Source organism: Phenylobacterium sp., from assembly GCF_016124325.1.
GTDB lineage: Bacteria > Pseudomonadota > Alphaproteobacteria > Caulobacterales > Caulobacteraceae > Phenylobacterium.
The window spans coordinates 1-54,617 of record NZ_WGNY01000001.1; the positions used below are offsets into that span (position 1 = coordinate 1).

59 protein-coding genes (1 of these 59 running past the window's edge) are annotated in these 54,617 nt (G+C 68.6%); 37 read left to right on the forward strand and 22 right to left on the reverse strand.

What is annotated here, in order from left to right; translation table 11 throughout:
* Window positions 1-168 precede the first annotated feature (168 nt).
* The 3 genes from GC203_RS00005 to GC203_RS00015 are packed head-to-tail and all read left to right on the forward strand — an operon-like array spanning window position 169 to window position 2,176.
* Entirely contained in the window at window positions 169-795 is a 627-nt protein-coding gene (locus GC203_RS00005; RefSeq protein WP_293450031.1) for a hypothetical protein, read from the forward strand.
* A 14-nt stretch (window positions 796-809) separates the two neighbouring features.
* Entirely contained in the window at window positions 810-1,019 is a 210-nt protein-coding gene (locus tag GC203_RS00010) for a hypothetical protein (protein WP_293450033.1), read from the forward strand.
* Window positions 1,016-2,176, forward strand: a complete 1,161-nt coding sequence (locus GC203_RS00015) for a hypothetical protein (RefSeq protein WP_293450035.1) — start codon at window positions 1,016-1,018, stop codon at window positions 2,174-2,176. The genes GC203_RS00010 and GC203_RS00015 overlap by 4 nt, the downstream gene beginning before the upstream one ends.
* On the opposite strand, the gene GC203_RS00020 is transcribed toward GC203_RS00015, so the two are convergent.
* A complete protein-coding gene (locus tag GC203_RS00020) occupies window positions 2,173-3,468 on the reverse strand; it encodes an abortive infection family protein (protein WP_293450037.1) in 1,296 nt (431 codons plus the stop codon). The genes GC203_RS00015 and GC203_RS00020 overlap by 4 nt on opposite strands.
* A gap of 147 nt (window positions 3,469-3,615) precedes the next feature.
* On the opposite strand from GC203_RS00020, the gene GC203_RS00025 reads away from it, so the two are divergent.
* On the forward strand, window positions 3,616-4,587 hold the full coding sequence (locus GC203_RS00025; RefSeq protein ID WP_293450039.1) for a toll/interleukin-1 receptor domain-containing protein: 972 nt from the start codon (window positions 3,616-3,618) through the stop codon (window positions 4,585-4,587).
* Window positions 4,588-4,728, forward strand: coding sequence for a hypothetical protein (locus GC203_RS00030; protein WP_293450041.1), 141 nt, complete (start codon window positions 4,588-4,590; stop codon window positions 4,726-4,728).
* A gap of 52 nt (window positions 4,729-4,780) precedes the next feature.
* On the opposite strand, the gene GC203_RS00035 is transcribed toward GC203_RS00030, so the two are convergent.
* Window positions 4,781-5,485, reverse strand: coding sequence for a helix-turn-helix transcriptional regulator (locus GC203_RS00035; RefSeq protein ID WP_293450043.1), 705 nt, complete (start codon window positions 5,483-5,485; stop codon window positions 4,781-4,783).
* Window positions 5,486-5,627: 142 nt separating this feature from the next.
* Between GC203_RS00035 and GC203_RS00040 the strand changes: the two genes are divergently transcribed.
* Complete coding sequence (locus tag GC203_RS00040; protein WP_293450044.1) at window positions 5,628-6,824, forward strand: DUF3644 domain-containing protein; 1,197 nt, start codon at window positions 5,628-5,630, stop codon at window positions 6,822-6,824.
* 169 nt (window positions 6,825-6,993) lie between these two features.
* Here GC203_RS00040 and GC203_RS00045 read toward each other — a convergent pair whose 3' ends face one another.
* The 8 genes from GC203_RS00045 to GC203_RS00080 form a co-directional block, all read right to left on the reverse strand.
* Window positions 6,994-7,395 carry a copper-binding protein gene (locus tag GC203_RS00045; RefSeq protein WP_293450046.1) on the reverse strand — a complete coding sequence of 134 codons (402 nt, stop codon included), beginning with the start codon at window positions 7,393-7,395 and terminating at the stop codon, window positions 6,994-6,996.
* Entirely contained in the window at window positions 7,392-10,550 is a 3,159-nt protein-coding gene (locus GC203_RS00050) for an efflux RND transporter permease subunit (RefSeq protein ID WP_293450048.1), read from the reverse strand. The genes GC203_RS00045 and GC203_RS00050 overlap by 4 nt, the downstream gene beginning before the upstream one ends.
* Complete coding sequence (locus GC203_RS00055; RefSeq protein ID WP_293450050.1) at window positions 10,547-12,028, reverse strand: efflux RND transporter periplasmic adaptor subunit; 1,482 nt, start codon at window positions 12,026-12,028, stop codon at window positions 10,547-10,549. Before GC203_RS00055 ends, GC203_RS00050 begins: the two co-directional genes overlap by 4 nt.
* Window positions 12,025-13,260 carry a TolC family protein gene (locus tag GC203_RS00060; protein ID WP_293450052.1) on the reverse strand — a complete coding sequence of 412 codons (1,236 nt, stop codon included), beginning with the start codon at window positions 13,258-13,260 and terminating at the stop codon, window positions 12,025-12,027. Before GC203_RS00060 ends, GC203_RS00055 begins: the two co-directional genes overlap by 4 nt.
* 75 nt (window positions 13,261-13,335) lie before the next feature.
* Complete coding sequence (locus tag GC203_RS00065; protein ID WP_293450054.1) at window positions 13,336-13,707, reverse strand: hypothetical protein; 372 nt, start codon at window positions 13,705-13,707, stop codon at window positions 13,336-13,338.
* A 63-nt stretch (window positions 13,708-13,770) separates the two neighbouring features.
* A complete protein-coding gene (locus tag GC203_RS00070) occupies window positions 13,771-14,226 on the reverse strand; it encodes a MerR family DNA-binding protein (protein WP_366501216.1) in 456 nt (151 codons plus the stop codon).
* Between the two features lie 269 nt (window positions 14,227-14,495).
* Entirely contained in the window at window positions 14,496-15,110 is a 615-nt protein-coding gene (locus tag GC203_RS00075; protein ID WP_293450056.1) for a pyridoxamine 5'-phosphate oxidase family protein, read from the reverse strand.
* A gap of 65 nt (window positions 15,111-15,175) precedes the next feature.
* Window positions 15,176-15,553 (reverse strand): DsrE family protein, encoded by a 378-nt coding sequence (locus GC203_RS00080; protein ID WP_293450058.1) that lies wholly within the window; start codon window positions 15,551-15,553, stop codon window positions 15,176-15,178.
* Window positions 15,554-15,674: 121 nt separating this feature from the next.
* Between GC203_RS00080 and GC203_RS00085 the strand changes: the two genes are divergently transcribed.
* The 11 genes from GC203_RS00085 to GC203_RS00135 all read left to right on the forward strand — a co-directional run bounded on the left by GC203_RS00085 (window position 15,675) and on the right by GC203_RS00135 (window position 24,731).
* A complete protein-coding gene (locus tag GC203_RS00085) occupies window positions 15,675-16,256 on the forward strand; it encodes a TetR/AcrR family transcriptional regulator (protein ID WP_293450060.1) in 582 nt (193 codons plus the stop codon).
* Window positions 16,253-16,897, forward strand: a complete 645-nt coding sequence (locus GC203_RS00090; protein WP_293450062.1) for a glutathione S-transferase family protein — start codon at window positions 16,253-16,255, stop codon at window positions 16,895-16,897. Before GC203_RS00085 ends, GC203_RS00090 begins: the two co-directional genes overlap by 4 nt.
* A 134-nt stretch (window positions 16,898-17,031) precedes the next feature.
* Complete coding sequence (locus GC203_RS00095; RefSeq protein WP_293450064.1) at window positions 17,032-17,841, forward strand: DUF547 domain-containing protein; 810 nt, start codon at window positions 17,032-17,034, stop codon at window positions 17,839-17,841.
* A gap of 35 nt (window positions 17,842-17,876) precedes the next feature.
* Window positions 17,877-18,149: a nitrate/nitrite transporter NrtS gene (gene nrtS, locus GC203_RS00100; protein WP_293450066.1), complete on the forward strand. Its 273-nt coding sequence runs from the start codon at window positions 17,877-17,879 to the stop codon at window positions 18,147-18,149.
* 217 nt (window positions 18,150-18,366) lie between these two features.
* Window positions 18,367-20,232, forward strand: a complete 1,866-nt coding sequence (locus GC203_RS00105; RefSeq protein ID WP_293450068.1) for a GGDEF domain-containing phosphodiesterase — start codon at window positions 18,367-18,369, stop codon at window positions 20,230-20,232.
* A gap of 120 nt (window positions 20,233-20,352) precedes the next feature.
* Window positions 20,353-21,063, forward strand: coding sequence for a VTT domain-containing protein (locus GC203_RS00110; protein WP_293450070.1), 711 nt, complete (start codon window positions 20,353-20,355; stop codon window positions 21,061-21,063).
* Window positions 21,064-21,065: 2 nt separating this feature from the next.
* Window positions 21,066-22,490, forward strand: coding sequence for an FAD-dependent oxidoreductase (locus GC203_RS00115; RefSeq protein ID WP_293450072.1), 1,425 nt, complete (start codon window positions 21,066-21,068; stop codon window positions 22,488-22,490).
* An 11-nt stretch (window positions 22,491-22,501) separates the two neighbouring features.
* Window positions 22,502-23,113 carry a hypothetical protein gene (locus tag GC203_RS00120; RefSeq protein ID WP_293450074.1) on the forward strand — a complete coding sequence of 204 codons (612 nt, stop codon included), beginning with the start codon at window positions 22,502-22,504 and terminating at the stop codon, window positions 23,111-23,113.
* A gap of 132 nt (window positions 23,114-23,245) precedes the next feature.
* Window positions 23,246-23,827: a TetR/AcrR family transcriptional regulator gene (locus tag GC203_RS00125; protein WP_293450076.1), complete on the forward strand. Its 582-nt coding sequence runs from the start codon at window positions 23,246-23,248 to the stop codon at window positions 23,825-23,827.
* A gap of 69 nt (window positions 23,828-23,896) precedes the next feature.
* On the forward strand, window positions 23,897-24,448 hold the full coding sequence (locus GC203_RS00130; protein ID WP_293450078.1) for a carboxymuconolactone decarboxylase family protein: 552 nt from the start codon (window positions 23,897-23,899) through the stop codon (window positions 24,446-24,448).
* Window positions 24,449-24,488: 40 nt separating this feature from the next.
* Complete coding sequence (locus GC203_RS00135) at window positions 24,489-24,731, forward strand: 4-oxalocrotonate tautomerase family protein (protein ID WP_293450080.1); 243 nt, start codon at window positions 24,489-24,491, stop codon at window positions 24,729-24,731.
* 75 nt (window positions 24,732-24,806) lie between these two features.
* Here the strand turns inward: GC203_RS00135 and GC203_RS00140 are convergent, their stop codons facing one another.
* A complete protein-coding gene (locus tag GC203_RS00140; protein ID WP_293450082.1) occupies window positions 24,807-25,646 on the reverse strand; it encodes an acetoacetate decarboxylase family protein in 840 nt (279 codons plus the stop codon).
* A gap of 131 nt (window positions 25,647-25,777) precedes the next feature.
* Here GC203_RS00140 and GC203_RS00145 point away from each other — a divergent pair, with 131 nt between their 5' ends.
* Window positions 25,778-26,113 (forward strand): helix-turn-helix domain-containing protein, encoded by a 336-nt coding sequence (locus GC203_RS00145; RefSeq protein ID WP_293450084.1) that lies wholly within the window; start codon window positions 25,778-25,780, stop codon window positions 26,111-26,113.
* Window positions 26,114-26,210: 97 nt separating this feature from the next.
* On the opposite strand, the gene GC203_RS00150 is transcribed toward GC203_RS00145, so the two are convergent.
* Entirely contained in the window at window positions 26,211-26,675 is a 465-nt protein-coding gene (locus GC203_RS00150) for a nuclear transport factor 2 family protein (protein ID WP_366501235.1), read from the reverse strand.
* A gap of 66 nt (window positions 26,676-26,741) precedes the next feature.
* A complete protein-coding gene (locus GC203_RS00155) occupies window positions 26,742-27,518 on the reverse strand; it encodes a cysteine hydrolase (RefSeq protein ID WP_293450088.1) in 777 nt (258 codons plus the stop codon).
* Window positions 27,519-27,716: 198 nt separating this feature from the next.
* Between GC203_RS00155 and GC203_RS00160 the strand changes: the two genes are divergently transcribed.
* Window positions 27,717-28,295: a TetR/AcrR family transcriptional regulator gene (locus tag GC203_RS00160; protein WP_293450090.1), complete on the forward strand. Its 579-nt coding sequence runs from the start codon at window positions 27,717-27,719 to the stop codon at window positions 28,293-28,295.
* 21 nt (window positions 28,296-28,316) lie between these two features.
* Here GC203_RS00160 and GC203_RS00165 read toward each other — a convergent pair whose 3' ends face one another.
* Window positions 28,317-29,243 carry a hypothetical protein gene (locus tag GC203_RS00165; RefSeq protein WP_293450092.1) on the reverse strand — a complete coding sequence of 309 codons (927 nt, stop codon included), beginning with the start codon at window positions 29,241-29,243 and terminating at the stop codon, window positions 28,317-28,319.
* Window positions 29,244-29,437: 194 nt separating this feature from the next.
* Between GC203_RS00165 and GC203_RS00170 the strand changes: the two genes are divergently transcribed.
* Window positions 29,438-29,974, forward strand: coding sequence for a redoxin domain-containing protein (locus tag GC203_RS00170; protein ID WP_293450094.1), 537 nt, complete (start codon window positions 29,438-29,440; stop codon window positions 29,972-29,974).
* 27 nt (window positions 29,975-30,001) lie between these two features.
* Complete coding sequence (locus GC203_RS00175) at window positions 30,002-30,592, forward strand: carboxymuconolactone decarboxylase family protein (RefSeq protein ID WP_293450096.1); 591 nt, start codon at window positions 30,002-30,004, stop codon at window positions 30,590-30,592.
* 25 nt (window positions 30,593-30,617) lie between these two features.
* Here GC203_RS00175 and GC203_RS00180 read toward each other — a convergent pair whose 3' ends face one another.
* Both GC203_RS00180 and GC203_RS00185 read right to left on the reverse strand, forming a co-directional pair.
* Window positions 30,618-31,259, reverse strand: coding sequence for a DUF1109 domain-containing protein (locus GC203_RS00180; protein WP_293450098.1), 642 nt, complete (start codon window positions 31,257-31,259; stop codon window positions 30,618-30,620).
* Window positions 31,249-31,800, reverse strand: coding sequence for a sigma-70 family RNA polymerase sigma factor (locus GC203_RS00185; protein ID WP_293450100.1), 552 nt, complete (start codon window positions 31,798-31,800; stop codon window positions 31,249-31,251). Before GC203_RS00185 ends, GC203_RS00180 begins: the two co-directional genes overlap by 11 nt.
* A gap of 236 nt (window positions 31,801-32,036) precedes the next feature.
* Between GC203_RS00185 and GC203_RS00190 the strand changes: the two genes are divergently transcribed.
* The 4 genes from GC203_RS00190 to GC203_RS00205 are packed head-to-tail and all read left to right on the forward strand — an operon-like array spanning window position 32,037 to window position 34,409.
* The gene (locus GC203_RS00190) at window positions 32,037-32,315 is read left to right on the forward strand and encodes a DUF2282 domain-containing protein (protein ID WP_293450102.1); all 279 of its coding nucleotides are present in this window, start codon (window positions 32,037-32,039) and stop codon (window positions 32,313-32,315) included.
* Between the two features lie 21 nt (window positions 32,316-32,336).
* Window positions 32,337-33,188 (forward strand): DUF692 domain-containing protein, encoded by an 852-nt coding sequence (locus tag GC203_RS00195; RefSeq protein ID WP_293450103.1) that lies wholly within the window; start codon window positions 32,337-32,339, stop codon window positions 33,186-33,188.
* A complete protein-coding gene (locus tag GC203_RS00200) occupies window positions 33,181-33,960 on the forward strand; it encodes a DNA-binding domain-containing protein (RefSeq protein ID WP_293450104.1) in 780 nt (259 codons plus the stop codon). The genes GC203_RS00195 and GC203_RS00200 overlap by 8 nt, the downstream gene beginning before the upstream one ends.
* A complete protein-coding gene (locus tag GC203_RS00205) occupies window positions 33,957-34,409 on the forward strand; it encodes a DoxX family protein (RefSeq protein WP_293450105.1) in 453 nt (150 codons plus the stop codon). The genes GC203_RS00200 and GC203_RS00205 overlap by 4 nt, the downstream gene beginning before the upstream one ends.
* A 116-nt stretch (window positions 34,410-34,525) precedes the next feature.
* Here the strand turns inward: GC203_RS00205 and GC203_RS00210 are convergent, their stop codons facing one another.
* Entirely contained in the window at window positions 34,526-35,362 is an 837-nt protein-coding gene (locus tag GC203_RS00210; protein ID WP_293450107.1) for an alpha/beta hydrolase, read from the reverse strand.
* A gap of 131 nt (window positions 35,363-35,493) precedes the next feature.
* Here GC203_RS00210 and GC203_RS00215 point away from each other — a divergent pair, with 131 nt between their 5' ends.
* From GC203_RS00215 to mtnP, 3 genes are all read left to right on the forward strand, one after another.
* Window positions 35,494-36,069: a TetR/AcrR family transcriptional regulator gene (locus tag GC203_RS00215; RefSeq protein ID WP_293450109.1), complete on the forward strand. Its 576-nt coding sequence runs from the start codon at window positions 35,494-35,496 to the stop codon at window positions 36,067-36,069.
* A 174-nt stretch (window positions 36,070-36,243) separates the two neighbouring features.
* The gene (locus tag GC203_RS00220) at window positions 36,244-36,702 is read left to right on the forward strand and encodes a hypothetical protein (protein WP_293450111.1); all 459 of its coding nucleotides are present in this window, start codon (window positions 36,244-36,246) and stop codon (window positions 36,700-36,702) included.
* A 14-nt stretch (window positions 36,703-36,716) separates the two neighbouring features.
* Window positions 36,717-37,607 carry an S-methyl-5'-thioadenosine phosphorylase gene (mtnP, locus tag GC203_RS00225; RefSeq protein WP_293450113.1) on the forward strand — a complete coding sequence of 297 codons (891 nt, stop codon included), beginning with the start codon at window positions 36,717-36,719 and terminating at the stop codon, window positions 37,605-37,607.
* Here the strand turns inward: mtnP and GC203_RS00230 are convergent.
* From GC203_RS00230 to GC203_RS00240, 3 genes are read right to left on the reverse strand one after another with little or no spacing between them, the layout of a single operon-like run.
* A complete protein-coding gene (locus GC203_RS00230; protein WP_293450115.1) occupies window positions 37,580-38,185 on the reverse strand; it encodes a TIGR04282 family arsenosugar biosynthesis glycosyltransferase in 606 nt (201 codons plus the stop codon). The two genes, mtnP and GC203_RS00230, sit on opposite strands and share 28 nt — an antisense overlap.
* Window positions 38,175-38,912, reverse strand: a complete 738-nt coding sequence (locus tag GC203_RS00235; protein ID WP_366501226.1) for a TIGR04283 family arsenosugar biosynthesis glycosyltransferase — start codon at window positions 38,910-38,912, stop codon at window positions 38,175-38,177. The genes GC203_RS00230 and GC203_RS00235 overlap by 11 nt, the downstream gene beginning before the upstream one ends.
* The gene (locus GC203_RS00240; RefSeq protein WP_293450119.1) at window positions 38,878-39,855 is read right to left on the reverse strand and encodes a radical SAM protein; all 978 of its coding nucleotides are present in this window, start codon (window positions 39,853-39,855) and stop codon (window positions 38,878-38,880) included. Before GC203_RS00240 ends, GC203_RS00235 begins: the two co-directional genes overlap by 35 nt.
* Before the next feature lie 173 nt (window positions 39,856-40,028).
* On the opposite strand from GC203_RS00240, the gene GC203_RS00245 reads away from it, so the two are divergent.
* From GC203_RS00245 to GC203_RS00255, 3 genes are all read left to right on the forward strand, one after another.
* Entirely contained in the window at window positions 40,029-41,087 is a 1,059-nt protein-coding gene (locus tag GC203_RS00245) for a methyltransferase domain-containing protein (RefSeq protein ID WP_293450121.1), read from the forward strand.
* A gap of 88 nt (window positions 41,088-41,175) precedes the next feature.
* Window positions 41,176-42,291, forward strand: coding sequence for an inorganic phosphate transporter (locus tag GC203_RS00250; RefSeq protein ID WP_293450123.1), 1,116 nt, complete (start codon window positions 41,176-41,178; stop codon window positions 42,289-42,291).
* On the forward strand, window positions 42,288-43,448 hold the full coding sequence (locus tag GC203_RS00255) for an FAD-dependent oxidoreductase (RefSeq protein WP_293450125.1): 1,161 nt from the start codon (window positions 42,288-42,290) through the stop codon (window positions 43,446-43,448). The genes GC203_RS00250 and GC203_RS00255 overlap by 4 nt, the downstream gene beginning before the upstream one ends.
* A 163-nt stretch (window positions 43,449-43,611) precedes the next feature.
* On the opposite strand, the gene GC203_RS00260 is transcribed toward GC203_RS00255, so the two are convergent.
* Entirely contained in the window at window positions 43,612-44,631 is a 1,020-nt protein-coding gene (locus GC203_RS00260; RefSeq protein ID WP_293450127.1) for a helix-turn-helix transcriptional regulator, read from the reverse strand.
* A gap of 280 nt (window positions 44,632-44,911) precedes the next feature.
* Between GC203_RS00260 and GC203_RS00265 the strand changes: the two genes are divergently transcribed.
* From GC203_RS00265 to GC203_RS00290, 6 genes are all read left to right on the forward strand, one after another.
* Window positions 44,912-45,853: a PEPxxWA-CTERM sorting domain-containing protein gene (locus GC203_RS00265; RefSeq protein WP_293450129.1), complete on the forward strand. Its 942-nt coding sequence runs from the start codon at window positions 44,912-44,914 to the stop codon at window positions 45,851-45,853.
* A 338-nt stretch (window positions 45,854-46,191) separates the two neighbouring features.
* Complete coding sequence (locus GC203_RS00270; protein ID WP_293450131.1) at window positions 46,192-47,169, forward strand: helix-turn-helix domain-containing protein; 978 nt, start codon at window positions 46,192-46,194, stop codon at window positions 47,167-47,169.
* Window positions 47,170-47,519: 350 nt separating this feature from the next.
* On the forward strand, window positions 47,520-48,263 hold the full coding sequence (locus tag GC203_RS00275; RefSeq protein WP_293450133.1) for a PEPxxWA-CTERM sorting domain-containing protein: 744 nt from the start codon (window positions 47,520-47,522) through the stop codon (window positions 48,261-48,263).
* Window positions 48,264-48,469: 206 nt separating this feature from the next.
* Window positions 48,470-49,576 (forward strand): HlyD family secretion protein, encoded by a 1,107-nt coding sequence (locus GC203_RS00280; RefSeq protein ID WP_293450135.1) that lies wholly within the window; start codon window positions 48,470-48,472, stop codon window positions 49,574-49,576.
* Window positions 49,577-49,580: 4 nt separating this feature from the next.
* Window positions 49,581-51,206: a DHA2 family efflux MFS transporter permease subunit gene (locus GC203_RS00285; RefSeq protein ID WP_366501230.1), complete on the forward strand. Its 1,626-nt coding sequence runs from the start codon at window positions 49,581-49,583 to the stop codon at window positions 51,204-51,206.
* Window position 51,207: 1 nt separating this feature from the next.
* A complete protein-coding gene (locus GC203_RS00290; protein ID WP_293450137.1) occupies window positions 51,208-51,816 on the forward strand; it encodes a TetR/AcrR family transcriptional regulator in 609 nt (202 codons plus the stop codon).
* A gap of 111 nt (window positions 51,817-51,927) precedes the next feature.
* Here GC203_RS00290 and GC203_RS00295 read toward each other — a convergent pair whose 3' ends face one another.
* Window positions 51,928-54,617, reverse strand: partial view of a CHAT domain-containing tetratricopeptide repeat protein gene (locus tag GC203_RS00295; RefSeq protein WP_293450138.1) — the 3' portion only. The gene runs 340 nt beyond the window's last position; only the last 2,690 of its 3,030 coding nucleotides appear in the window; the start codon falls outside the window, past its right edge; the stop codon is at window positions 51,928-51,930.

Here is a 54,617-nt window from a genome sequence, read left to right on the forward strand (position 1 = left end):
CCTCCGCCGTCGGGCTTCCGGCCTCCTGCTCTCGCAGCACGCCGATGATCTGCGCCTCGCTGAACCTGCTCTTCTTCACGTCCGTCTCCTCTAAGTGACGGACTCTCACTCAAACCGAGGGATCAGGAAGGGGGCAGGTCAAAAAACACGCCGCTTTCACGCGCTGAGGTGGCGTCGCTTTTTGTCGGGCTGGAGGCTTATGAGCATGATGTGGCGCGTCGACTCGCTGAAGAGGAGGCTCGCCTAGCCGCGCGCAATCTCATGCAAGCTGGCGGCCCTTCGCTGCACGTTGGGATCGTGCCGAGGGAGTTTTACGAGCGCGGGCGGGCGATGTTCTCGCCGTGCGGCAACAGACCTAAGTCCATTTCCCTTTTTCACGACCGGAGGGGCGCCGTGTTCCGGGGTTGTGATGGGGGCTATGAGGCGACGGAGATTGATTTCCACGAGAAGGTGATCTCGCGCACCTTCGTGGGCCACGATTGGTTCGTCCACGCTCACGTCGCGCACGCGTTCACCGCTGATGCCTCTGGGCGGGTGCGGCTGCACGAGTTCAAATCCGATTTGACGACGTTTCTGGCTGACCTGGACGAGTTCCTGACCGAGGAGGGTCTTCGAGGCCCATTTTGCGTAGCCCTGGCCGTTCGGAACCTTCGCAGGTCTGAGAAGGTAGCCTGGGTCTTCCCCGCTGCCGAGGCGGTGGAGCTTCCACGCGGCGCGCTAGTGGAGCGTGTTGCAGCGCCAACCCTGATTGATACTTTTCATGGCCAACTGCTCGGGGCCTCGCGTTACGGATAAGCAGAAGGCTTCGTATGCCGATCTCCTCCACAAGATGGCAGGGCTATTGCTGCGTCTTCGCCGACCATGCGGGCCTTGCCCGCCTTGCGGCTAAGTACGGCGCGACCTCGTACACCATACATTTTGACGTCGCCCCGGACGGAGACGGCGGCGAATTCAACTTTTCCCAGATGGTATTTGGGCCTTGGCCGCAGAAGCAAAAGTGGCGGCGCGATCCGCAATGACGTTCGACCTCGAAAAGGCGCGTGCCGCGGCGGCGCGCGCGATCATCCCGCTCAAGCCTGCCGGTCGTGACACCACAGCGGCGCAGAACTTCCTGTTCTCGGCGAAGCGCGAGGTGCGAGCGGACGCCCTACCGCCTTACTACCTGGTCCGTTTCCTGCTGATCGACCTACTGGGATTCCGCAACCTGGGGCGGTTCGAGAAGGTCGATTGGTCTGTGCCGGTGGAGTTCAAGGGTAGGGCCTTCCTGATCGAACACCGAAAATTCGGTCTGGGCGTCTTCATTGGAGGCGCGCCCGACGACCCGGACGACGCTCGCGAGATCGCCCGCCTGATCCATCGTGGCGTCAAGGCGGCGGCGCCCTACTTCACCTGGCTGGCCGAAGAGGCAGCGAAGGCCTCGGCACTGAATGTCGTCAACCGGGCGCGGACGCTCTTCGAGCGATTCGAGTTCTTCGCCGGCCTCTACGACGCCCGCGTCACGGAGGCCGAACGCCGCAAGGATGAAAGCATTCGCACCGATCTTGGGCCGACCGCATGGACGGTCAGCTGGCCATCGTTCGACCTCCGCAAGGAAGGGGATCACTACGCGATCTCGACCATTGAGAGCTTCTTCAGTTGGACCGAGCACGTCTTCATCTTGATCGCGATCCTGCGTGGAACCCACGTCACCGGCGAGGATGTCAGGCAGTTGGCCCAAGCAAACTGGGACACGAAGTTCAAGGCCGCGCTGGACATCGTTGATCCCAAGACCAAGGCGTTCTTCGACGATCTGGTTCAGGTCCGCCGGCAGGTCCGCAACTTTGTCGCCCATGGCTCCTTCGGTAAGGAAGGCGAGGCGTTCCAAATCCATTCCTCGGCGGGTGCCGTGCCGATGCGGATGTTGGATGAGCGGCGCGGAGCTCGCTTCAGGCTGGGCGCTGGCGCCGGCTACGCCGACGACAAAGCGATTCAGCTCCTTCGCGATTTCGTTGACCACCTTTGGGACGGCGACCGGGCGCCGGCCCGCATTTACATACAAGACTGGGAGCTTCCGTTGATCCTTACCTACGCCAAGGATGGGACCTACGCGCAGTGCATGACCTCGGTCGAGGAAATGGAGGCCTTCACCCACCACCTCTCCGAGGAGATGGACCGTCACGCAAATATGGATTTTTAGGCCCCCGACGTACTGGCGCCATCGGTCTGAGTGTCTTGGCTTTGCTCGGCGCCAAGGGGCCGACGGTTGTGCGTGTCGGTCACGAAATCGATGAAGGCGACGGCTGACGCGACCGCCAAGCGGGCGTGCCGCGGTTCGAGTCCGCGATGAGCGCCGTCCCTCCCATGGCCTGAGCCGTACATGCCCCGCAGTTCGGCGAGGTAGTGCGTCAGGCTTGAGAGGTTGCGCAGGATCAAGCGCACGGTGTCGGCGCCGCGCGCCTCGTCCGAGATGCCCTCTGGTACGAGCTTCAGCTCCTTCGCCAGGGCCTTGGTCAGTTCTGGCAGCCCGGCCGACGCCGACACCCCGACCCCGCGTTTCTGGAGGATCGACTTGCAGCAGCTTTCGACGAGATCCTTGGCCGTACCGATGGCAAGCGCCGGATCGCGATCCACGGCGTTCTCCAGCCGTTCGATTTCCTTCTGCATCCATCCGGCGTCAAGGGCGTCGGCCACGGTGCGCGCCCTAGACACCTCTCGGCCTCCAGACAGCCCGAGCGGCTTGGCGACATACCGGGGCCGACCAGCAATCTTCTCTTCCTCGACCAGATGCCAGCCTTCCGGACGCAGTTGGTCGTTGAATTGCTGGACGAGCCGTAAGGCCTCGTTCTTGTCCGGCCGCACGACGGGATGAACCATCTCGCAGAGGAAGCGGAGAAAGACATCAGATGGACCACCGAGCAGGTCGAAACGGCTGTCGCCGTAAATCCAGTCGTCGGGCCAATCCGGCGGGTTGTTGACGCGATGCTGCCAGATGTCGCCCGCCGCATCGTTAAAGCGCGTGTCGGTCGATGGGAGTTGGCGGAGATCGTAGATGCGCTCGAGGAACTCCACGTCCTCGAGCCGGCCGGCCCAAGCGACATTGTCGAGGCGAAGCCCGTCGATGATGTTGCGGCGGGCGCTCTGGGAAATCTGCCCTGTCGCGTCCCGCCAGTCCGGTCTCGGCGTGACCAGAGGTATGATCGAGGCGGAGTACCAGTTCGACGTTCGGCCGGCCAAAGCCGCTTCAAGACGCTTGGTGATCTGCTCTTCGATGCCGGCGCGGCGGTCGCCGAGCTGGGCATAGGTGGCTGGCGTGACCTTAAGGGAGACCGTCCAAATCGCCGTGGTGCCGTTCCAATTATCGACGCCGGTCTGCTCGACGCTTGTGGTCGCCGTGCGCAGCAATTCGGCCGCCGCCGTCATGCCGTCGGCCAGCAGCAGTTCGGCCGCTGTGGCCAAATAGGGCTCAAAATCTTCCGCCGGCTCCGCCATCTCATCGCTCTCTTGTCGAGGTGAAGCTATCGGTGGCGGCCCGCTCTGTCTCCGGCCATGTATGATCGAGCGCCTCGCGCCACTAACCGGTGCGGCGAGAGGCTATGGGGCGACAATTGATCCGCCCAAACGAGTGGAAGCTGCCTGATGAGACGTGTTCTGACTGTCGGCATCACCTACACAGGCGACGCGATCGATGGCGTCGAAATCGATAACCTCGGGCTCTGCCAGCCCGCTGTCGATCAGGCGCGCGCCGCGTTTCCGCTCTACGAATACGACACGATCATCATCAACCCGCAGAGCTACAGCCACTTCCTGTTCGGCGCGGCCGGGGAGTTCTCTGACGAGCCTTACGAGCTGGGAAAGCTCAAAAGCCAGAACGATCGTTACGACATCGACACCGCGTTTGACTCGGCCGACCGACAGAACGAGATGGATGCGGCCATCGCGTCCGGCGCCACCGTGGTCTGGTGCCTATCGGAACCGAAGCGAGCCAATTTCTACGGCTATCGCGAAACCCATCTGGGGTACGCCGCGCCCAAGGTGGCGGCGCTGGTGAAGCGCTCCGACCTGCTGGTCAAGAAGGGACGCAGGATGGGCGCGGTCGATCATGACAGCCCGTTCGTCCGATACTTCGATGTGCTGGCGCAGACCGGATGGACCCTTTGCCTCTCGGACCCCGAAGACGGCTACGCCTCCATCGCGTCCACGCCAGAGGGCTACAGCCTGGGCGGCCATGTCGTTCGGGGGCCGACCGTCGGATGGCTTTTAACCCCTCCAACCTCGCAAGAAGCCGCGAACCAGCTGGTCCGGGACAGTCTCGCGCTGGAAAAGGCCGATACGGCGCATGAAAAGTATCACGGCATCTTCCTGAGCCACACCGGCGTCGACAAACCCTTCGTGCGCCGCCTGCGGGACGATCTACTCGCCCACGGCGTACCGCGAGTTTGGCTGGACGAGGCGGAAATTCAGATCGGCGACTCGCTCATTGCCAAGATCGACGAGGGAATGAAGCTCAGCCGCTATATCGCGGTGGTGCTCTCGACCAAGTCGATCGACGCCCCATGGGTGAAAAAGGAACTCGACGTGGCGATGAACCGTGAGATCACCACCGGCTAGGTGGTAGTTCTGCCGCTCCTCTATGAACCATGTGAGCTGCCGGCGTTTCTACAGGGCAAGCTCTACGCCGACTTCTCGAAGCCAGAGGATTATGAAGCGGTGCTCGCGAAACTCCTGCGCCGCCTGCGCATCGCCACATGACCGACGAGCGCGCATCACATTGCGGCGACGCTGAGAGCCGCGAGCCTCGGGGTTAGTCGGTCTCGTCAAACTTCGGCACGTCCTTCTCCAACAGCTCCCAGCCGTCGGCGAGCGGGACGAGAGCGACGGACTGATTTTCGCTCTCGGCCATCGACCGGATCGACAGTAGGCCGAAGGTGAACAACAGCGGCGCGCCGGTTGCGAACCTGCGACGGGCTTGGTAGCGGCCGAGGTGGACGAGGTAGCCCGCTTGTTCCAACTCGCGGCAGCTTTCCACCAGACCGGCGGCGGCGCTCGCTTGGTCGCTCATGCTGATCTCATCCCAGACCTCGCTCCAATCGGTCACATTGTCGGTCAGGGCGGCGGCCATCGGCAGCGCCTCTTCGGCGACTTCACCGACGTCGAGGTTCCAGGCGTGCGTGCCGCCGAAGCCGTTCATGACGGCCTGCGCCGTTCGAACGATCGTCGTGCGGACGACAGCCGTCGTGCGCAGGGCCTTCAGCATTTCAGCCTTCTGGCGAGCTTCCTGGGCCGGGGTCGGCTTCACGAAATAGCCGCGCTCAATGGAAAGCCCGCGGCACAGGCTCCGCATCGTCTGTTCCGAAGGGCTGTGCCGCCCGCTCTCCAGCTTCTCGACCGTGCGGGTCGTCAGACCGCAGGCGTGAGCGACGTTTTCCTGCGTCAGGTTGTGGACGCGCCGGAGGAACTTCAGGCGGTCGGCGAAGAAAGTCAGGTCCAAGTCCATTTCGATGTTCATGAGAGGGCTCCACGTGTTTGCCAAGTGAGGCTCGCATGGTGGTCGTCGCCCCGGCCCCGAACCGGCCCCGAACGCAATGACGACAGATGCGGGTTCACTTCTCCGGCGAGGATCGCCACTCTCGCCGTGGGCGGGGACAAATATGGCCAGAGGCAAGCCGGGCAATTCACTGGAGAAGTGGGAGATCGCGCTGGTGAAGGCGATGCTCGCACGGGGCAACTATAACAACCAGGACATCCTGGCTTACTTCACCCGTCCGACCCGTTCGGTGAACCACCGTGTCATCAGCGAGATTCGGGACGAGACCAAGCACAAGGCGATCAAGCCGGCCTCTGAGGCCGCGCTCGATGATTTCCTCACCACGTGGCCCGACGTGGATCCCCAGACGGGCCTGAGCATCCGCGGAGACGAATTGCTCATCAAGGCTCAAGAAGCGATGATTGCGGCGGTTCACACATTTAACGGCGCAGGGCTCACCTTCAGGGCAGAGCTCTTCATCGTCACCTGCGTGATTGCCTGGACCTATCTCCTGCACGCTTGGTTTGGCCGTGAGGGGATCGACTATCGCTACAAGGATGCCAATGGCGCGGTGAAGACGACGAAGCAGGGCGCCGAGCAATACTGGGAGCTTGGGAAATGTCTCCGCCATGAGCGATGCCCGATCGGGAAAGCGGCAACCCAGAACCTCGAGTTCCTGCTAGAGCTACGCCACGAGATCGAGCACCGCTCCACTAACCGCATCGACGACGCCGTCAGCGCCAAGCTCCAAGCGTGCTGCATCAACTTCAATGACGCGATCAAAAGTCTCTTCGGCGCGCAGTATGGCTTAGAGCGCCGGCTCCCCATTGCTCTGCAGTTCGTGACGTTCGGCTCCGACCAGCGGGCGCTTCTCAAGCGAGCGAGCGCGCTGCCGCCTCACATCGAAGCGATGATGGATGAGTTTCATGCTCACCTCTCAGCAGAAGAGCAGGCCGACCCAGCCTTCGCCCACCGCGTCGCGTTCATCCCGAAGGTCGGTGGACGCGCCTCAAGCTCGGATGAGGCGGTCCAGTTCGTGAAACCCGACTCCGCCGAGGGCATCGAGATCACGCGCGTCCTGCTCAAGGACGTCGACAAACGCCGCTACACGCCCACACAGATCGTCGAGATCATGCAGGCCGAGGGCTTTCCGAAGTTCAAGCTTCAGAACCACACCGAACTTTGGCAGGCGCTTGAAGCCAGAGCCCCAGCCAAGGGCTTCGGCAAGGCTGGGCTCTATAGGAACACCTGGGAGTGGTTTGACTCATGGGTTGCTCGCGTTCGTGCTCACTGCCAGGAGAACGCTGCGCGATACGCCTAGCTCACATATCGCTCTGGCTTCCTACACAGCTCCCGCACAGGCATTTTACGATTGATTTTCCCAAGCAAAAACAGTAGGGTAATCAGGTCTGATCTCCCGCAAGGCGAGAGGAGATCTGAGGCCGTAGGAAGCCTCACGCCCCGAAGGAGAGCGCGAGGCTTCGACCGTACTACGGCTTGCGGATCGCAGTGATCTCGCCGGCGCCGCCTTCCATCTTCAGGTCGAAGTCGACCGTCTCGCCGGTCTTCACCTGGCCAACGATCGTCGGGCTCACCTTGAACGCCATGGTCATGGCCGGCCAGTTGGCTTCAGGGATCGGGCCGTGATCCAGGGTGATGGTCCCGGCCTTGAGATCGATCGCGGTCACTGTCCCCGTGCCCTTGGCCATCTTGGAATCGGCGGACATGCCCATAGCCGCCATGTTGGCCGCCGGCTCCGTTGGGGCTGTGCTTGCGGCTGGGACCGCTGCGGGGGCCGCCGCAGCCTCGGTCTTGGCGGGCTCCTTCTGACCGCAGGCGGTGAGCAAGGCGGCGAGGCTGAGGGCGGCGGTGGTCAGGACGAGGCGCTTCATTTGGGGGCTCCTTGTGTTGAAGCGGTGCGGGAAGGCTTCATGGGCCATCGGCGGCGGAGCAGCAGATAGCCCGCCGGGATGACCAGCATGGAGAGCAGTGGAGCGGTCAGCATCCCGCCGATCATCGGCGCGGCGATGCGGCTCATCACCTCCGAGCCGGCCCCGTGTCCGACCAGGATGGGGGCGAGGCCCGCCAGGATGACGGCGACGGTCATGGCCTTGGGGCGCACCCGAAGGAGGGCGCCTTCGCGGACTGCCGCGTCGAGATCGACACGGCTGGGATTGGGGCCGCGTTCGGCCAGGGCGTGCTTGAGGTACATCAGCATCACCACTCCGAACTCGGCCGAGACGCCGGCGAGCGCAATGAACCCGACGCCCGTGGCGACGGACTGGTGGTAGCCGAGCAAGTAGAGCGCCCAGATGCCGCCCGTCAGCGCGAAGGGCAGCGTCGCCATGATCAGGGCGGCCTCGTCCAGTCGCCCGAAGGTCAGGTAGAGCAGCAGGAAGATGATCGCGAGCGTCGCCGGGACGACCAACCTCAGCCGCTCGGCGGCGCGCTGCAGGTATTCGAACTGGCCGGAATAGGCGACGGAGACTCCCGGCGGCAACTTCACCTCCTTGGCCACCGCCCGTCGTAGGTCGGTGACCACTGAGTTGAGGTCGCGGCCTCGTACGTCGACATAGACCCAGATCGAAGGCCGGGCGTTCTCGGTCTTCAGCATCGGCGGGCCGTCGACGATCTCGACGTTGGTCACCGTGCCCAGAGTGATCTGCTGGCCCGAGGGGGTCAGGATCGGCAGCGTCCGCAGGCCTTGCAGGCTGTCCCGCAGCTCGCGGGGATAGCGGACGCTGATCGGGTAGCGGGCGACGCCTTGGATTGTCTCGCCGATTGTCTCGCCGCCAATAGCGCCCGAGACAATCTCCTGCACGTCGGCGATGTTGAGCCCGTAGCGGCCGGCCGTGGCGCGGTCGATGGCGACGTCCACATAGCGCCCGCCGGTCAGCCGTTCGGCGAGCGCCGAGCTGACGCCGGGCGTCGTCTTCGCCACCACCTCGACCTGGGCCGCCACCCGGTCGAGCTGGGCGAGGTCGGTTCCCGAGACCTTCACCCCGATCGGACTCTTGATACCGGTGGCCAGCATGTCGATGCGGTTGCGGATCGGCGGGACCCAGACGTTGGCGAGGCCCGGGACCTTCACCGTGCGGTCCAGTTCATCGACGAGCTTCTCCGGCGTCATGCCCGGCCGCCACTGATCGCGCGGCTTGAATTGGATAGTGGTCTCGAACATCTCCAGCGGCGCGGGGTCGGTGGCGGTCTCGGCGCGGCCAGCCTTGCCGAACACCGCCTTGACCTCCGGCACCGTGCGGATCAGCCGGTCGGTCTGCTGCAGCAGTTCCGAGGCCTTGGCCGCCGATATCCCCGGCAGGGCCGAAGGCATGTAGAGCAGGTCGCCTTCGTCCATCGGCGGGATGAACTCGCCGCCCACGCGGCTGAGCGGCCAGGCGGTGGTGGCGAAGGCGACAAGGGCGATAACCAGCACAGCGCCGGGCTTTCGCAGCACCCAGTCGATGGCCGGGCGATAGGCCGCGGTCAGCCAGCGATTCACCGGGTTGGCGTCCTCGGCCGGGATGCGGCCACGGATGAAGTAGCCCATCAGCACCGGGACCAGGGTCACCGACAGGATCGCCGCGCCCGCCATGGCGTAGCTCTTGGTGAAGGCCAGCGGCGAGAACAGCCTGCCCTCCTGGGCCTGCAGGGCGAACACCGGCACGAACGACAGGGTGATGATCACCAGGCTGAGGAACAGGGCCGGGCCGACCTCAGCGGCGGCCTCGGTGACCACGCGCCAGCGTGTGTCGTTGTTGATGACCTGGCCGGGATGCACATTCTCCCAGCGCTCCAGCCGCTTGTGGGCGTTCTCGATCATCACCACGGCGGCGTCGACCATGGCGCCGATGGCGATGGCGATGCCGCCCAACGACATGATGTTGGCGTTCACGCCCTGCATCCGCATGACGATGAAGGCGAACAGCACTCCCAGTGGCAGCGTCAGGATGGCGACCAGGGCCGAGCGGCCGTGCCAGAGGAACAAGCCGCAGACCAGGGCGACGACGATGAACTCCTCGATCAGCTTCTGCGTCAGGTTGGAGATCGCCCGGTCGATCAGCTGAGAACGGTCATAGGTGGTGACCATCTCGACGCCGGCCGGCAGACTGCGCTTCAGCTCCTCGACCTTGATCTTCACCGCCGCCAACGTCTCGCGAGCGTTCTTGCCCGAGCGCAGGATCAACACCCCGCCAGCGACCTCGCCTTCGCCGTTCAGTTCGGCGACGCCCCGGCGCATCTCCGGGCCGAGCTGGATCGTCGCCACGTCGCCCAGTTGCACGGGCACGCCGCTGGTCGCCGTGCGCAGCGGGATGGCGCGGAAGTCGTCGAGGCTCTCCAGGTAGCCCGAGGCGCGGACCATGTACTCGGCCTCGCCCAGCTCCAGCACCGAGCCGCCGGCCTCCTGGTTGGCGCGGCGGATCGCCCCGACGGCCTGGCTATGGGTGACGCCGTAGGCAGTGAGCTTGGTGGGATCGAGCACCACTTGGTACTGGCGCACCATGCCGCCGATGCTGGCGACCTCGGCGACGCCCGGTACGGTCTTTAGCTCGTAGCGCAGAAACCAGTCCTGCAAGGACCGCAGCTGCGACAGGTCATGGCGGCCGGAACGATCAATCAGGGCGTACTCATAAATCCAGCCCACGCCGGTGGCGTCGGGGCCCAGCGACGGCTTAGCTGACGCCGGCAGCCGGCCCTGCGCCTGGTTGAGGTATTCCAGCACCCGCGAGCGGGCCCAGTAGAGGTCGGTCCCGTCCTCGAACAGCACATAGACGAAGCTGTCGCCGAAGAACGAATAGCCGCGGACGGTCTTCGTGCCCGGCACCGACAGCATGGTGGTGGTCAGCGGATAGGTGACCTGGTTCTCGACGATCTGGGGGGCCTGGCCGGGATAGGTCGTGCGGATCACCACCTGCACGTCGGAGAGGTCCGGCAGGGCGTCCACGGGCGTGGAGCGCACCGCCCAGAGGCCGGCGACCAACAGGGCGACGGCCGCCAGAAGGACGAAGACGCGTCTCCGGACCGAGGCGTGGATCAGGGCGGTGATCATTGCGCCGCCCCGGTCTTGGTCATGCGTCGGATCGTGGGAACGCCGCCTGCCTGGTCGAAGGCGAAGGCCACGCGGTCGCCGACCTTGAAGCCTCGGGCGAGGCGCGGATCGGCCAGGGTGAAGGCCATGGTCATGGCTGGCCACTTGAGCGCCGGCACGGGTTCATGGCTGAGGGTCACCGAGCGGGCCTTGAGCTGCTCGATGCGGCCGGTCGACTGGTAGAGCGCCGGAGCCGCGGTGGCGGCCGGCGACTGAGTGGCGATCGGCCGGGCCTGGACGCCCGACAGGCTGGCTTCGGAGTCGATCAGGAACTGGCCGGAGGCCACAACCTTCTCGCCTTCGTTGAGACCGGCCAGAACCTCGGTCTGACCACCGCTCTCGCGGCCGACCCGGACCTCGGCGGGCCGGAAACGCCCGCCGTCATGCGCCAACATCACCAGGGTCCGCCGACCGGTGCGGATGACGGCTTCAGAAGGGACCAGCAGCGCCGGCGTCGCGCCTCCGCTGAACCGGACCTCGCCGTACATGCCTGGGCGCAGACGGCCGTTCCGATTCGGAAGCTCGACGCGGGCGGTGAGCGTGCGGCTATCTGCCGCCGCCTCTGGCAGGATGGTCGACAACCGGCCCGGGAAGATCTCGCCGGGATAGGCGGGCAGGGTGACCGTGACCGGCTGGCCGGGACGGACTTGGCCGGCCAGGGCCTCGGGGATGGCGGCGTTCAGCCAGACAGTCCCGAGCCCGCTGATCTCGGCCAGGGTCTGGCCCTTGGCGATGCTCATGCCGGCGCGAACGCCGAGGGTGCGGATCACCCCGCCCGTGGGCGTCGTGATGGTGATGGTCGTCTGCGGCCGGCCGCTGTGTTCGACCGCGGCGATGAGGCCGGGCGACATGCCGAGCAGGGTCAGGCGCTGGCGGGCCGCCTGGGTCAGTCTGGCGTCGCCGGTGCGGCGAACGGCCAGATACTCGCCCTGGGCGCCGCCCCACTCGGGAACCAGCAGGTCGGCCAGCGGCGCACCGGCGGCGATGACGTCGCCAGGCGCGCGGGCATGGACTCGCTGCACGAAGCCGGCGGCGCGGGCCTGGACGATGGCCAGGTCGCGCTGGTTGAAATCGATGACGCCAGGGGCGGTCAGTTCGCTGGCGAGCGATCCGCGCTGCGCGGTCGCCAGCCGCACGCCCAGGTTCTGAACGCGGGCCGGGTCGATCTGAACACCGGCGCCGCCGACCGCCTCGTCGGCGTATTTGGGGACCAGCTGCATGTCCATGAACGGCGACTTGCCCGGCTTGTCGAAGCGTTGGGTCGGAACCATCGGGTCGTACCAGTAGAGGATCTGACGCCCTTCCGGCCCAGCGGCGGCCATGGTGGCTTCGGGATGGTTCGACAGGCGGGCGATGCCGAAGCCGGCGGCCCCGCCGACCGCGAGCAGGGCCGCCGCGGCGAAGGCCAGGCGCGCCCGAGTGTTGTTGAGCGCGCTCATGGCGTTTCGCTTCCATAGGTGAAATTGATGCGGACCGCGTCGCGGGTGACGGCGGCTTCGCGTTCCAGGGCGGTAAGACGGGCGTCCGCCAGTCCGGTGAACGCCTCCAACACCTCTGTCAGGCCCGCGCGGCCGGCGGCGTAGCTCGCGGTCTCCAGGTCCGCCTGCTGGCGGGCGGCGGGCAGGACCACGTCACGCGCTCGCATCCATTGATCGTGGTGCGCCACCTGGTCGGCCAGGTCGCTGTCCAGCGAAGCCGCCAGCGTCCGCCGGGCGGTGTCGCGTTCGGCGCGCACCCGGGCGGTGTCGGCGGTTCGGGCGGCGATCAGCGGGTCCTGGCGGCGGCCGGGGAACAGCGGCAGGCGGACGCTGACCCCGGCCGAGACCATGTCCCCGAACATCGGGTCGCGCCGGCCATAGCCGACCTCGAAGGCCCAGTCCGGCCGCCTGGCGGCACGGGCCAGGTCGACCTCGGCCTGCGCTTTGCGGCCAACGGACTGGTAGGCGAGCAGGGTCGAATGGCGCTCGAGCCCGGACCGAAGCGTCTCCGCGTCCAGGTGCAGGCCGGGGGGAGCTCCGCTGGTGCTAGGCGTCGGGTCGCCCGTCCAGCGGACAAGCTCGGCGCGGGCCTTGCCGACCATGGCTACGAGTTCGCTGCGCTGATCGTCTAGGCCCGCACGCAGGCGGACCGGCGCGAGGGCCATGGCCGGGCGGCTGGCGCCCGACGCGACGCCGGAGGGTGCGGCGTCCCACAGCGGCTGGAGATTGCGCAGCACTTCATCAAGCGCCGCGAGCCGCTGCTGGGCATAGTCGAGGTCGATCCAGGCCAGCGCCGCAGCGAGCCGCACATCGCGCTCGGCGATCTGCGCCTGGGCCTGCGCCAAGCCGATCTCCGCCTGGGCGGCGCTGACCTCGGCGCGGCGGCGAGCGCGATTGGGAACTTCCTGCATGACCCCGACCGTGGCCATGGTCATCTGGTCGGCTCCGAAGCGGCCGGCCATGGGACCGGAGATCGGATAGTTGTCGACGCCGACCTTCAACTGCGGATCGGGCAGGGAGCCTGCCGCGCGCGAGGCGGCGCGCGCGGCCTCCACCTGCAGGCCGGCGGCCTGCAGGCTGGGCGCATTGGCGCTGGCCCGCGCCAGGGCCTGGTCGAAGGTCAGCGGCTCGGCCTGGGCCGAGGTCGCCAGGACGACGGCCATCAGGCCGGGCGTCCAACGTAAAGGAGACATGGCTCCGAACTCCTGGGTGACGACGCAGACGCGTCATGACCGGCGCACTGGGTGCGCCGGCGGGTCAGCCGAAGGTCAGAGGAAGATGGGCGGTCGCAGCTCTCGATCGGGCGGCCGGGAGGGCGCGGTGCGGTCGCTGACGATGTCGTGCCGCGCGGCGCCTTGCGGGAGGTGGAGAACGGCGACGGTTGCGGCGGCCAGGGGCGGCGCCACCGTGGTGGCCTGGCAGAGGCCAGCCTGCACGCAGGAAGATTTCTGGGGCGCCTCGCCCTTGGCCGGCGCCTTGGCGTGATCGTCCATCGCCGTCGCGCTCGTCTGGGCGGGCGCCATCATCGGGCAGTCGGGCGGACAGGGATCACAGGCCGCCGCCGTGGCCACGGAGGGGCCTCCGGCGATCACCAGCATGATCGTCGCGACGAAGGCCAACAGGGCGGACCAGTTGCGCAAGCCACGTCTCCCAACGCCTCAGAAAATGGACCGGCCGAGCGACCGGCGCAAGGCACGGTCACGCTATGCCTGAAAGCCGAGTTGCGCGTGACCCTCGGGAATATGGTGCTGGCAGGCGGCGTGGTCGCTCAGGACGTCGATCACGCGGCAATCGGAGACCTTGCCGTGGCATGCCGCCTCGACCATTCGCCGGAGCTCGGCCTGCAGGGCCTGCAAGCTGGCGATCTTGCCGTCGACGGCCGCGAGCTGGTCGGCCGCCAGGGTATCGGCCTCGTCGCAAGGCCGCTCAGGCTCATCGGAAAGGGCCAACAGCGCCCGAACGGCTTCGACCGGAAAGCCAAGCTGACGGGCGTGCTTGATGAAGGTCAGCCGCCGCACACTCTCTTCGCCATAGATACGTCGGTTGCCTTCCAGATCATTCGTCAGGCTCGTGGGGAGTTGCGAACAGGCGCTGCGCCCGCACCGACCTTTACGATCTCGCCGCGAGCTCACGAGCGGGCTTGATGCCCGCTCGTTCACGGCTAAGAGACGATCTACACAGCGCCGGCACAGTCGATTTTAGGCCAAATTGATCAAGCAAAAACAGTAGGATAAATCAGCCTGACCTTTCGCAAAGGGGTAGGGGGTCGAGTTTTGAGCGGGCTCCTGTGCGCTGGTCTAGGCTTTGAGCGTATGCCCCGGCCCGACCATGCCGACCTAGCACCAGCTGTCCGCGCCCCGGTGCTGATGAGCGAGTTGTGGCGGGCGGGAGGCACAGGCCTTGCCCCAATCCCCCTGCGCCAGCGCGTTCAGCGCCCCTGCTGCAACCGCTCGATCTGCGCCTTGAGCTCGGTGATTTCCCGATCGCGCTCGGCCAGCATGGCGTCGACCTGGTCGGCGTCGATCTTGCGCGGGATATGTTGGGTGCAATTGGGGTCCCAGGCGGTGACCTTGAACAGCAGCACACGCTCAGGCGCCGCCGGGTAGTTCTCTGGCATGACCGCCTGGAGCAGGTCGGCGTCGTCATCGATCATCCGGGCCTCGCCCCAGATCTTGATGCGGCGGCGGCTGGCGTAGTCCATCAGGAAGATGAACGCCTTGCGGCTTTCGAGCAGGTTGCCCTGCGATATGAACTGCCGGTTGCCCCGGAAGTCGGCCATCGCCAGGGTGCGCTCGTCGATCGGCTTGAGGAAGCCGCGCGGTCCGCCACGATGCTGGATGTAGGGCTGCCCCTCCGCGTTCACGGTGGCGAGGTAGAAGCTGTCTTGCTGGGCGATGAACGCCGCCAGTTGGGGCGTGATGAGGTCGGGCCAGCCCCCGCGGGCCTCCATCTTGGCGTAGGTTTCGCGTGAGCCGTTGCGGACCTGAAGCTGCTTCACCGTATCGGTGAAGGCGATGTCGCTGGTCGGGTGTTGACGGTGCATTCTTTGGCCGCTCCAGAGGGAGGGGTCCGGCGTCCGCCCCGAGGGCCGGGCGCCGGACGGGAAGGTCAGAACGTGACCAGGCTGTAGCCCTGGTCGAGATAGCTCGAGACGTCGAGCACGCCCGGGGTCCCGGGAATGGCCTTCTCGTAGTCGAGCTTGAGGCCGGTCTTGCGCGCATCCTCCGTCGCACCGAAGACATCCGCACAGCCGCCGCAGACGCCGGCTATGACGTCCTTGACGGCTTCGTAGAGCCCGTGGGCCGGATGGTCGGCCTTGACGAGTTCGGCCGGCCAGCGCGTGCCCGCGCCCTGGAAGATGACGGCGACGTCCTGCTTCCGCTCCTGGAGTTCGTAGGCGAGGAACAGGGCGTTGAAGAGGCGACCAAGCGCTTCGTCGGATCCCGCCTTGGGATCGGAATAGATGATGATGGCGGTCTTGCTCATGGGAGTCTCCGGTTGCCGATACCGGTCATTGCCGAACGACCGGTAAAATTGAACTAGAGGCTCGACAGGTGGCGGTCAAGATAATAAACCGAACGTCCGGTAAAAATGGAGATCCGCCCTCATGGCCCGCAAGACGCTGATTGGCGAGGAGGCTCTGGTAGAGCGCCTGAGCGCGACGTTCCGCGACGTCGGATACGAGGGCGCCTCGCTCGCCCTGCTGTCGGAAGCCACCGGCCTCAAGAAGGCCAGCCTCTACCACCGCTTTCCGGGCGGCAAGGAGCAGATGGGGATGGAAGTCCTGCAGGACGCAGGACGCTGGCTGACCGCCCATGTGCTGGAGCCGCTCGCGGGCGAGGGCTCGCCGCGCGCGCGGATCGCGGCGATGACGCGGGAACTCGACGGTTTCTATCGCGGCGGCGAGCAGGCTTGCCTGCTCAATCTGCTCTCCTCGCCGATCGGCGGATCGGGCCCGTTCAAGGCGGCGATCCGCCAGATGTTCGAGGCCTTTGTCGATGCGCTCGCCGGCGTCGTCGCCGAGGCGGGTTTCCCCGCAAGCGTCGCCCGTGACCGGGCCGAGCGCGGCGTGGCGCTGATTCAGGGCAGCCTCGTGCTCGCACGCGGGCTGGGATCGACCGAACCCTTTCGCAAGGCGCTCGATGCGCTCCCCGGTGACATGCTCGCCGGCGCGGGAGAATGCGCGTGAAGCTCCACTACAGCCCCAAGTCAGGGCACTCCCATCGCGCGCGGCTGTTCCTTTCGCTGCTCGGCGTCCCGTTCGATCTGGTCGACGTCGATCTGGCGGCGCGACAGCACAAGAGCGCCGAGTTCCTGCGGATGAACGCCTTCGGGCAGGTTCCGGTGCTGGAGGACGACGGCGTGGCGATCGCCGATTCCAACGCGATCCTCGTCTATCTCGCCCGGAAGTTCGACCGCACGGACTGGTGTCCCGACGACGCCTTGGGCGGGGCGCGCGTGCAGCGTTGGCTGTCGGTCGCCGCTGGCCAGCTCGTCCAGGGACCGGCAAGCGCCAGGCTGGCGACCCTGTTCGGCGCGAAGATCGACGTCCCCGCCGCCGTCGGCCGCGCGCATGCCCTGCTCGCCGTGATGGAAGCGGAACTCGCCCAATCAGGTTGGCTGGCGGCCGAGCGCCCGACGATCGCGGACATCGCGCTCTACAGCTACGTGGCGCGGGCTCCCGAAGGCGATGTCGCCCTGGACGCCTATCCGCGCGTCCAGGCCTGGCTCAAGCGGATCGAGGCGCTTCCCGGATACGTCCCGTTCGTGATCCATCCGGTCGGCCTTTACGCGCCGGGCGCTCCGTTGGCCCATCTGGCGACGGCGTGACGCAAGCCGGATGCGACGCGCCTCTTCCTGCCGTCGCTGGTCCCGAGGCATGGAGATCGGGGGAGGGCGGAAGTGTAACCGAAGGCGCGCCTCGAACGAAGTTGTAGGGGCAAGCACGGGTCTGGGGCGCTGACATGAATAGACGCAACCTCATCGGCATGGCGGCGTCGATCCTGGCGGTCGAGCCGGGGCCGGCGGCGGCTCAGGGCGCGCCGGCGGCCGCTTCGGGCAAGTCAGGCCCGGACCACGGGGCGTTCGACCGGCTCCTGGGGCGATATGTCCTGACCTATGCGGATCGGATCAATCGGGTGGACTACAGGGCCTGGCGCGACAACGCCGCGGACCGGTCCGCGCTGGCGGCCTATCTGCGCGCCTTGCAGGGGACGAGCCCCCGGACCCTGGCCCCGAACGAGCAGGTCGCGTTCTGGAGCAACCTCTACAACGCCGAGACGCTGCGGGTGGTCCTGGACGCCTATCCCGTCTCGTCGATCCTCTCGATCCGGCCGACCCTGGTCTCATTCGGTCCCTGGAAGGCCAAGACCCTGCGGGTGGACGGCGCGGACCTGTCGCTCGACGAGGTCGAGAACCGGATCCTGCGCCCCGTCTTCGGCGATCCGATGATCCACTACGCGCTCAACTGCGCCTCGATCAGCTGCCCCAACCTGCGGCCGCGCGCCTGGCGCGGCGCGACCCTCGCCGCCGACCTCGAGCGCGCCGCGCGCGACTACATCAACCATCCGCGGGGCGTCCGGACCGCGTCGAAGGGCCTGGTGCTGTCGTCGATCTACAAGTGGTATCGCGCCGACTTCGGCGACAGCGACGCAGCCATTCTGAAACATCTGGCGAGGTTCGCCGCACCGTCCCTGCGTGCGGTCCTCGATGCGCGCCCGCCGATCGCCGGCTATGCGTACGACTGGGACCTGAACGCCCCGGGCAAGGCCTGACGGCTGTGGGAAGGCTTCGAAAGGGTGACCGCTCCATGTCTCGTGACGCTTCCGAGGTCCGCGCCCAGTCCCGCCCCCAATCCCGCCCCCTGTCCCGCGCCCTGCGGCTGGCGATGTCGGACGGCGTGCCCCTGCGCGCATTGGCTGTGGCCCTGGTGGTCGGAACGGTGCTCAACCTGATCAACCAGGGCGACGCCCTCCTGCGAGGCGGCGATCTCCACTACGGCAAGCTGATCCTGACCTATCTCGTCCCCTATGCGGTCAGCACCCACGGGGCCGTCATGGCCCGCCTAAGGCTTGGCGCATAGGCCTTTGGCGTTCGCGCCTCCTCGTTGAACGGACAGCGCCGCCGCCGCATTGCTGCGCGCGCCTCCGCGGAAGAGCCGAGAGGACCGGCGGGCTTTTTCAATGCTGAAATCCAGATGATCGCCAGGAACGAGGCGATCGCGGGCAGCAAATAATTAATTGAGGTCCTGTAAAACGCGCGGAATCCAAAGCATTGGATTGCGGGGTTGAGGCGCGGGCGTGAACCGGGACTTGTATAGGGACCAGCGTGTCGGCCAGCGTGCCTGCGACGCCGCCCAGTTTACGATCCTGGCGCTGCTGACGGCGCTCTATCTTGTCGCGCCGCGCGCCATCGATGCGCACCAAGGCGGCGCCCTGACGCTCTGGATTCTGCTGACCTATCTGGGGCTGACGGCGCTCAGGCTGACGCTCAACACCTACCGCCAGACCAAGATCTGGCTCGAATATGTCTGGGTCGTCGTCGACTTCTGCCTGCTCTACGCTCTGATCCTGTCCTATCATCTGCAGTACGACGCGCCGCCCGGGATCGTGCTCAAGTCCACGACCGCCGGCATGGCCTTCTTCCTGATCGCCATCCGCGCGGTGATCTTCGATATACGCCTGCTGGTCTTCTCCGGCGCGTGCGCGATCATGGGCTGGATCGCGCTCAGCGGCTTCGCCGCGCTCGCGGCCGGGTCGGGCGGGCTCACCCGAAGCTTCGTCGAGTACATGACCTCGGCCAAGGTCCTCGTCGGGGCCCAGGTCGAACACATCCTTTCGCTTGGTCTTGTCACCTTCGCCCTGTCCATCGCGGTCGGACAGATCCGGACCGACAGCCTGACGGGGCTGCCCAACCGCAAGGCCTTCCTGCAGCGCCTGGACCGTCGCGCCAGGGGCGGGCGCGCGCGCGGAGGGGCGGTCGTGCTGGTCGAGATCGACAATCTCCACGACCTCGCCAACAGTTTCGGAGAGCCGACGGCCGAGGCCGCCCTGATCGAGGCGGCCGATCGGGTCAGGGCCTTCGCCGGGGCCTGGGGGACGCCGGCGCGCCTGGAGGCCGGCGTCTTCGCGGTGATGAGCGCGGGCGTCGTGGATGGCCCCGGCGCGCTGCGCGCCGCCGACCGCCTGGCCGGGCTGCTCGCCGCGCCCATGGCTTCAGCGGGCGCCTTTCGTTTGCGAACCTATGTGGCGGTCGCCCTGCACAGCGAAGACGCAGACGGAATCGCCGTGCTGCGAAACGCCAATGCGGCCCTCAACCGGGCGCGGGTGGATCGCAGTTCGGCGCCTGTCGCCTATGCGGCGAGCTTCAGCGAGGACGCGCGCAGCCGGATCGAGCTCGAACGGGACCTTCGAGCGGCGATCGATCGCCATGAGCTCGCGGTGCACTATCAGCCGATCGTCACCCTGACGGACGGGGCGATCGTCGGCGCCGAGGCGCTCGTGCGTTGGACCCACCCGGCGCGCGGCACCGTCTCGCCCGCAGACTTCATTCCCGTGGCGGAGGCCACCGGCCTGATCGTGGACATCGGCGGCTGGGTGCTGGACCAGGCGGTGGCCGACCAGGCTCGCTGGCGGGCGGAGGGCGCGGACCCGGACCTCTTCGTCAGCGTCAATGTCGCCCCGGCGCAGCTCTGGGAGTGGCGGAGACTGGATGCGGCGGCCTCGCGGGCGGCGACGGCGCAGGCCCGCATTCGCTACGAGGTCACCGAAAGCGCCATGGCCGTCGACGATCTGCGGCTGATCGACCGCCTTCATGCGCTCGCCGAGCGCAGCGCTGGTCTGGCCATCGACGATTTCGGCACGGGCTACTCGTCCTTCAGCCGGCTCAACGACCTTCCGTTCTCGACCCTCAAGATCGATCGCGCCTTCACGATGCAGGCCGGCGCCGAGGCCGGCCGGGCCACCCTGGAGGCGCTGGCGCGGCTGGCTGGCGGGCTGCGAATGGACACCGTCGTCGAGGGCGTCGAGACCGTCGAGCAGCAGCTCGTGCTGCGCGCGCTGGGCTTCCGGCTGGCGCAGGGGTTCCTCTTCGGTCGCGCGGTGCCCGGACCGGAATTCCAGAGCCGCTGGCTGACGCCGGCCGCACGGCGACAGGCGGCCGGCTGACGCGCCCAGCGGCGGCGCGGCTGAACTCTGTGGTCTGCCGGCGTAACCGAACAGCGGCGCCGTGCGAACTACCGGAGGACTGGCGGCCCGCAGGCGCCGCGTGATGACCGGAGTCTCTGGATGGGTTTTGTTCGCCGCTATTGGCCGCTGCTGGCGGTGCTGGCCGTCCTGATCGGCGTCTATGCGTCGGGCGTCGGCGAGGCTCTGTCGCTTCCGGCGCTGCGCGACAATGAGGCCGCCCTGCGTAGCCAGGTCTCCGCGCACCCGGTGCTCGCGGTCGCGGCCTTCGTCGCGGCCTATGCCGTCGTCACCGCCGCCTCGGTGCCCGGCGCGGCGATCATGACCCTCTCCGGCGGCTTCCTGTTCGGCGTCTGGCTGGGCGGCGCGGCGTCCCTGGTCGGCGCCACGGCCGGCGCGACGGCGATCTACGCCGCCACCCGTTCGGCCTTCGGCGAACCCCTGCGGCGCCGGGCCGAAGCCCAGGGCGGGACCCTCAAGCGCATCGTCGACGGCGTGTCGCGCGATGCGCTGTCCTACATCCTCACCGTCCGCCTGATCCCGCTTGTGCCGTTCTGGCTGGTCAATATCGCCGCCGGCGTGGCCGGCGCGCCTCTGCGGGCCTATGTCGTCGGCTCCTTCATCGGCATGGCGCCGGCCACCCTCGTCTACAGCTGGATGGGCGCGGGCCTGGGGCGCGTCTTCGAACGCGGCGGCGAACCCGATCTCTCCATCCTTCTCGAACCCTATCTGCTCGGGCCCCTGGTCGGTCTGGCGCTGCTTTCTCTGCTGCCCGTCGCGATGCGCCGGCTTCGCCGCGGCCGGGAGGCCTGAAGATGAAACACCTGCATGCGGACCTCGCGGTCATCGGGGCGGGCTCCGGCGGTCTGTCGGTCGCCTCGGGCGCGGCTCAGCTCGGCCTTCGGGTGGTGCTGTTCGAGCGCGGCGAGATGGGCGGCGACTGCCTCAACTTCGGGTGCGTGCCGTCCAAGGCCCTGATCTCCGCGGCCAAGGCGGCGCACGATGCGGCCACGAGTGCGGCCATCGGCGTCGATGCGCGGCCGCAGGTCGATTTTTCCAGGGTCATGGACCACGTGCACGCCGTCATCGCGGGCATCGCGCCCCATGACAGTCAGGAGCGGTTCGAGGGCCTCGGCGTGGTCGTCATCCGCCAGTCGGCCGCCTTTGTCGGGCCGCGCACCGTGGAAGGCGACGACGTGAGGGTGACCGCGCGCAAGATCGTGGTGGCGACCGGATCGCGGCCCCGCGCGCCGTCGATCGAGGGGCTCGACAACGTCCCCTATCTGACCAACGAGACGGTCTTCTCGCTCACCGCCGCGCCGCGACGGCTCGTGATCCTGGGCGCCGGCCCGATCGGGCTGGAACTTGGCCAGGCGTTCCGCCGCCTGGGATCGGAGGTCGTCGTGATCGAGCAGGGCCAGGCCCTGATGCGCGAAGATCGCGAGATGGCGGCCGATGTCCTCGATCAGATCGCAAGGGATGGCGTCGAGGTGCTGGAGGGCGCGGCGGTCTCCCGGATCGGCAGGCGTCCGGACGGCGTCGAGCTATCCGTCACCCAGAACGGTCGACAGATCGAAATCGAGGGGTCCCATCTGCTGGTGGCGGCCGGCCGCGCGCCGAACCTGGAAGACCTCAACCTCGAGGCGGCCGGCGTCCGCTTCGACGCCCGGGGGATCGTCACCGACCGCAGACTGCGTTCGGTCTCGAACCGGGCGGTCTTCGCCGTCGGCGACGTGGCCGGGCGCGGCGCGTTCACTCACGTGGCGGGCGCCCAGGCTTCGCTGGTCATCCGAAAGGCGCTGTTCGCCCAACCCATCGACGCCGACGCCCTCATCGCGCCGCGCGTCACCTATACCGACCCCGAGATCGCCGGCGTCGGCCTCACCGAAGGCGAAGCCATAGAGCGCCATGGCGAGGGGGTCCGGATCGTCAGAAGCCGCTTTGCGGACAATGATCGGGCGCGCGCCGAGGCCGATACGCGGGGCGGGGCGAAGCTGATCCTGGACCGCAGGGGCCGGCTGCTCGGCGCGTCTATCGTCGGCCGCCAGGCCGGAGACCTGATCCAGCCCTGGGTCCTGGCCATGACCGCAGGGCTGAAGGTGCGGGACATGACAGCCGTGGTCGCGCCTTACCCGACGCGGGGCGAGATCAACAAACGGGTGGCCGGAGAGGTGTTCACGCCGCTTCTGTTTTCCAAGGCGACGCGACGTCTGGTGCGCATCCTGAAGCATCTTGGCTGATCGGGCCGCAGATGACCCTGGCCTCGGAGCAACCGCCCGCGGGCGGACGACGCTACGGAAATTTCCTCAGCATCGGGCACCGGGGGAAGGGGGTGCCCTACGCCTCCGACCCGTCGGCGCGCGCCGACGGAGGCGCAAACCATGGCTTCAGGAACCTGAAGGGTGATCCCTCCGGCCTGTCCCAGGTGCCGGAGCTCGTCGAGGATGCGCCGCTCCGCGCGCTCGTTGCGGCGATCAACCGGCCGCAGACGGGTCTCTTCACGATAGGCTGCGTCAGCGGGCGCGTGGCGGTCGACGGACGCCATCGTATTCGCGGATACGTCGAGTTCGCCGTCAATTCCGGCGTCTTCATCGAGAAGGCGTCCAACTACTTCCCGATCTTCTTCCAGTTCGAACGTCGCCTGAACGCGGTGGGATATCAGGATCCCGTGCAATTCCGCTGGGAACTGGAAGGCGCGACCTTCCTCGAGGCCGGCGTCAGCGGGTTCTCGATGGTCGTCTATATCGACACCCCGGCCTGTGACGCGGCCGAGGACGCTCAGATGTTCTGGGCGAGGGCCCTCGATGTGCTGGGGCGGTTCCTGTCCGCCATCCCCATCCAACCCGGCCAACCGATCTACTGAACCCCTCTGTCGCGCGATGAGAGGCATGGGCGCCCCCCAGGTCTGATCCAGCGTCAGCGCTCCGAAATAAGTCGTGGGGGCGATCTTGAACGATCGTTCCAGAACGACTATCTCAAGGATCAGGAGCGACGAATGCCAGCTGAAAAACAGTTCAATCGTGACGAGGTTCTCGACAAGGCCATGCAGGCCTTCTGGAGCCGAGGCTATGCGTCGACCTCCATGCAGGACCTGGTGGACTGCATGGGGGTGAACCGTGGCAGCCTCTATGCGACCTTCGGCGACAAGCACGAGCTCTTCCTCGAGGCGCTGCGGATGTTCGACGAACGGGTCCGCGGCCAGCTCCTGGCGGCTCTGGCGACCCAGTACGGGCCGAAGGAAGCGATCCGCCAGCTCTTTGTGTCCTTCCAGTCGGCGGCCACGTTTCCCGGCGGAAACCGGGGATGCCTTCTGACCAACACCGCCCTTGAGCTCGCCGCCCATGATCCCGAGGCGGCAAGGATCGTCGCCGAGGCGCAGGTGCAGATCGAAGCCTTCCTGAGGTCGCGCATCGAGGCGGGTCGCGCGGCGGGCGAGATCCCCGAAGGCCGTCCGTCGGACGCCATGGCCAGGGGCCTCCTGGCCAGCCTGATCGGCCTCATGGTGCTGATCCGAAGCCGGCCGGATTCCGATCTTCTGGCCTCGGTCGTCGAGGAGGCGCTGAGCCGCCTCGACTGAGGACCTTCCCCTTTTTCCCCAATTTGGAACGATCATTCCAAATAACTGCGTTCAATCAAGGAGAAACTGATGACCTATCCCGTTCACACCGTCGATACCGCCCCCGAGGGAGCCAAGCCGACCCTAACCGCCGCCCAGAAGGGTTACGGTTTCATCCCCAACCTGTTGGGCGTGATGGCCAACGCCCCGGCGCTCGTGGCGGCCTACACCACGCTCTCCGGCATCTTCGACACGAGCTCCCTCAGCCCGGCCGAGCGCCAGACCGTGCTGCTCACCACCAGCTACGAGAACGAATGCGCCTACTGCATGGCCGCCCACTCGGCCATTGCGGGGATGCAGAAGGTGCCGCAGCACGTCATCGACTCGATCCGCGCGGGCGCGCCGATCGCGGACGCCAAGCTGGAGGCGCTGCGTCAGTTCACCCGCATGGTGGTGATTTCGCGGGGGTGGCCGACGGACGCCGAGACGGCCGCGTTCCTCGCCGCGGGCTACGGACCGCAGCAGGTTCTCGAAGTCGTCCTCGGCGTCGGGCTGAAGACGCTCTCCAACTACACCAACCACCTCGCTGAAACCCCGCTCGACGCGGCGTTCGCGCCGGCGGCCTGGACCAAGGCCGCCTGAGGCCACCTGAGGCCGCTTCGTCACAAGGAAAGGAACGACCATGCCGCTCGTGCAGATCACTGGCGTCGGAAACTATCTGACGCTGGAACAGAAGCAGGAAATCATCCGCAAGGTGACCGACGCCGTCGTGTCAGTCGAGGGCGAGGGCCTGCGGCCGGTCACCTGGGTGACCATCCAGGACGTCCAGCCCGGCGCCTGGGGCGTCGGTGGTAGTCCCGTCACAGACGCCGACCTCCGGGCCATGGCTCGTCAGGGCCAAGGCCAGGTCGTGAACATCGACTGACGGGAGACGGTCTGGGACCGGCCGCGCTCCGCCGCGCGGCCGGTCCTGATGGCCGCGCCGGGGATCTCCTGGCGGCTAGGCCAGGATGCGCTGATCGGAGCAATCGATGTGGGTGGTTCCAGACATGACGACGCCGCCACGCGGCTCCAGCTGCGGCAAGCTCGCCAGCGCCGCCACGATGTGATGTTGCGTGGGCATCTGCGCCCAGGTCGGGCGCAGGAAGGCGACCGTGCCCACGCCCACCCTGATCCGAGGGCGGGGCTGCGGATCCTCCAGGTTCGACCGGCCCGGCAAGGGCGTCAGCGAATAGTCGTCCGCGTCCGCCACGTCCCAGTCGCCGGTGCGCGGAATGTATTTCACGTGCAGGAGTCCGGCGCCCGCGGCGGTCTGCAGTTGCGACTGCTGGGCAGGGGTCGCTTCCACGAGAGCATCGGCCGTCAGTTCGGCGAACTGGAATCCGTCCCAGCTCGCCCTGGCCCGCACGCGCCCGGCGGAGGTCTCGGGCCCTTCGAGATCGGCGAAGAGCTTCGGATGTCCGCATTGCTCCCGGCCCGAGAGGATAGGCTCGGCCATGTTCTCCCACATGACGGCTTGATAGAGGCCGTCGAGCGTCTCGGCGGCCGACCTGTAGCGGACAGGGACCAGGACCGACAGCAGGCTGTAACCGCGGCCCGCCAGCCAGACCACGTCCCGAAATTGATTGAACTGCAGCGTGACGACCGGCTCGCCGCGTATCTCCAGCCGTTCGGGCAGGATCGCGGCGAGCGAGCTGGGATCGGTAAGGAAGGACGCCGAGAGGCGTTCGAAGGCGACTGGAGCGCGGGCGACGCCCGGCGGGAGTTGGCGCGGACCGCAGGCGGCGCCGAACCCCAACGGCATGCTGTGGATCTCGCCCGGTGGCTTCTCGAAGGTCATGCCCGGTTCCCCTGTGTGGCGTGTTCGCCGCGCCTGCGATCCTTTCCTAACCGCCTGCGAGGTCATTCGGCGACCCCGCGGCCGCTTGGCGCAGACGAATGGGGTTTCACCCCGGATACCGGTGAGCCCCGATGGCCCTGAAGCTGCGCAAGAACCGATCCGCGCCGCTTCCGGCGGCATGCGGCGGCCGCAAGGCCTTGGTCTTGCTCGGGCGCGCCTGGACGCTCGCCGTGGTCTGGAAACTGAGCGGCGGTCCCCGCCGCTTCAGCGAGCTGCGCCTCGACCTGCCGCAGATCACCCCGAAGGTCCTGACGACCCGGCTTCGCGAGCTGGAGGCCGAGGGCTTGGTGCGCAGGACCGAAGTCGCGACCTCGCCGCCGACCGTCGAGTATGCGCTGACCGAGCTCGGAGAGGCGTTGATGAACCCCCTGGAGGCGATCGTCGCCCTGGGCCTGCGCCTGGGGTGAGCCCGGAACCGGTTCGCCATCGTCGCCCCCGATCCTGGCACCCTGGAATGATCGAGGCTGCACGGCCGCCGCCTCTGCGGCCGACCGCAATTGAAGCTCACAGTCCAAGCTCGGTCAGCCCGGAATGATCGACCGGCCGTGGCCCAAGAGGCCAATGGAACTTCCGGTCCGCCTCGCCGATCGGCAGGTCGTTGATGCTCGCCAGGCGCAGGCGCATCAGCCCGTCGGAATCGAATTCCCAGTTCTCGTTGCCGTGGGCGCGGAACCAGTTGCCGGAATCGTCGCGCCATTCGTAGGCGAACCGGACGGCGATCCTGTTCCGGTCAAACGCCCAGAGCTCCTTAATCAGGCGGTAGTCGAGTTCGCGCAGCCATTTGCGGGTCAGGAACGCCTCGATCGCGGAGCGGCCGCTGAGGAATTCGGACCGATTGCGCCATCGGCTGTCAGGCGAGTAGGCCAGCGCAATCCGCGCCGGCTGCCGCGTGTTCCAGGCGTCTTCGGCGGACCGGACTTTCGCGCGCGCCGTCTCAGGGGTGAAAACGAAGTCAGGGGATCGGGTCATGGGAGGCTCCCCTCGAGGGCGCCGGCTGGGGATCATGCCCCAGCCGGCGTTCGCCGAGGTTCTGTGTCAGTTGCGGCGAGCCGCGCGGATGGAGGCGACCGTCGTGTCGGTGTCGGCGACGTGGTTTGCGATCATGCGGAAGTTCGCCTGGGCGGCGGCATAGCCGTCCAGGCCCGGCAGCTGGGCCGCGGCCGTCGCGTCCGTCACCACCATGACTTCGAACCCCTGCTCGAGCAGTTCGCGCATGTGGGCTTCGGTGCACAGGTTGGCCGACATGCCGGCGATGATCACCTTGGAGATCCCGCGCTTGCGCAGTTGCAGAACCAGGTCGTTGGTTTCCGGTCCAAACACCTTGTGGGGACTGGTCACGACCGTCTGCCCGTCGTTGATGTAGCGCTTGTACTGGCCAAGCCAGTCCGCGCCCGAACCTTCGAACCCTTCCGTCGTCAGCGGCCCCTTGCGGTCGAACATGCCGATCTGGTGCATCAGCGCTTCGAGGGCGCCCTCGAAACGCCAGCCGTGGTCGTGCGGGTAGTAGTAGTGAGGAGAGACGAACACCGGCATGCCCGTGGCCTTCGCCGCGGCGAAAAGCTGGTCGATGTGCCCGACCGTCCCATTGGCCTCGACGTTCTTCCCGACGACGCCCCAGGCGACGCCATCGGGGCTGAGGAAGTCATTCTGCGGATCCGTCACGAGCAGGGCGGTCTGTCCCTGAACGATTTCGAAGCCGGGGTCTGGCAGGCCGTCGGCATGGGCCGATCCGACAGAAGTCAGGCCGGTCAGCGCGGTCGCAACACCGACCAGCAGCGCGCGGCGAATGTGGGCCGCAGCGGAGGTTTTCATCGCAGTTTCCTTTGAGGCTAGGAATTTTGGGGGGTAATGACTACAAGGTGTACCGATCGGTACTGATGTAGGTGTACCGATCGGTACACCTTGTCAAGCGCGATCTTCACCCATCGTCGCTGGCAGGCGTCGGAAAGCTGTCTGGATTGAGTTGGCTGCGCCGCCTCGGCGACGGTCGTCAGCCTGGAGTCGCGAGAAATGGCCCGATCAAAGCGTGACGAACTGATTCAGAAGGCGACGGACATCTTCTATCGCCGCGGCTTCCAGGCCACCGGGATGGACACGCTCGTGGTCGAAGCCGGCATATCGAAGACCTCGATCTACAAGCACTTCAAGACAAAGGACGACCTGATCGTCGCCACGCTCAGGCTGCGTGACGAGTTCCTTCGGGGTTGGCTGTTCCGCCGCATGGCCGAACTTGCGTCCACGCCGCGGGACCAGCTGATCGCCATGTTCGACGCCCTCGATGAATGGTTCAGCGAGCCGGACTTTCACGGATGCATGTTCGCCAAGGCGTGTTCGGAGTTCCAGGATCCGGATCACCCCATCAATCGCGAAGCCACCGCGCATGTGGCCAGGCTGTCCGCCCAGCTGGCCGAAATCGCCGACCGCGCCGGCCTGCCCAATCCCAACGATATCGCGAGACGGCTTTCCCTCCTCAAGGAGGGCGCCGTGGTCATGGCCACGATGGGGCACGACAGCCGCCCCGCCCTGGAGGCCAAGGCGATCGCGCTGGGAATCCTGCGAGAGGCCGAGGCGGGTCGAACGCCTGTCTAGTCGCCTCTCTTCAGCTTCGGCTCATGACGCGCGCGCCTCCACGGCGCGCCGGACCATCCGGCGCAAGGCGCCCGCCAGTCGGCGGGTGGCGCGCATCTTGTCCCGGAAGGACAAGGCCAGCGGCGGCATGTCGGTCTTGTTGACGTCGACGATGTAGAGTCGGCCGTCGCTTCGGTCGCGCAGGATGTCGAGGCCGCCCCAGTCGAGTTGCATGGCCCGGGCAAAACGCCGGATGGTCTCGAGCTCATCGACGCTGAAGACCTCGTCGGGTCGGCGAAGGGCGACACTGGTGTTGTAATTGGCGAACCGGTCGTGGCCCGGCCGCGTCTTGACGAACACCAGCACGGGCTCGCCATCGACGCAGGGCGTGCGCAGGTCGCGCGCCTGGCCCCCGTCGAGACTGTCGACGAGACGCTGGTAGACCTTGCCGGGCGCCGGCTCCATCGGACAGAAGACGATCCGGCCGTCATGGGCGCCGTTCTTTTCACTCTTCTCGACGGCGACGCCGCGCCAAGTCCGCGGATCGACGAGCAAGGGATAGCCGAACACCGTCTCGAACGTCCTGGCGACGTGGCTCTTGCTGACGTCGGTGCAGCGTCCGTTGAAGCAGGCCAGGCCCGGGGTGGGGGGCGTGGCGCCGGTCGTGGAGTCCTCGAAATAGAAGGCGGCGACCGCGCCCTTCGCGCTCGCGCTGATCTGGGCGCCGGACCAGAACACGGCGTTCCAGACCATGTACCAGGGTCTCGGCTGGTCGGGGGTGAACCAGATGCGCGGGCCAGGGCGGACCGCGCGCGCGATCACCGCCTTCAGACGGATCGGGCCGTAGTAGGCGAGCCCCTTGGCGACGTCGCCCACGAAGGCCCAGTCGAGCGGGACGATCGCCCCCGTCTTCAGGACATGGACCGAACCTCGCTCCACGCGCAGATCTGCAAGCCAATCGAAGGTCAAGATCTCTCCCCTTCGTTCCGGACGCCGGCGGGACGCCGCAACCGTCACGGTCTGGTGGAGAATTCGCGCGGCGCCGGGACCCGGTTACAGCGTCCGAAATCTTTGCTGTGGCCTGTAACCGCGCCTCGGCGCCGACCGAACTAGTGAGCAAGCGCCCGGCTTTTCGCCAGCGCGCGCATCGACGGGAGACCGGCATGGCGGGAACGGACGTTTCGACGCATCAGGTGCGGCTGGCCGCGGGCGCGGCCTTCCCCGCCTTCACCGTGCCGGCCGTGGGCGGCGGCGAGATCTCGCCGGCCGACCAGGAGGGCTGGCGGCTTGTGGTGGTCTACCGGGGGCGGCACTGCCCGCTGTGCAAGGGCTATATCGGTCGGCTGCAGGCCCTGCGGGACGACTTCGACGGGGCCGGAATCTGGGTGACCGCGATCTCGGCGGACCCTCGCGAGAAGGCCGAGGCGGACGTGGCCGAACAGGGGTGGTCCTTCCCGGTCGGCTATGATCTGTCGCTGGACCAAATGAGGCGGCTTGGTCTCTATGTCTCCGATCCGATCTCCGCGAAGGAGACGGACCGGCCGTTCGCCGAGCCGGGGGTCTTCGTGATCAATCCCGACGGCGCCGTCCAGATTCTCGATGTCTCCAACGCCCCCTTCGCACGGCCCGACCTCCAGGCGCTGCTCGGCGGCCTGCAGTTCGTGCAGGCCAGGGGCTACCCGGTCCGCGGCCGCGGTTGACGCTCAGCACACCACAAGGAACGACCCATGCGCCTAGAGCCTCCAGCCACTATTCACGACGCCGCCGCCCAAGCCTTCGCCGCCGTCGAGGCCCAGATGGGCTTCGTGCCCAACAGCCTGCGCGCCATGGCCCACCGGCCGGCCGTGCTCCAGGCGTTCATGGGGCTCGGCGCCGCGGTCATGGGCCCGGGCGGGGTGATCGCGCCGTCCCTCAAGCAGATGATCGCCTATGTCGCCTCGCTGTCCTCGGGATGCCGCTACTGTCAGGCCCACACCGCGCACCAGGCCCATCGCGTGGGGCTGGAGGCCGAGCGGCTGGCGGCCCTATGGTCGTTCGAGGACAGCCCGCTCTTCAGCGACGCCGAGCGCGCGGCGCTGCGTCTGGCGATGCTCGCGGCGCAGACGCCCAATGCGGTGGAGGACGAGGACTTCGCCGCCGCCAAGGCGCACTACGATGACGAGGCGCTCGCCGAGATCCTTTCGGTCATCGCCTTCTTCGGCTTCCTGAACCGATGGAACGACACCCTGGCGACACCCCTGGAGGACGCGCCCCTGGCGTTCGCGCAGCTGGAGCTGTCGCCCTCCGGCTGGACCTCGGGCAAGCACGCCGCGCCCTGAGGCGATCGGCGGCGCAACGCGACGCTCACCAGCGGAGCAGGCGCTTGCCCAGCAGGCCGCCGACGAGACCCGAACCGAGGATGCCCAAGGTATACCAGGTGGCCAGGAAGGCGGCGGCGTTCTCGGTGCAATAGAGCGCATAGACGCTCGCCCCCGCGCAGCCCGACAGCACGCCGGCGCCGAAGCCGGCGAGGCCCGGCCGGGTCGGCGCCAGGCGCCGGAACGCCCACAGGACCCCGGCATAGACCGGCGCGGCGAGCGCCATGATGCGAAGCGGGCACTGGGCGGCGCTGTGTCCCATCCACATCAGCAGGCGGTCGGAAGCCGGGGCTGCGGTCAGTTGCGCAACGCCCATGAGGGCGAAGACGGCCACGGGGAGGCCCAGCGCCCACCAGGCGCCGCGTCCCTCGCCGCCGGGCCGACCCAGCCGGCCGACGAGGGCGAAGGCCGCAAGTCCGAAGCTCGCGGTGAACAGCAGCTTCATCCAGAACATCATCGAATGCGACGCCTCGGCCAGATCGGGCCGAAGGCCGAACAGGACCAGCAGCAGCCCGAGCGCGGCGATGCCACCGAGAGAGACGCCCAGGCCAAGGCGGAGCGCCACGGCATGCGGGGAAACGGGACGCAGGCAGCCGGCGAGGTCGTCGATCAGATCCTCAGTTCGCATCGTTCTGTCCCCTACGTACGCGGGCCATCAGCGCCTTCAGGCCCCTGTGGACGCTGACCTTGACCGCCGACTGCGACTGGCCGCTGCGCTCGGCCGCCTCGGCGACGCTCAGGCCCTGGATCTTGACGAAACGGATGGCGTCCCGCTGCTTGGCGGGTAGTTCGCTCATGAGGCGTTCCAGGTCCGATCCCGCCGTGGCGGCGTCCGAGACATCGGCCTCGGCAATGTCGAGCGCAACCTCCAGCGGCGAGGTGACGCGGTAGCGGCTGCGGCGCTGGTAGTCCACGAGCTTGTACTGAGCCATGGCGTAGACCCAGGGCGTGAAGGGCGCCTCGCGGTGGAAGCTGGCGCGCCGCGTATGCACGGCGATCAGGGTCTCTTGCACTAGGTCCTCCAGGTCCGCGGCCTCGCGTCCGACCCTTCGGCGATAAAAGCCGCGCAGGAGGGTCGCAAGGTCGCCGAGGAGTTCACGGTGAGCGCCGGCGTCACCATCAAGACCTCTGATCATCAGGGCCTTCAGGCGGACTTCCGTTGCTTTCACACGTGCTCCTCACCTGTCGAATTCGCTCGGGACGTTCGTCTGGTTACACCGAACGCCCCGATTTCGCGTGATTCGTCGCGCCGCGAATATTTTCGATCGCCTGCTGTAACCTGCGCCGGGCTCCACGCGAATTGCTCTGTGTGACCGGCCCCTGCACCCCAGCCCCAATCCGGTCATGGCGCGGACGTCCCTGCGGGGCGTCCGCGCGTCCCCCTAGCAACAGACAGGCGAACATCATGAACACCCCCCAGACCCTCCTGGCCGCCATGGCCCTCGTCGCCCTCTCGTCCGGCGCGGCCCTGGCCGCGGACGGCGCCAAGGACAAGCCCAAGATGGAGAAGTGCTACGGCGTGTCCCTGGCCGGAAAGAACGACTGCAAGGCGGGCGCCGGCACCAGCTGCGCCGGCACCTCCAAGGTCGACTACCAGGGCAACGCCTGGAAGTACGTCCCCGCCGGCACCTGCGTGACCATCCAGACCCCCAAGGGGCCGGGCTCGCTCGCCGTCAAAGGCTGAGCCTGACCACAGAGCACGATGATGCGACCGACCGCCGGACTGGGCTTCAAGCCCGAACACTTCGACGAGGCGATGGCCTGTCAGGCGGTCGGACTGTGGTTCGAGGTTCATCCCGAAAACTACATGGTCGCGGGCGGCCCAAGGCTCGCCATGCTGGAGGCGCTGCGCTGCGATCACGAGCTGAGCCTGCACGGGGTCGGGCTGTCGCTGGCCGCCGACGCCGATCCCGACCCGGCCCACCTGGCTCGCCTCAAGGCGCTTGTGGACCGGTTCTCGCCATTCGTCGTTTCAGAACACCTGGCCTGGTCGGCCTGGCAGGGCGCCTACAATCCCGATCTGCTGCCGTTTCCCAGGACCCGCGCGGCGCTCGATCGCATTGCCGCCAACATCGACCGGACCCAGGCGGCGCTCGGCCGCGCCATCCTGGTCGAGAACCCCTCCCTCTACATGCCCCTGGAGGGGCATGACCTGGACGAGGTCGAATTCCTCCTGGAGCTGGTGCGGCGCACAGGCTGCGGCCTGCTGGTCGACGTCAACAATGTCTTCGTGAGCGCCTGCAACCTGGGCTTCTCCCCCGAAGCCTATCTCGACGCCGTCCCCGGGAGCGCGATCGGCGAGATCCATCTGGCCGGCCATACGCCGGACGGCAGGCTCGGGGAGCGCCTGCTGATCGACACCCACGGCGCCCCGGTCGCCGAGCCGGTCTGGCGTCTCTATGAGCGCCTCATCGCGCGTGTCGGCGCCAGGCCCACCCTGATCGAGCGGGACGAGGATATCCCGAGCTTCGGTGACCTGCTGAGCGAGCGCGACCGGGCTGCGGAGATTTTGGCCGGTGGGTCACTTTCCGCCGATCCGGACCTCGCCCATGTCTAGTCTCGCCGCCTTCCAGGACGCCTTCGCCGCGGCTCTGCGGGATGGTCGCCCGCCCCGCGGCTACGGAGATCCCGCGCGGCTCGAGGCCGGCATGACGGTCTATCGCAACACGGTCTTCAAGGGCCTCCTGGATGCGCTCCGCGCGAATTTTCCGACCGTGGAGCGACTGGTCGGCGCCGAATGGTTCTCCGCCGCCGCCCATGCCTATCTCGAGGTCGACTGGGCGCGAGGGCCCTCCCTGATGGCCTTCGGCGAGGGCTTCCCGGACTTCCTGGCGACGTTCCCGCCGGCGGAGGCGCTGAGCTACCTGCCTGGCGTGGCGAGCCTCGACCGCTTCTGGATCGAGTCCCACACCGCGGCGGACGCCCCCGTCCTGGCCTCAGGCGCCCTGGCGGACCTGCCGCCGGACCGGCTCTTCGAACTCACCCTGCGGCTCCATCCGAGCGCACGGCTGGGCTGGTTCCCCGATCCGGCGCCCACGATCTGGCGGCTGAACCGCCCGCCCGCGCCGGCGCCGGACGAGGTTCAAGTGGACTGGCGCGCCGAGGGCGCGCTGGTGGCCCGGCCCTGGGGGGACGTGGTCGCGTTGGTTCTGGACGCGGCGGGTTTCGCCTTCCTGAAGGCCTGCTGGCGCGGAGAGCCCTTGGGCGGCGCGGCGACGGCCGCCCTCACGGCCGACCCCCAGGCCGACCTGTCGCGCCACATCGCCGCCTTCATCGACTTCGGGGCCTTCGAGCCCCTGCAATCGGCCATTGGGAGACCAGGCCCATGACATTGAACCCGACGACCGCGCTCAAGCCTGTCCAGATGTTCGGCCAGACGGCGGAGAAGCTGCTGCCTGACGGGCTGTTGCTGCTGGTCGCGCGCTTCGGCGCGGCCGGCGTCTTCTTCCTCTCCGGGCGCACGAAGGTCGAGGGGCTCCTGACGATCACGCCAGGAACCTACGCCCTCTTCGCCGAGGAATATCAGGTGCCGCTGATCCCATCGGACATCGCCGCGCATCTGGCGACCTATTCGGAACACCTGTTTCCCATCCTGCTCGTCCTGGGGCTCTTCACGCGCCTGTCGGCCGCCGCCCTCCTGGGCATGACCCTGGTGATCCAGACCTTCGTCTATCCCGACGCCTGGCCGACGCACCTGAGCTGGGCGGCGATCCTGCTGCCGCTCCTGGCCCGCGGCGGCGGCGGGCTGTCTCTCGACCGTCTCCTCGGCGTCAAATGAGACGCTCTGATCTATCGCGGCGCCAACGGGCCTGAGCCGCAGGCTGGCCAGGTTGGCGGGTGTTCCGCCCGGACGTCCAAGTCTGCGGCACGATCTGGTCGACCTATGCGCTGGCGCTAGGCCAAGTGCGCCAGGATCGCGCTGATCACCTTGTCGGACTGCAAGATGCGATTGTGGCCAAGTCCCTCAGTTTGAACCAGGGCGGCGGCCGGACAGGCGGACAGGATCGCGTCCGCATCGGATGGACGGGCGACCTCGTCAGCGGCGTCGTAGGCGAACATCAGGGCCTGTGCGGGATCCGGCCTCCAGGCAAGTCCGCCCTCAAGCTGAGTCCACGAGGCCTCGAACTGAGCCGCGATGCGAACCTTCACCAGGTCCAGGGCGGCCTGCGGCGCACGGCTTCGCTGCATTCGCTCAATGGGCACGTAGGGGAAGAAGGGCGTCGCGATACAGACGAAGCGCTCGGCGGCGATCCCGTGCGTCCGGCGCGCCGACATCATCGCCAGCGCGCCAGCCGAGTGACCGATCCACGCGTAGGGCGCTTGTCCCACACAGGCCTGAAGTTCGGCCGCGTCTTCCATGAATCGATCGAAGCCCATCGGCATGGGATCGGAATTCCCATGTGCGCCCGCATCAAAGAAGACGGCGCGGAAGCCGTGGTCTGCGAGCGCCAGGGCGATCTTCGCCATCTGGGCGCCTCTGCCGCCCCATCCGTGGACCAGGAGCACCGCTCGGCCCTCGCCGACAGACCATCCGGCAAGGCGTCGGGAATCCGCGAAATGGAAGCTCTCGCACTGCGCCAGCAGGGCCTCGTCCTGAGGCCGCAACGGCATCGGGGCCAACCGGCCGTGGCGAAGGCTTTCGTAGAGTCCCTCGGCGACCTCCTCAATCGTCGCTGACGTCTGGTCGGTGAGAACCTCGGCGGGCGCCCGCGTCGCCTGATCCCGTTCCATCTGCGTCTCCCTGTCTTGAACAGGTGGACATCCATCCATTGTCTATATAGACCGGTCAATATAGTTCTGATCGCAGCTTTGCTGTCGTCTCAGGCTGTGGCAGGCCTCGTTGAGGGGAGTGGAGCCAGATCTTGCCGCCGCCAGCAAAACACCGCGACGCGATCGTTGACGCCGCAGTCCGACTGTTCAGGCAGAAGGGCTATGCGGCGACGGGGCTGGCCGAGATCGTCGAGGCGAGCGGCGCGCCGAAAGGGTCCGTCTACCACTACTTTCCCGGCGGCAAGGCCGCGATAGGCGCGGCGGCCGTGCGGGAGGCCGGACGACGGGTCCTAGGAACCGTCCGGGGCCTCGCCGAATCCACCCAATCGGCGGGCGAACTCGTGACGGCGCACGCCGAGCTTCTGGCCGCTTGGATGGCGCAGTCCGGCTATCGCGACGGCGCGCCCATGACGACCGTCCTGCTCGAGAATGCGCCCCAGGACGGGCCGATCACCGCTGCCGGCCAGGATGCGCTGCGGGCATGGTCAGGCGAACTCGCCGCCCGTCTTGAGCGAGACGGCGTAGCCTCCGATCGAGCCCAGCGCCTCGCGTCACTGACCTTGTCGGCCCTTGAGGGCGCGCTGGTGCAGGCGCGGGTTGAGCAGAGCGGACTGCCGCTGATCATCGCCGCGCAGGAACTCTCACGATTGTATCTGGCCTCGGTGTGAGCTTTGCGCGGGCCGCGGCTGGGACGGCTGGGCGTCCAAATCCAACATCCGTGGCTTCGCGGGCGCGCGCGGCGGGCTGGACAGCAAAGCGCTCGCTGAACCTGTAACCTCGCTGCGGCGCCGCACGAACTAATCGGAGATCGGCGGATGCGCGCCGAGCTCGGAGGAGACCGAATGGCTCAGGACAGGCCCGTGCTGCTGGCGCGCCCTCATCCCTTCATCGTGGCGGAGATGCGCCCCTTGCTGGAAAGGCTCGGCTACGCGCCAACGCCTGCGGCGTTCGAGACCCTCTCGGCGGGCGCTGCGGCCTCGGCCGCGGGCGCGATCATTTCAACGGCGATCAGTTCGACGATCCCCCAGACCGCCGCTGACGTCTTCGAGGCGCTGTCGCGTCATGCGCCGGCGGTTCCGGTGGTCTTCGCCGGCCTCACCGACATCGCTGTGGCGCGGACCGTCATCGAGCGTCTCGCTCAGGCGGGCGGGCTCACGGTCCTGGGGATCGCCGAGGCGGCTCGCGATGTGGGCCGCCTGGGTCGGTCGGGCGTCGTGGTCTATGTCGCCAAGGACGACATCACCGCGGCTGACGGCGCCGAGACGGTCGGGCGCGTCCTCAAGACCCACTTCCGCGGCTAGGGCGAAGGCAAGACATGACCGAGTGGAAGCTGGGGGTGATCGGCGGTTCCGGTCTCTATGAGATCGAGGCCTTGGAGAACCGGTGCTGGGTGTCGATGGCGACGCCCTGGGGGCCGCCGTCCGACGACCTTCTGATGGGCGAGATGGATGGCGTGGGCGTCGTCTTCCTGCCCCGTCATGGGCGGGGGCACCGCCTTCCGCCCGGCGACATCAATGCGCGCGCCAATATCAGCGCGCTCAAGCAGGCCGGATGCACCGACATCCTCTCGATTTCCGCCGTGGGTTCTCTACGCGAGGATCTCGCGCCCGGAGCCCTGGCTGTGGTCGGCCAGTATGTCGACCGCACGGCCAGGCGCCCCGGAACCTTTTTCGGGCCTGGCCTGACCGCCCACGTCTCGATGGCGGAACCGACCTGCCCGCGGTTGTCGGGGCTGGCGGTCGAGGCCGCCCGCGACCTCAGCATGGCGGTGGCCGAGGACGTCACCTATCTGGCCATGGAAGGGCCGCAGTTTTCGACGCGGGCCGAGAGCCGCATCTACCGGGGCCTCGGCTGCGACGTCATCGGCATGACCGCCATGCCGGAGGCCCGGTTGGCGCGCGAGGCGGAACTGCCCTACGCCAATGTCTGCCTGGTCACCGACTACGACGCCTGGCGCGAGAGCGAGGCGCCGGTTGAGGTCGCCGCCGTTCTCGATGTCATGCGACGCAACGCCGAGACCGCCCGGCGGCTCCTTGTCGACGTCATTCGGAGGTTGCCGCGATCACGAGCCGCCTCGCCCATCGACACCTGCCTCGACCATGCGGTGGTCACCGACCCAGTGGCATGGGACCCGGAGGCGGTGGCGCGGCTCATGGCGGTGAGCCCGCGCCGCTTCGGTCACCAGGGCCGGAAGTCGCCGGTCTGAAGCCGGGCGAGCGCGCCTGCGTCATCCACGTCTTCGCGGATCGCCAACATCGCCACGCGCCGACCTTTGAGATTGCGCATCGTGTCGGCCAGGGTGTCGGGGCTGGACCAACGGACGTCCCGGAAGATGTCGGGGTGAGCCGCCGGCCGGCGAAGGCCGATGAGCCAGTAGCCACCGTCGGCGGCGGGGCCGAACACCGCGTCCGCGGCGCCCAGGGCCCTGAACGCCGCAACGACATCGCGTTGACCCACGCCGGGCGTATCTGCGCCGATAATGACGACCGGGCCGGGCGGCAGCTGGGCCAGCACGCGGCCCATGCGCGCGCCCAGGTCTCCGCCGCCTTGCGGGAGACCGCAACCGGCGCCCGCCCAATCCAGCGGGCGATCCGGGGAGCCGGCGATCCAGCTCGTCCAGCGCCGACCGTCGGCCAGCCGCCGTCGCAGCGCCGAAAGCGCCCGTCGCGCGAAGCGCAGGGCCGCGAGGTCGCCGATCTCGCGGGCGAGCCGCCGTTTGCCGACGCCGTACTGCGGGCGACGGGCGAAGATCACCAGATGGCGGCGGCGCGGCTCAACGGCCATAGAGCTTGGCGATCCGGTCGACCGGCGCGCCCAATCCGTAGAGCGCAAGACAGCCGAGATTGCGCAGGCTGCGGGCGATCCACCCGTCCTGGCGCCAGCGGCGGGACGAGGTTCGCGCCGCGACGGGCAGCGGCGCCAGGCGGCGGCTTCCGAGGCGGCGCACGAGATCGACATCCTCCATGAGCGCCAGGGGCCGGTAGCCGCCGACCAGCCGGTAGAGATCGCGAGGGATCAGCAGGCCCTGATCGCCGTACGGCAGGGCCAGCAGGCGGACACGGGCGGCGACCAGGCGCTCCAGCACCCTGGCGCGCCAGTCGCTGTCGTCCAGGGCAAAGCGGAAGCTCGCCGCACGCTCGGCCGCCTGCGGCCGGCAGGCGAAGGCGTCCACCGTGTCGCGCCAGCCGGCGTCCAGCTGGGTGTCGGCGTGTAGGAACAGCAGCCAGGCGCCGCGGGCGGCCAGCGCGCCGGCATGGAGCTGGACGCCGCGCCCGCGGGCGGCGTCGATCACCTTCGCGCCCAGGCGTCGCGCCCGCTCGGCGCCGTCATCCGTCGAGCCGCCGTCCACAACCACAATCTCATCGGCCTCCGCCACCGAGGCCAGGCAGGCCGGCAGGCCTTCCGCCGCGTTCAGGATCGGAATCACGACGGAAATGGAGGGCGGCTGCGACGGGCGTGGAGCTTGGGTCAAGGGGCTAGGCGGCGCTGCAGCTGGCGCCGCCCAGGACACAGAAGCGCGCGCAATGGGGATGGTTGAGGCGCACCGGCGCGGCGGCGCCCGCAAGGGTCGGGCCGAGATCGAAGTCCCTGGCGTATGGCGTGAGGGTGCAGGCGACGACGGTCGGACGCGCCGCGCCCTTGCGCTTCACCACCATTCGGCTCGTGGCGCACATCACCGAGTCCGGGGATCTCCCCAGGATGCCCCAGCAGGCTTCGGTGATTTCAGGCGCGTCGACGGCGGCGTCCATCTCGGGAAAGAGCACGAGGCGGCCAGGGTCATCCGCCGGGACGTCCAGACCAAGGCGGTCGAACAGTTGGGCGTATCCGGCGCGCGCGGCCGCCTCGCTCTCGCCCGCCAGGCGGCGACCGGCGATGTCGACGACGAAGCCGTGCTGCGCGAGCCACTGAAGGCCCGACGTGGCCTTGGCCCATGCGCCGGATCCTCGCTCGGCGTCATGCACGGCCTCGGTGTGATGGTCCAGGCTCACGCGCAGCGTGAGCCGCCCGCTCACCTGGTCGCGCAGGCCCAGGAGCGCGGTCTTGCGCAGCAGCATGGGGCGCATGGCGTTGGTCAACACGAGCACCCGGTATCCCGCCGCGAGCGTGGTCTCGAGCATCGCGATGATTTCGGGGTTCATGAACGGCTCACCCCCCGTGAAACCGATCTCGCCCGGCGCAAGGCCGAGGCGCTTGGCTTCGTCCAGATAGTCACGAACCTCGGCGAGGCTCAGATAGACGAGGGCGTCATTTCTGGGCGAGCTCTCGATGTAGCAGTTGCGACAGGTCAGATTGCACAGCGTCCCGGTGTTGAACCAGAGGGTTTCCAGGCCGGTGAGGGCGACACGCGCGCGGGCCGAACCATCCAGGGTGAACTCGGGGTCGCTGAACTTGCGCGGGTCCAGCGCAGGCGCCTGCGACGACTGAAACGGGGAGCGGCCAGGATGGATGGTCAACTGTGATGTCTCCGGCTCCGCCCGGTCGCACCGGGCCATACCTCCCCTAGTTCGAACGGCGGCCCGACCTGGTTACAGCGTCCGGCGCCGGTGAAAAACCCGACCTGAGCTGTAACCGGCGCGCGGCGTCCGACGAACTTCTCCATGCAAACCCAGATCAGAGAGGAGCCTTCATGGACGACATGGGCCTTGAAAACGCGCGCGACTACTATGGTCGGGTCCTTGGGGGCTCGCAGGATCTGCGTACGGACGCCTGCTCGACTCTCGAAGCGCCCCCACCGCGGCTGCGCGAGGCGATGGGACGTGTCCATGAAGAGGTTCGGGGCCGCTACTACGGGTGCGGGCTCATCGCCCCGCCGGTCCTCGAGGGCGCTCGGGTCCTCGATCTGGGCTGCGGCGCCGGGCAGGACGTCTACGTGCTCGCTCAGCTTGTCGGTCCTTCTGGGCAAGTCGTCGGCGTGGATGCGACGCCCGAACAGCTCGACGTCGCCCGCCGCCACGCCGAGTGGCATCGCGCCGCCTTCGGTTATGCGGCCTCCAACGTGGCCTTCATCGATGGCGACATCGCCCGTCTGCAGGACCTGGGGCTCGATTCTGGCGGCTTCGACGTCATCGTCTCCAATTGCGTGATCAATCTCGTGGAGGACAAGGCCGCCGTCTTCGCCGCGGCCAGGCGCCTCCTGAAGCCCGGCGGCGAGCTCTACTTCTCCGACGTCTATGCCGATCGGCGCGTGCCGGCGGCCCTGCGTCGCGATCCCGTCCTTCATGGCGAGTGCCTGGCCGGGGCGCTCTACTGGGGTGACTTCCTCGCCCTGGCGAAGGACGCCGGCTTCTCCGATCCCCGCCTGGTGTCCGATCGCCCATTGGCGGTGGGAGACCCCCGCCTTGCGGAGATGACGGCGCCGATCCGGTTCTACTCGGCGACCTATCGGCTCTTCAATCTGGAGGGCTTGGAGCCCGCCTGCGAGGACTATGGCCAGGCGGCGCGCTACCGCGGATCTGTCCCGGACGCGCCCCAGAGCCTGACGTTGGACAAGCATCACATCTTCGAGGTGGGGAAGGTCGCGCCAGTCTGCGGGAACACCTGGCGCATGCTGGCCGAGAGCCGCCTGGCGCCGCATTTTGATCTCATCGGGGACATGTCGCGTCACTTCGGCCTCTTCGAGGGCTGCGGGGCCGGATTGCCGTTCGACCGGCTCACCGAGGCCGCTCATGCGGCGGCCTGCTGCTGAGCGCGACCGCTTCCCATCCCCAACACCTGCACCAAGGCCGACCGCCCCCGCTGCGGCGGCCCTTAAGGCGATACTTCCGGGTCCTCAAATGTTCCTGCTCTTCTCGCTGGCGCTCGCGGCGGCGTTCCTGGCGCTCTCAAACGGCGCGAATGACAATTTCAAGGGCGTGGCCAGCCTCTACGGCGGCGGCCTGGCGAGCTATCGGACGGCCCTAGCCTGGGCCACCGTGACGACGGCCGCCGGATCCATCGCATCGGTCTTCTTCGCGTCCGCCCTGCTGCACAAGTTCACCGGCAAGGGTCTGGTCCCGGATGCGCTGGTGACCTCCGAGATCTTTGTCATCTCGGTCGCGGGCGGGGCGGCGGCCACGGTGATGCTCGCCAGCCGGCTCGGATTTCCCATATCGACGACCCATGGTCTTCTGGGCGCCCTGGGCGGGGCCGGCGCGGCCGCGGCGGGCCCGGACGCCATCGACACCCTCACCCTGGCGAAGAGCTTCGCCCTGCCTCTTCTTCTGGGGCCGGTGCTGGCGATCGCCCTGGGCGCCGTCGTCTTTCAGGTCCTGCGGCTTGGGCGCCGGCCTGCGGCGGAGGCGGCCTGTCTCTGCATCGATCCTGAGACGGCCGTGCAACCGGCGGGGGCGATGGCGCTGGTCGCCGGGCCGACTTCGCTCAGCCTGCACGTTTCCACGGTCGAAGCTTGCGACGCGGCGGGGCAGGGACGTCTCGCGCGTCTCGACGCAGGCCATCTCGCCGACCGGCTCCACTGGGCCAGCGCCGGCGCGGTGTCCTTCGCGCGAGGCCTCAACGACACGCCCAAGATCGCGGCCCTCCTGCTGGTCGCGCCCATCGTCTCACCGGGGTGGAGCATCGCGTTCATCGCGCTCATCATGGCGATCGGCGGGGCGATCGGCGCGCGCCGGGTGGCCGAGACCATGAGCCGGCGCATCACGCGCCTTGACCCCCATGAAGGCTTGTCGGCCAACCTCGCTACATCATCATTGGTCCTGGCCGCGAGCTTCTTTGGCCTGCCGGTCTCCACGACCCACGTCTCGGTCGGCGCGCTCTTTGGAATCGCCATGACCACTCGCGAGGCCAACGCCCGGACGATGATCGGGATCGTCCTGTCCTGGCTGGTCACCTTGCCCGTCGCGGCGCTCGCGGCCGCGCTGGTCTACAGGCTCGCGGCGAGCTTCGGCACATGACGGAAACCGCGGGGTCGACACGCCTGCGGCTTGTCCTGGTGGGGGCGGGGCATGCCCACCTGCTCCTCCTGCGACACGCGCGGCGCCTTCAGGCGGCCGGCCTGGCCGTATCCCTCGTGGCGCCCCCACGGTTCCGCTATTCCGGGGCCGTGACAGGGGTGCTCTCCGGCCGATATCCGCCCTCCTACGGCGAGCTCGATGTGGGCGCACTGGCCGGTCGCCGTGGCGTCGTCCACCTGGCCCGCACCGTGACGTCGGTGGATCGGGCGCGCCGCAGGCTCCAGCTGAGCGATGGAGGCCTCCTGAGCTACGACCTCGCCAGCTTCAATGTCGGCAGCGTGATGACTCCGGCGGCCTTCGGTGGGGAGGCTGCACGGGTCTGGTCGGCCAAGCCCCTGGCCAGCCTGGTTCGCCTGCGAGCGGTTCTGGAGCGGGAGATGTCCGAGACCGGCCGCGCGCCCAGCCTCGTCGTCGCTGGGGGTGGGCGCTCCGGGCTGGAGATCGCCGCCGCGCTCGCTGGCCTCGCACGCCGGAGTGGCGTTCGACCCGACGTTGTCCTTGTGAGCGCCCACGGACAGCCGACGGGTGATGGCGCCCCTCCGGCGGCGTGGCGAAGGCTGGGGTCGCACCTCGAGCAGGCCGGCGTGCGCTTCGAGATCGGGCGCGTTGCGTCCCGCGAGCTTGATACGGTGCTCTTGGACACCGGGCGGGAGCTCGAGGCCCGCCACCTAGTGCTGGCTCACGGGCTGGCGGCCCAGCCCCTGATGGAACGACTTGGGCTGCCGTCGGCCGTGGACGGCGCGCTTTGCGTCGACGCGACGCTGCGTCCGCCGGGGGACCCCAGCATATTCGCGACGGGCGACGGCTGCGCCTTCCTGGAGGCCCCACGTCCACGCATGGGCGTCTTCGGCGTACGCGCCGCACCAGTCCTGCTTCACAACCTGCTGGCCGTTGCACGGGGCGGCGAGCTGCGAAGCTACCGGCCGCAGAGGCGATGGCTCTCGATCATGGACCTGGGCGACGGGAACGCGTTCGCGACCCGCGGATCGGCCTGGCGGCTCAGCCACGACATGCTTCGGCTGAAGACTTGGTTGGACACGGCCTTTCTGCGGCGTGTGGGGGCGTTCGGGACTTCGTACGACTTGCGCACTTTCTGACGCAGAGCGCTTGCGAAATGCAAAAATTACAATATAATCAGTAACATATATGCGGCGTGTGTGACTTAAAATCCGCTTCTGCTTGGCAGAGTGCCGGTTCGAGCCCGGCCGCCCGCACCAGGCAGGTTGAAGGCGCCGTCGTCCCGTTCGGCGCGGCCCCGGGCTATTTCGGCTTTGCGTCCTGAGCCGGGGCGGGCCGGTTGAGCGCGCGGACCAGTTCCACCTTCGAGTGGACGCCGAGCTTCTGGTAGGCCGAGGCCAGCTGGTTGCGGACGGTCGAAGCGCTGACGTTGAGGCGCGCGGCGATCTCGGCCTGGATCATGCCGCCCGCGTAGAGCCGCGCCGCGCGCAGCTCGGCCGGCGTGAGGCTGAGGGTCCGCCCGCGCGGAATCGCCCAGAGGAGATTGCGGTCGGGGCCCCGGCACAGCTTGAATTCGTACGGTCCCAGGTCGACCGTCGTCGCCTCGCCGTCGTGAAGGCGGTCGAGCGCGGCCGGGAGGCGCGGCCCCAGCCAGTTCGGCGAGACGGCGCGGACCGCCAGGCAGAAATCCATGCCGGCCGCATGCAACAGGCCCTGCCTGTCGGTGACCGCGCAGCTTTCGGTGTCGCCGAGGCCGATGACCGAGCCGTCCGCCATGGCGCGGGCGTGCTGCGCCACCTGAGCCAGCTGCCAGGCGTTGGGCAGGTGGATGGAGAGCTGCTCGAACAGGTCGCGCTCGTCATCGCTGAACGGAGAGCTTCGGTCGGCCCGGAACAGCACGATCATGTCGCCCAGGTTCGTCACGGCGTTGTGCTGGGCGACGCCCAGCATGTGCTCGACCCCCGAGGGTTTCAGATAGGCCTCGTACATGGGCGTCCGCTCGAACGCCTCGCGGTCCATCAGGTCCTCCGGGCGGAGGGCCTTGCCCGGCTGCGCGGCCGCCGCGTCGCGGAAATGGTCGCGTCCCTGCCAGGCGTTCGCATAGGCCATCACCGCCGCCGGCGGAAAGTCGACCATGGCGACGCTGAGCATGGCGTTGGTGGAGAAGATGCCCGAGCCCCAGACCGCGGAATCGAACGGGATCGCCGCGCGAAGCTGGGCCAGCGCGCGTTCCTTGAAGGTCTCGAAGGGCTGGGCGACGACACCGCGATAGAGTTCGGCGACGATCTGCTGGACGGACCCGCCCGCCTGCGCCTGGGACATGGGCTCTACGCGGCCCCCGTTCGTGCGGCAGGCGGGACAGGCTGCAAAGTCATCGTGCGCCGTGAGGTTTGAGAGCGAGCCCCGGATCCAGGATTTCGCCTAGCATCCGGCTCGTATCCAAAGCCTGAAGCCCAACAGAATCCGACCGGCATAGTAGGTTGATACCATTGTCGCCCCCGAACGCGGCGTGGGAACTTGCGGATGCCTTTGTCGTCAAGTGCAGGGGGCTTCCGATCGAGGTCTGTGTGTGACCCGCGGCGCCCCGCGTAAGGAGTTTGTCGTGGCTTTGATTTCGCGCCAACGGGGCTTCTTCATCTCGGTCTTCGCGCTGGCCAGCCTGGCGGCGACGGCCGGACAGTGCGCCAACTTCCTCGCGCAGACGACGGCCGCCAGCGGCACGATCCAGACGCCTGGGGTGACCGACAACAAGAACGTCAGCGGCGCCGCGCCGGTGTCGGCGACCTCATCGAGTTCCGTCGACAGCTCGTCCGACCAGTTCGCGCGGGGCTCGTCCTACAGCTCGGCCAGCGCCGAGGCGGGCGCGGTCCACGCCTATTCGTCGGCCACGGGCGAGACGTTCGGCGTGAACTGCTGCACCAGCGGGGGCGGAAGCGCCAGTTCGACGGGCCAGTTTTCGGATCTCTTCTTCCTGAGCTCGAGCGACATCGCGGCCGGGACCAAGGCGACGATCACCGCGACGGTCTATGTCGACGGGGCGTTTCTCTCGGATCAATCGGGCGTGGCCTGGAGCGGCAGCGAGTGGTGGCGCGCGTCCGCCTACACGGGCGACACGCCGTTTTCGGTCTCCGGCTCCCGCAATGGCAGCGCGGGCGGCGGCTTTTCCGAGAGCGGCGCGTCGTTCGGCGCCTACACCATCACCTTCGGGGCCTTCTTCGGCCAGAACAACCTGATGCAGATGACCGTCGAGACCGAGGCCTTCGCCAGCGCGGGCGGGCCGGGGCTCAACTTCTCCAGCTTCGCGACCGACCTCGGCGACACCTTCGCGTGGGGCGGCATCCAGAAGGTGATGGTTGACGGCACGGAAGTGACCGACTTCAGCGCCCTCAGCGCCGACACGGGCTTCGACTACCGCTACGCCTATGTGGAGCCCGGTAGCGGCGCCGTGCCGGAGCCGGCGACCTGGGCGCTGATGCTCACGGGCTTCGGCCTTGGCGGGACGATGCTCCGCAGCCGGCGCGTCCCGCGCCAACAGATCGCCTGACGCGCCGCCCGCCCGGCCGCGCATCGCGCGCCGGGGGCGCCGTCGGGCCACGGACCGCGGGTCACCGCGGCGGCGGCGCCTGTCGCGCTGCGCCTGAACTCGCAGCACTACCCTGCGCGGGCGCCGCCGTACTGGCGGCTTGGCCCCGTCCGACCAACAGGACGACCGCGCCGGCCAAGCCGAAGCCGCGGGTCGTCAACCCTCGGTTCGCGAGCGAACTGTTTTCGCGGGTCCCGGCGGAGTATAGGGAGGCGCGGATGTTTGGCGCGCGACCGCGTGCGCCTTCGGTCCCCTAGGTTTTATCGTTTCGTTTCTCGTTTTGCGCGTGAAGTGCGTCCATGGCCCAGAAACGCGGTGACTTCCACTTCACGACCGACGATTTCCAGCCGCACGAGCGGGTCGCCGCCTATGAGGCCTGCCTGGCGGCCCTGGGACGGCCGCAACGCCTGAGCGTAGTCGACGGGGCCTTCAGCGGAAACATCACCGCCCAGCGGCTCGGGCCGATCCTGACCGCGGAGATCCGCACCTCCAAAGCCTCGGCCCAGCGCGACGGACACTCGATCGTGCGGGCGCCGCAGGACGGCGTCCTCATCTTCGAGCAACTCGACCAGACGGGGATCGGCCTCGCCGCGCCGCAGACCCAGCTCGATCGCGTCCTGCCCGGGGACCTGGTGTTCTTCGACGCGAACGGCGCGACGGAGGTGGTTCCGGACACCATGCTCCATGTGCGCACCTGGGTGCTGCCGCACCAGCTGTTCAAGCAGGCCGATATCACGATGGACATGGCCGACCGCGGGATGCGCCTGTCGCGGGAGCATGGGATGTCGGCCATGGTGCTGACATTCCTCAACACGCTGAGGCAGCAGTCCGACCGGCTCGACATCGCCCAGCTCGGGGCGAACGCGGAGATCGCGGCGCGGCTCGTCGCCTCCGCCGCAGGCGCCGGGGCGAAGGACGAGGCCTATCTGGAGGCGGGGCGCGCCGGCCAGTTCGCGCTGGTCAAGCGGCGGATCCGGGAGCAGCTGAACGACCCGCTGCTGTCGCCGGGCCGGATCGCCTCGGACATGCGCATCTCGGTGCGCAAGCTCCACGCCCTGTTCGAACCGACGGGCGAGACGTTCAGCCAGTATGTGCTGGGCCAGCGGCTGGCGGCGGCCTACGCCCTGCTGCGCAATCCCTACTACGACGGGCGGCCGATCACGGACCTGGCCCTGTCGCTCGGCTTCAACAGCCTGGCGACCTTCTATCGCGCCTATGGAGCGACGTTCGGCGAGACCCCGAGCGAGACGCGCGCGGGCGTGACCGAAACCGCCTGAACCCCCGTCCGGGCCGCACTCCGTCCGCGGTCGTGCACGCAGCAGGAGGGATGCTGCACGCAGCGAGACGACCACCGAGCGTCGGCCTGTCATACAGCCGCTGACCCAAGTGCAGCGGATTGGTGAGCTCAGGACAGGACGGCAGATCACAACCGAAGTCTAATTTCAGCCCGACGCGGCAAGCGCCGCGACGAGATGAAGTCCGTCCCCGTGGCCATTTCGGGCCTGCTGTTCGGCGTCCAGATCGCCATCAACGCTGTGCGCGCCTGAACCGCAACTTACGAGCCGGGAGGATCTGCTTTTCCGGCTCGCAGAATGAAAGGTATTCGATTGTGAAGAGTCTAAGAAGCGTGGCGGGCTTCGCCGCGGGCGTGGTCGCCAGCCTGGCGTTCATCGGGTCAGCCCAGGCCGCCCAGCAGGTGGACCTGCAGCCGTATGTGAACGCCAACGTGAACTTCTACTCCGGTGGTTCGAGCTATCCGTATGGCCTCCACGGAACGTCCGTGAACATTGGCGGCGTCGACTTCGATCTGGCCTCCGCCTACGACGCCGGCCTGAACTACGGAACCGGGATCATCCAGTTGAGCGGCAGCACGCCCTCGGCGGTTTCGATCGCGGCGTCGGCGTCCAACGTCGACATCGCCTATGTGATCCTGAACTCGACCCGGGGGACGTTCGACTCAGTCGTCGGCAACCTGACCTTCCGCAACGGCCAGAACCTCGTTTCGTACGCCCTGCGCGAAGGCGTCAACATCCGGGACCATTTCCCGGGGTCCTTCAACAACGTCGCCACCGACCTCTTCGCGAGCGAGAGCTACTCCTACGGTGAGCGCTACGACGTCTATGCCTTCGACATCTCCGCGCTCGGCGGCGACGTGACTGGCATCGACTTCAGCTCGACCGGAGCCGGCGACCCGGCGGGCTCGCCGTTCCTGGCCGCGATCACCCTGGACAACCGGGCCCCGGCTTCCGGCGGCGGCGACGCCGTCGGCGGCGTTCCGGAGCCGGCGACCTGGGCGCTGATGATTTCCGGCTTCGGCCTTGCGGGCGCTTCCCTCCGCAGCCGGCGCCTCCTGCGCCAAGAGATCGCCTGACGCAACGCGGGCCCGGCCGCGCATCGCGCGACGCCGGGTCTGTCGTCAGGCCACGAACCGCGGCCCACCGCGGCGGCGGCGCCCATTCAGGACTGTGCCCGAACTCGCAGTTCCACCCCGATTGGGCGCCGCCGTACTGGCGGCCTTGAGGCCGGCGCGTCACGCTCGTATGTTGGACTTTGTCGTCCAATTTTGGGGCTGTGGCGATGAGTTCATTCCTGCAGAGGCGCATCGTGCCGATCGCGGCCGGGACGGTCGCGGCGCTGGCCGTGGCCGCGGGCGCGACGGTCTGGTGGCTCGATCGCCAGCACTACGAGGCCACCGACAACGCCTTCGTGGCCGCGGACAAGGTGACGATCGCGCCGCTGGTGGACGGCTACGTCGCCGAGGTGATGGTGCGTGATAACGAGGCCGTCCGCCCCGGCCAGCTGTTGATCCGGATCGATCCGGCGACGCTCCAGGCGCGCCTGGCGCAGGCCGAGGCCAACGCCCAGGCGCTGGAGGCCGCCGTCGCGGCCGTGGACGACAAGGCGCGGTTGGAACAGGCGATGATCGCCCAGCGCGCCGCGGCGGTGGACGCCGCCGACGCCCAGGCGAAGTGGGCGACCTCCGAGATGAACCGCTACGGCGCGCTGGCCAGGTCGGGCTGGGTGTCGCCCCAGCGCGCCCAGACCGCGCGCACGGCCCAGGACCAGGCGACCGCCGGCGTCGGCCAGGCGCGCGCGGCCCTGGAGGCCGAGAAGCGGGCGGCGCAGGCGCTGGGCTCGGCGCGCGAGCAGAGCGTGGCCCAGGCGCAGGCAGCGCGGGCCGCCGCCCAACTCACCCGCATCGACCTGTCGCGGACCGAGGTGCGCGCGCCGGTGGCCGGCGTGGTCGGCGCCCGCAGCGTGCGCGTGGGCCAGTACGTCCGGCCGGGCGGAGCCCTGATGAGCATCGTGCCCCTGGCCGACGCCTATGTGGTGGCCAACTTCAAGGAGACCCAGGTGGCGCGCATGCGCGTCGGCCAGCCGGTGGAGATCCACGCCGACGCGTTCGGCAAACAGGCGATCCGCGGGCGGGTGGAGAGCTTCGCGCCGGCGACCGGGGCGGAGTTCGCGCTGATCCCCGTCGAGAACGCGGTCGGCAACTTCACCAAGATCACCCAGCGCCTGCCGGTGCGGATCGCCATCGACCGCGACCAGCCCCTGGCCGGCGGCCTGCGGCCCGGCCTGTCGCTGAAGGTGAAGGTGGACGTGACCAAGGACACCGGGCCCGCCTTCGCCGAGTCGGGCGACGGCCAGGACCGGCTGGCGCGCCGGGCCGCGGCGCGCTGAGGCCGTGAGCGAGGCGGCGGCCACCTCCGCTCCGTCGGCCGCTCGCTCGGCCGGCGCGCCAGCGATGCTGGGCGCCGACGGCCGGGCCGTCGACTGGGTGAAGGTCTTCCTGGGCTTCGGCGGCATGGTCATCGGCCAGTTCATGGCCATGCTCGACATCCAGATCGTCGCCAGTTCGCTGGTGCAGATCCAGTCGGGCATCGGGGCGACCAACGACGAGATCAGCTGGGTGCAGACCATCTACCTCCTGGCCGAGGTGGTGATCATGCCGCTCACCGCGTACCTGACGAAGATGTGGGGCACGCGGACGTTCTACGTGGTGGCCTGCGTGGGGTTCATCGTGACCTCGATGGGCACCGGCCTGTCGTCGACCGTGACGATGATGATCGGCTTCCGGGCGCTCCAGGGGCTGTTCGCCGGGGCGATGATCCCGCCGATCTTCGCCACGGCCATGACCGTCTTCCCGCCCGAGCGGCGGCTGACGGCCAACGTGATCGTGGGCCTGATCGTCACCCTGGCGCCGACCATCGGCCCCACCCTGGGCGGCCACCTGACCGACCTGCTGAGCTGGCGCTGGCTGTTCTTCATCAACCTGCCGGTGGGTGCGCTGGTGGTGTTCCTGGTCTGGCGCTACGCCGACTTCGACAAGGGTGATCCGAACCTCGCCAAGGGCGTCGACTGGTGGGGCCTGGGCCTGATGACCGTGTTCCTGCTGTCGATGCAGTACGTGCTGGAGGAGGGCAACGGCGACGGCTGGTTCGACGACGCCTGGATCCTGTGGCTGACGGTGACCGCGGGGCTGACGGGCGTCGCCTTCATCTGGCGCCAGCTCAGCTATTGGCAGCCGATCGTCTCGCTGAAGCCGTTCGCCGACCGGAACTTCTCGCTCGGCATCGTGATGACCTTCGTGACGGGCGTGAGCCTGTTCGGCGGGACCTTCCTGATGCCGATCTTCCTGGGCCAGGTGCGCGGGTTCTCCTCGGCCGAGGTGGGCACGACCATGCTGGTCTCGGGCCTCACCATGTTCCTCTCCGCGCCGATCGCGGGCCGGCTGGTGCGGATGGTCGACGCGCGCCTGGCGATGGTGGGCGGTTTCTCGCTGGCGGCCTGGGCGATCCAGCTCGGCGTGCGGGTGACCGACCAGTGGGGCTTCGCCGAGTTCTTCACCCTGCAGGTCGCGCGTGGCCTGGGCACCATGTGCGCGATGATCGCGGCCCAGCAGATGAGCATCAACACCCTGCCGGTGACGATGATGAAGGACGCCTCGGGGCTGATAAACCTGACGCGCAACGTGGCGGGCGCGATCGGCTTGGCGGTGCTCACCACCATCCTCAGCCACCAGAACGCCGTGCATTTCATGGACCTGGCGAGCGCGGCCAGCCAGGCCAATCCCACCACCCAGGCGATGATGGACGGTCTGGACCAGATGATGACCGCCGGCGGCCTGGCCGACCCCGACGGGACGGCGCGCAAGGCGATGAGCCTGATGATGCATCGGCAGGCCGCGGTGTTGAGCTTCGGCGACGCCTTCGCCGTGCTGGCGCTGGGCTGCTGGTTCGCCGCGGGTCTCGCCCTGTTCGCCCGGCCTGGTCCGGCCATGCCGCCGGTCGAGCGCGCGGGGGCCCACTGACGTGCCTCGGGTCGCCGGCCAGATCGACGTCGCCAAGAACGAGGCGATCCTGGACGCCGCCGTCGAGGTGATGAGCGAGCGCGGATTCAACGCCTCCCTCGACCAGATCGCCCGGCGGGCCCGGGTCTCGAAGCAGACGATCTACAACCACTACGGCTCCAAGGCCGAGCTGATCCGGGCGCTGACCGAGCGGCGGGTGCGCGAGATCACCGCCTCGCTCGGCGCGCCCGACGCCGCCGCCAACCCGGAGAAGGCGCTGACCGACTACGGGCGCGCGCTGCTGGGCGCCTTGCTGTCGCCGCGTGGCGTGGGGCTGATGCGGGTGGCCATGGCGGGGGCGGCGGATGCGCCGGACGTGGCGCGGGCCATGTACGAGCATGGCACGCGGGCGAGCCGGGCGAAGCTGGCGCGGTTCCTGGAGGCCGAACATGCGGCCGGGCGCCTGGATGCGCCCAACCCGATGCGGGCGGCCGAGATGTTCGGCGGCATGGTGATCGGCAGCCTGCAGATGGCCTTCATGCTGGGGGCGATGGACAGCCTCGCCCCGGCCGAGGCCGACCTGATGGCCGCCGAAGCCGCCCGCCGCTTCATGCGGGCCTACGCGGTCTAGAGCCTTCCCGGATCAGGTGGGATCACCTGATCCGGACGAGAAGGCTCTATTTTCAAGCATATGGAGCCCGTCCGGGCGGGTAAACCGGTATCCACTTCACCCTGACGGGCTCTAGCTGGACGCGGCGATCAGCACGAACGGCGCCCAATAGGCCGGGTGCGCCCATTCGGGCCGCCAGCCGGGCAGGCGCGAGCCGTCGGGCCGGCGGCCGGTGCGCACGGCCCGCTCGGCTTGCTGCAGCGCCTGGGCCTTGCCGAGGCGAGGGTGGGCGCGCTGGATCGCCAGGGTCTCGACCGTGAGCGCCGCTGTGGCGTCGTCGAAGACCCGCCAATGGCTGACGAGGAGCGCGCGGGCGCCGGCGTAGAGGAACGCGCGGGCCAGGCCCGAGAGGCTGTCGGCGCCGGGGGCGCCGTCGCCGCTGGCGGTGTTGCACGCCGACAGGATCACCCAGTCGGCCGAGAGGTCGAGGGCGGCGGCCTCCGAGGCGGTGAGCACGCCGTCGTCCTGGGCGCTGGGCCGCGCGGGCGGGGTCAGCACGAGCCCCGGCTGGGCCAGGCCGGCGATCTCGTGCGAGAGCAGGCCGTGGGTGGCGATGGCCACCACGTCGGCGCCGGCGAGGTCGGGGGCGGTCTTGATCGCCGTCTCGGTGGCCTGCTGGCCGATCCGCAGGTGGCCGGGCGCGGCGCCGAGCGTGCGGGCCATGGCGCGCAGCTCATCGGCGGCGCCGGGCAGGGGCTCGAAGCTGGGCTGCGCCGCCGCGTCGGCCGCGGAGAAGTCCGGATCGCCGAAGCCCACGAAGCTCCAAGTGCGGGCGGCGGGCCGGCGCGCCGGGGGCGCGGCGCGCAGGGTGGCCGCCGACGGCAAGGTGATCAGCGCGTAGCGGTCGGCCAGCCACTGGGCGTTGCGCAGGCCGGCGAGCCCGGTCTGGCCATCGGGCGGGAGGTCGGACACCAGCAGGCCGAGCGGCAGGTTCGCCGTCGCGCCGGAGGTGGTGACGTAGAGTGTGTCGACGCCGGCGAGCGCGGCCTCCACCGGGCCGAACAGCTCGCGGTAGAGGGCGTGGGCCGCGCCGAGGTCGAAGGCCGGAAGCGCCGCCTCGGCGTCCGGCTCGGCCGCGCGGTCGCCGCACGAGCGGTCGTCCAGCTCGCAGCGGAGGGCGCGGACCCGGCGGGCCAGGTCGGCGGCGCCGCCCTCGATCCGGTTCCAGGCGGCATGGCGGCGCGAGACGGCGAACACGTAGACGTCGTCGTCCACCGGGGTGACGAGCAGCAGCCCTTCGCGCGCCCGCAGGCGCCGCTGGACCTCGGCGACGGACAGGGCGCCGGGCGTGGCCATTTCGGCGTACCGCGGGTTGTCGCGCTGGAGGCGGGCGTCGAGGCTGGCGAGCTCGCGCCCCACCGCGTCGAGCGCCACGCCGATGCGGGCGGCTTCGGCGGGGTCGGCCTTGGGCAGGGCGCGCACCATCTGGTCCTCGATGCGCTTGGCCTGGCCGGCGAGGGCCTGGCGGACGCGGGCGTCGCCCTTGGCGAGCTTGCGGCCGAGCGCGGCGCGGGCTGCGGTCTGGGCGAGCGCCTGGGCGGCGGGCGAGGCCGACAAGTCCTGGGCGGCGGTGAAGGCGGCGTCGCGCAGGCGCGGGGCCTCGTCGGGCTCCCGAGCCGCGGCCAGCCAGGCCAGGCGGACGTAGCGGCGGAAGACCGGCGCGTCGGCGTCGCCCGCGGCTTCGGCCGCTCGGGCCCGGCGGATGGCCGCCTCGGGATCGGAGCCGGCGGCCCGCAGCTCGGCGTGGCGCTGGGCGCGCACGATCCCCACCGCGCGGGCGGCCATGGCCTCGGCCTGGACGTCGTCGTCGCGTTGGTGCTGGAGGTCGGCGAGGGCGTCATAGGCCGCGCCGGTGGCCGGGTGGCCTTCGCCGAGCTCCAGGCGGCGGATCTGCAGGGCCTTGCGCAGCAGCGGCTCGGCCTCGTGCGCGCGCCCGGCGGCGGCGAGGTCGCCGGCCAGGGCGACGAACGCCGAAGCGGTGGCCGGATCGCGGTCGCCGCGGGCGACGAGCAGGATCGCCAGCGCGCGACGGTGCAGGCGCTCGGCCTCGGCCGTCTCGCCCCGGGCGGCGAGGTTGGCCGCCAGCGCGCCGTAACTGGCCGCGGTGGCGGGATCGCGGTCGCCCAGCAGGCGGCGACGGATATCCAGCGCCTCCCGCAGGAGCGGTTCGGCTTCCTTCGGGCGACCCTGGGCGTCGAGGTTGGCTCCGAGCGCGGCGTCGGCGGCGGCGGTCGCCGGATGACGTCGGCCCCGCAGCTCGCGGTCGGTCTTCAGCGCCATGCGGTGGAGGGGCTCGGCCTCGGCGTGGCGGCCCTGGGCGTCGAGGTTGGCGGCCATGCGGGCGCAGGCCCGGGCCGTGGCGAGGTCGTGGTCGCCCAGCGCGCGGCGACGCAGCGCCAGGGCGCGGCGGAGCAGGGGCTCGGCCTCGGCGTGGCGGCCGAGGTCGTCGAGCGTGGCGCCGAGCGCGTCGAGGTCGCCGGCCAGCCGCGGGTCATTCTCGCCGAAGAGGCGGGTGTCGACGCCCAGCGCCTCGCGGAAGAGCGGCTCGGCCTCGACGGGGCGGTCCTGGGCCCGCAGCAGATCGGCGAGGGCGGCCGAGGCCGCGGCCGCCTGGGCGGTCTTCGCGCCGAACACCGCGCGGCTGGCGTCGAGGAGCATCCGGCGCAGCGGTTCGGCTTCCTCCAGGCGTCGCTGGCGCTCCAGAAGGCCGGCGAGGTTGCTCACGGCCACCAGGGTCTGAGGATGGCGGGCGCCCAGGGTCC

Excerpts from the sequence above, each read along its gene's own strand:
- GC203_RS00200 (WP_293450104.1), top strand. The coding sequence starts at position 33,181 with ATGTCTAGTCTCGCCGCCTTCCAGGACGCCTTCGCCGCGGCTCTGCGG.
- GC203_RS00245 (WP_293450121.1), top strand. The coding sequence starts at position 40,029 with ATGGACGACATGGGCCTTGAAAACGCGCGCGACTACTATGGTCGGGTC.
- GC203_RS00155 (WP_293450088.1), bottom strand. The coding sequence starts at position 27,518 with ATGAAAACCTCCGCTGCGGCCCACATTCGCCGCGCGCTGCTGGTCGGT.
- GC203_RS00125 (WP_293450076.1), top strand. The coding sequence starts at position 23,246 with ATGCCAGCTGAAAAACAGTTCAATCGTGACGAGGTTCTCGACAAGGCC.
- GC203_RS00175 (WP_293450096.1), top strand. The coding sequence starts at position 30,002 with ATGCGCCTAGAGCCTCCAGCCACTATTCACGACGCCGCCGCCCAAGCC.
- GC203_RS00015 (WP_293450035.1), top strand. The coding sequence starts at position 1,016 with ATGACGTTCGACCTCGAAAAGGCGCGTGCCGCGGCGGCGCGCGCGATC.
- GC203_RS00230 (WP_293450115.1), bottom strand. The coding sequence starts at position 38,185 with ATGGCCGTTGAGCCGCGCCGCCGCCATCTGGTGATCTTCGCCCGTCGC.
- GC203_RS00040 (WP_293450044.1), top strand. The coding sequence starts at position 5,628 with ATGGCCAGAGGCAAGCCGGGCAATTCACTGGAGAAGTGGGAGATCGCG.
- GC203_RS00190 (WP_293450102.1), top strand. The coding sequence starts at position 32,037 with ATGAACACCCCCCAGACCCTCCTGGCCGCCATGGCCCTCGTCGCCCTC.
- GC203_RS00135 (WP_293450080.1), top strand. The coding sequence starts at position 24,489 with ATGCCGCTCGTGCAGATCACTGGCGTCGGAAACTATCTGACGCTGGAA.
- GC203_RS00045 (WP_293450046.1), bottom strand. The coding sequence starts at position 7,395 with ATGAAGCGCCTCGTCCTGACCACCGCCGCCCTCAGCCTCGCCGCCTTG.
- GC203_RS00130 (WP_293450078.1), top strand. The coding sequence starts at position 23,897 with ATGACCTATCCCGTTCACACCGTCGATACCGCCCCCGAGGGAGCCAAG.
- GC203_RS00205 (WP_293450105.1), top strand. The coding sequence starts at position 33,957 with ATGACATTGAACCCGACGACCGCGCTCAAGCCTGTCCAGATGTTCGGC.
- GC203_RS00250 (WP_293450123.1), top strand. The coding sequence starts at position 41,176 with ATGTTCCTGCTCTTCTCGCTGGCGCTCGCGGCGGCGTTCCTGGCGCTC.
- GC203_RS00020 (WP_293450037.1), bottom strand. The coding sequence starts at position 3,468 with ATGGCGGAGCCGGCGGAAGATTTTGAGCCCTATTTGGCCACAGCGGCC.
- GC203_RS00085 (WP_293450060.1), top strand. The coding sequence starts at position 15,675 with ATGGCCCGCAAGACGCTGATTGGCGAGGAGGCTCTGGTAGAGCGCCTG.
- GC203_RS00110 (WP_293450070.1), top strand. The coding sequence starts at position 20,353 with ATGGGTTTTGTTCGCCGCTATTGGCCGCTGCTGGCGGTGCTGGCCGTC.
- GC203_RS00120 (WP_293450074.1), top strand. The coding sequence starts at position 22,502 with ATGACCCTGGCCTCGGAGCAACCGCCCGCGGGCGGACGACGCTACGGA.
- GC203_RS00170 (WP_293450094.1), top strand. The coding sequence starts at position 29,438 with ATGGCGGGAACGGACGTTTCGACGCATCAGGTGCGGCTGGCCGCGGGC.
- GC203_RS00010 (WP_293450033.1), top strand. The coding sequence starts at position 810 with ATGCCGATCTCCTCCACAAGATGGCAGGGCTATTGCTGCGTCTTCGCC.
- GC203_RS00195 (WP_293450103.1), top strand. The coding sequence starts at position 32,337 with ATGCGACCGACCGCCGGACTGGGCTTCAAGCCCGAACACTTCGACGAG.
- nrtS (WP_293450066.1), top strand. The coding sequence starts at position 17,877 with ATGTCTCGTGACGCTTCCGAGGTCCGCGCCCAGTCCCGCCCCCAATCC.
- GC203_RS00220 (WP_293450111.1), top strand. The coding sequence starts at position 36,244 with ATGGCTCAGGACAGGCCCGTGCTGCTGGCGCGCCCTCATCCCTTCATC.
- GC203_RS00255 (WP_293450125.1), top strand. The coding sequence starts at position 42,288 with ATGACGGAAACCGCGGGGTCGACACGCCTGCGGCTTGTCCTGGTGGGG.
- GC203_RS00260 (WP_293450127.1), bottom strand. The coding sequence starts at position 44,631 with ATGTCCCAGGCGCAGGCGGGCGGGTCCGTCCAGCAGATCGTCGCCGAA.
- GC203_RS00160 (WP_293450090.1), top strand. The coding sequence starts at position 27,717 with ATGGCCCGATCAAAGCGTGACGAACTGATTCAGAAGGCGACGGACATC.
- GC203_RS00095 (WP_293450064.1), top strand. The coding sequence starts at position 17,032 with ATGAATAGACGCAACCTCATCGGCATGGCGGCGTCGATCCTGGCGGTC.
- GC203_RS00145 (WP_293450084.1), top strand. The coding sequence starts at position 25,778 with ATGGCCCTGAAGCTGCGCAAGAACCGATCCGCGCCGCTTCCGGCGGCA.
- GC203_RS00055 (WP_293450050.1), bottom strand. The coding sequence starts at position 12,028 with ATGAGCGCGCTCAACAACACTCGGGCGCGCCTGGCCTTCGCCGCGGCG.
- GC203_RS00115 (WP_293450072.1), top strand. The coding sequence starts at position 21,066 with ATGAAACACCTGCATGCGGACCTCGCGGTCATCGGGGCGGGCTCCGGC.
- GC203_RS00280 (WP_293450135.1), top strand. The coding sequence starts at position 48,470 with ATGAGTTCATTCCTGCAGAGGCGCATCGTGCCGATCGCGGCCGGGACG.
- GC203_RS00075 (WP_293450056.1), bottom strand. The coding sequence starts at position 15,110 with ATGCACCGTCAACACCCGACCAGCGACATCGCCTTCACCGATACGGTG.
- mtnP (WP_293450113.1), top strand. The coding sequence starts at position 36,717 with ATGACCGAGTGGAAGCTGGGGGTGATCGGCGGTTCCGGTCTCTATGAG.
- GC203_RS00035 (WP_293450043.1), bottom strand. The coding sequence starts at position 5,485 with ATGAACATCGAAATGGACTTGGACCTGACTTTCTTCGCCGACCGCCTG.
- GC203_RS00060 (WP_293450052.1), bottom strand. The coding sequence starts at position 13,260 with ATGTCTCCTTTACGTTGGACGCCCGGCCTGATGGCCGTCGTCCTGGCG.
- GC203_RS00080 (WP_293450058.1), bottom strand. The coding sequence starts at position 15,553 with ATGAGCAAGACCGCCATCATCATCTATTCCGATCCCAAGGCGGGATCC.
- GC203_RS00210 (WP_293450107.1), bottom strand. The coding sequence starts at position 35,362 with ATGGAACGGGATCAGGCGACGCGGGCGCCCGCCGAGGTTCTCACCGAC.
- GC203_RS00270 (WP_293450131.1), top strand. The coding sequence starts at position 46,192 with ATGGCCCAGAAACGCGGTGACTTCCACTTCACGACCGACGATTTCCAG.
- GC203_RS00150 (WP_366501235.1), bottom strand. The coding sequence starts at position 26,675 with ATGACCCGATCCCCTGACTTCGTTTTCACCCCTGAGACGGCGCGCGCG.
- GC203_RS00050 (WP_293450048.1), bottom strand. The coding sequence starts at position 10,550 with ATGATCACCGCCCTGATCCACGCCTCGGTCCGGAGACGCGTCTTCGTC.
- GC203_RS00025 (WP_293450039.1), top strand. The coding sequence starts at position 3,616 with ATGAGACGTGTTCTGACTGTCGGCATCACCTACACAGGCGACGCGATC.
- GC203_RS00140 (WP_293450082.1), bottom strand. The coding sequence starts at position 25,646 with ATGACCTTCGAGAAGCCACCGGGCGAGATCCACAGCATGCCGTTGGGG.
- GC203_RS00180 (WP_293450098.1), bottom strand. The coding sequence starts at position 31,259 with ATGCGAACTGAGGATCTGATCGACGACCTCGCCGGCTGCCTGCGTCCC.